The organism is Neisseriaceae bacterium (genome assembly GCA_016864895.1).
Lineage (GTDB): Bacteria > Pseudomonadota > Gammaproteobacteria > Burkholderiales > Neisseriaceae > QFNR01.
In genome coordinates this window covers 1,499,460-1,557,130 of record CP046107.1, presented here as the reverse complement: position 1 = coordinate 1,557,130, position 57,671 = coordinate 1,499,460, and the positions used below count along the sequence as shown (strand labels likewise).

The following is a 57,671-nucleotide window of genomic DNA, read 5'->3' as shown; positions in this document are numbered from 1 at the left end:
ATTATTAAATATCTTACCGATATCTCTAGGGTTACCTAATTCACTCCAACTTCCCATTTGCATCAATTCTGGTGAAGCCGCTGCAATAAAAGGACAGTGAGAAGCTGCAGCTACTTTAGAAATTTCAGTCAATAAAGAAACATTTTTAGGACTGTGATCAAAATAGTAATCACCAATCAAACACCCAAAGGGTTCACCACCAAATTGACCGTACTCTTGCTCATACACTAACTTGAATATAGGACTTTGATCCCAAGCAGTGCCCCTATAATCCCTCAAGACTCTTGTTAGTTCATTTTGCTTGATATTTAATACCTTAATTTTAAGTGTTTCATCAATAACAGTATTCTCAACTAGATAACTCAATCCTCTCCAAGCAGACTCAAGGCTTTGAAATTCTGGATGATGCAAAATGAGATTCATTTGTTTAGAAATAGTAGCATCAATCTCGGCTATAATGTTCTCTATAGAAAAAAGTGCATCTCGAGTAACCCTCACATTACCTTTTTCAACATATTTAGATAATGTTTTGATTGCTTTACTAACAGAAGCTTCAGCTTCTCTCGTCTTGAGACCAAATGACTTATTTAAAAAATCAGTCAAAATGTTCTCATCAGTTAATTCTTGGTTTTCTAAGATCTTTGTGGTTTGCTTTAAACGACTTTTGGCTTGATTTCTTGCCACAATATCCCCCCTTTCATATATAAAAAACTATTCAGAAGCCCTTAACTCTTCCTCTATATTCTTAATAACTGCTTGAGGATCATCCGCTAATTTCCCCAAAAAGTCTGGATCTTCGATCATCTTCCGGACTACTTTCTCAGCAGCAACTTTACCATCCATGTAACTAATTAACTCTTTCAAACTTTTTCGTGCTTCCAATAATTGTGCTAATGCTGGAATTCTCTCTGCGATAGATCCTGGTGAAAAATCCTTCATACTTTCAAAAACTAGATCAATATCGAGCATCTCTTGCCCATCATCTGCTAGAGTATTATCAACGTAAAATTTTACCCTAGGTTGAATAGCTCGCATACGTGCATCGAAATTATCCTGATCAAAATTTAAAAATTTTCTTTCATGAATTGGAGGTAAATCTTTCAAAGATTTACCTGACAGATCTGAAATGACGCCTGTAACAAAAGGTAAATTTACTTTCTTGGGAGAACCATAAATCTCAACATCATACTCAATCTGTACTCTAGGTGCATTATTCTTTCCTATGAACTTCTGGGAATTCTGACTACTACTCATTTTTTCATCTCCAATCAATTAACATTATCAATATTCTTAATGTTTTCATCATCATGATCAATACTACTTCTACCTACATACATCTGTAATAACGCCTGAGAATCTGGTAACAGTTCCTGAATTATTTCTTCAAAATTCATACCTATCATCTTTTTCACTCTTCTTATTAAGATAGGTGCCGGATGACTAGGCTCATGAACTCTAAAATAATTTAGCAAGTTATCCAAGATTAATATCACTTCTTTTCTACTACTAACTGCCTGAACACTCAAATAATCTCGTCCCTTATCAATTACCGGATTGCTTAAATTTATTTCTTGATCTACTTGAGTTTCACTATTATTTAACATCACCTCATAGATCGGATTAACTTTAAAAGATAATTTACTTAAATTTTCTTTTAGATTATGACAATCTAAAATATAACCAGAAGAATGCTGATTAACATACTCAGAAATGTTATCAATGTAATCAATATTTTCTTGTAGCTGGGTTTTTAAACTAGGTAACCCTACTGATTGAAAATAATCATCTGCCCTCTTAACTAAAGAAACAAAATCGTTAGATGTAAAGTTGCCATCATTATTTTTGATGCTAAATTCAAAAATAGTTCTCACCAAAATATTTCCGTCCGGGTAAATTTTCGACTTTTTTATATCTGTAAAAAAAGAACCTTTTGATAAATAACTCAGAGCACTCGAAAAAGTACTAAGTGAATACTTTTCTTCTTCTGTTAAAGATTCTTTAGCTTTAAATGACGAAATAAAACTTTGAATAGCACTTAAACATCTATATAAGGATGAAAACCCCTCTATGTGGAGACCAGCTCTGAGCTTCCATACCAAAATCTGTACATCCTGTACCTGAGACAACAACCGATCTATGTCTTGATCCAGACTAAACCAATCAATATTATATTCATGTTCAAGATTAAGTGGATCCTGATCATCTTCTAATCTAAAAAGTTCATACTCTATCTTAGAATAAAGGGAACTTAATTCGATATTACCTTCTATTAAATTTCCACCTATCATAAAGCCCAACCCAACAAAAAATTAAACAAATAAACCAACCAATAAACTTAAGTTTCATCCAAACAAACACTACGGCTCTGTACTAAGCTCTAATTCTCCTCTTCTTTATTCAGTTTTATATAGTTAGTATTAATCTACACTAAAATTAATCCTCTGAAATTATCTGTACAACGCTACCACGCTTATGAGAATTAGAATTACTCTGAGAAAGCTCAATTCCATCATTCTTAGGTTTAACCACTGTTTTATGTCTTTTATTATTTTTATCGTCCACTCTTACATATGCTGTAGAAGAAACTGAAGAGTAAGCCTTACCTTTACGGTTAGGATTTCTGTCATCATTTTGAACTACCAACAAAAACTGCTCTTTACTCTGCTGTATCGGTACTTTATTGGTAGTACCACCAATCCCACTGACCAATAAAGGGTTTATATGACCGCCTCTATACCTACTGTAGGTATTTAATACATTTTTTGTATAATCAACCGTCTCCTTGTATGGTGGAATTCCACCATATTTTTGTACAGCACCATGCCCAGCATTATAAGCTGCTACCATTTTTTTCAAATCACCATTAAAGCTTCTTTTCAAAAAACTTAAATAGAGAACACCTGCTTTAATATTTTGATCTACGACATAAAGTTTACCAGGATCAACGCCGACGAATTTAGCAGTAGCCGGCATCACTTGCATCAGACCCATAGCACCAACATGAGAAAGAGCCCTTATATTACCCCTGCTTTCATGGTATATAATAGACCTGACCAGTAATGGATCTATGTTTTCTTGCCTTGCGTAATGCTCGACTATGTCATTAACGTTTTTAGATAATGCGTTAGAAAATACAGCAATAAAAAAAATTAAACTAATCTTTTTCTGCATCTCTCATGACCCCTTTTTATGTCTGCCCCCTACATTGATGTACATATAGAAGAAAAACCAGCATATTCATTTTGCTACTAAATTTATTAAATAGTCAAACATAAAATATATATTTATCTGTTTTTTTAAAAAAAATAAATAAAATATCTACAATTCATTAAGTTAACCCAATTTAAACACAGAATTATTCAAGCCTTTTTTTAATTAAAAAATCAACATAAATCCTTGCTATTAATACCTTGACATCATTTATGATTTTTTCTAATCCTCAGTAATTTTTTTAAAAAATGTACTCACAAATGCAACATTTGGATACAATGTTCTGTCAAATTCAAGGTCAATGCTAAAGGATCGTATTTGCTAAATTAAGTAAGATTTAAAAAATAATAAATTGATAAATTTTAAACTACTATTCATCTTCCAAAGTATTGATTGGAATATCTCTTTAATAATGTTAATAACGTGAAGCCTCAATTCATGATAGATTTTTTTATATCATCTTAATTATATTTTCTTGACTATTAACTCATATGCAACTAAAATGTGAGTCTTTTAAAAGCTAATCTAACAGACGCGGGGTGGAGCAGCATGGTAGCTCGTCGGGCTCATAACCCGAAGGTCGTAGGTTCAAATCCTGCCCCCGCAACCATATTCAATATCCAATAAGGCCAGATAGCTCAGTCGGTAGAGCAACGGACTGAAAATCCGTGTGTCGGCAGTTCGATTCTGCCTCTGGCCACCATTTATCATACTCTGAATAAATTTTGTTTCGTTTGAAGCCTAATTAATTTTTTGATACTTAGTTATACATTAAACCTTAAAACCTAACGCCAATAACATTAAATAATTTAAGCGACAACAATATGATTTTTTTACAAAATTTATTAAATACTATAAAATAAAGATAATTTATTCTTGACAAATAAAAGCAGCTTATCTATAGTGAGCAGTCTCGTTGTGCGGAGAATTGGCCGAGAGGCTGAAGGCACACCCCTGCTAAGGGTGCATAGGGGCAAAACCTCTATCGAGGGTTCGAATCCCTCATTCTCCGCCATTTGCTTTACTTAATACAGCTTCAATTTTTGCTAACCTATCTAATTCTTTGAGGCTTTCCAGTTTTTCTTTTATTTTAATTTCTAAACCTCTTTCTACTGGCTGATACCAATCTATCTCCTGCATACCATCAGGCATATATGTTTCACCCACTGCATATGCATTTGGCTCATCATGTGCATAACGATAAACTTTCCCACAATTCATCTCCTGCATTAATTGAGTAGGTGTATTTCTTAAATGTAAAGGAACTGGTTCACTGTTAGTTTTTTTAACAAATATCATGGCCTCCTTATAAGCCTTATAAGCTGCATTACTTTTAGCTGCACTGGCCAAAAAAATCACTGCTTCTGCTAAGGCTAATTCACCTTCTGGGCTACCTAATCGATCATAAGTTATAGCTGCATTATTCGCAATTTCCAATGCTCTAGGATCGGCTAAACCAATATCCTCCCATGCCATACGGATAATTCTTCTTGCTAAGTATTTAGGATCTACACCTCCATCCAACATACGGCAAAACCAATAAAGTGCTGCATTAGGGTGAGACCCCCTGACTGATTTATGCAAGGCAGATATTTGGTCATAAAACAGATCTCCTTCTTTATCAAACCGGCGTATCTTATCACCTAAAATCTCAATACAAAAAGCCTTATCTAATATTCTTATTTTCCTATTGACCGCAATACCCAACAACTGCTCCATGGTATTAATTAATTTCCGTGCATCTCCATCTGAGAATCCGATAATAATTTCTGAAGATTCACTACTCAGTATCAAATTACTGTATTCTGGTAGCAACATAATCTTATTAATCAATTGCTTTTGCTCTTCTTCACTTAAAGATTTTAGTACGTAAACAGTTAAACGACTCATTAAAGCAGAATTTATTTCAAAAGAGGGGTTTTGTGTTGTGGCGCCAATTAAGGTCATTAGACCAGATTCGACATGAGGCAAAAAAGCATCTTGTTGTGCTTTGTTAAAACGATGAATCTCATCTACAAATACAATTGTTTTTTTAAATTCCAATAAATTATCTTTAGCCGTTTGTATTGCTTCCCGTATTTCTTTAACTCCCGATAATACAGCAGAAACTATCATTAATTTAGCATCATTCCTCTGTGCAAGAATTCTAGCAATAGTTGTTTTTCCTACTCCGGGAGGTCCCCATAAAATGATAGACTGTAATGAGTTATTCTCATACATTAAACGAATAGGGGAATTTTTCCCTATTAAATGTTGCTGACCTATTACCTCATCTAGAGTTTTTGGTCTCAATTTTTCAGCTAAAGGGGTAACTATGTCCCTATTAGGAAATAAACTATCCATAAAATATTCACTATTATAAAATAATAATAATAATAATAAACTGTGAACTGATATGCTACAAATTGACTTCTCGAATCTAAAAATGCATTATCAGATCTCCAATACCACGCATATAAAATTGTTTGTTGACATATAAAATTGTTTGTTGATACCAATTACATAACAAATTATTACTGAGAAGATTCAGAATTGAAATACAAAATAGTACTAAAATAGTACTACTGTAAAACAACAATAAAAAATGGCTACCCCATTCTAATCAAAACATAAATCATTGGTAATTTCAAGAAATTAAATAAATATCATACAAAATATCATACAAAATATCATACAAATATCATACAAATATCATACAAATATCATACAAATATCATACAAATATCATACAAATATCATACAAATATCATACAAATATCATACAAATATCATACAAAATATCATACAAATATCATACAAAATATCATACAAATATCATACAAAATATCATACAAATATCATACAAAATATCATACAAAATATCATACAAATATCATACAAATATCATACAAATATCATACAAATATCATACAAATATCATACAAATATCATACAAATATCATCTAAAAAAATCACTTCAACTTAAGAAAATTATCCAAGCAACAATTGATCACACACCACTCGTTTTCAAGTATAATGGCACGTAAAATATATATAATGAGAACTTTCATATAATGTCTGATTTTACTAGTTTAAAAGTTACTAAACGCGATGGTCGCCTAGAACAATTGAATTTGGACAAAATTCATCGCGTAATTACTTGGGCAGCTGAAGGTTTAGATAATGTTTCAGTCTCTCAAGTGGAGTTAAAATCACAAATTCAGTTCTATAATGGAATCCGTACCAAAGATATCCATGAGACTATTATCAAAGCTGCTGCTGATTTGATTTCTACCGATACTCCTGATTACCAATATCTGTCTGCTCGTTTGGCTATTTTTCATTTGAGAAAAATAGCATTTGGAAAATTTGAACCCCCTCGTTTATACGATCATGTATCTCGTTTAATAAAATTAAAAAAGTATGACACTCATTTGTTAGAAGATTATACTGAAAAAGAATTTGATAAATTAGATGCGTACATCGAGCATAATAGAGATTTAAATTTTTCCTATACTGGTGTGAAACAATTAGAGGGTAAATACTTAGTCCAAAACAGAGTCACTAAAGAAGTGTATGAAAGCCCACAATTCTTATATATGCTAATAGCAATGTGTCTATTTGCAAAATACCCAAAGGAAACTCGTCTAGAGTATATTAGAAGATTTTACGATGCAACTTCTACTTTCAAAATTTCCTTACCAACACCAATTATGGCGGGTGTACGTACCCCCTCCAGACAGTTTAGTTCGTGTGTTCTTATCGAGTGTGATGACAGTTTAGATTCAATTAATGCAACGACTTCAGCAATTGTTAAATATGTTTCTCAAAGAGCTGGTATTGGTATTAATGCAGGTAGAATTAGGGCGCTAGGTAGTGCAATTAGAGGTGGAGAAGCAATACACACAGGTTGTATTCCTTTCTTCAAAATGTTTCAAGCCGCCGTTAAATCATGTTCTCAAGGGGGTGTACGCGGAGGAGCTGCAACACTTTACTATCCTTTGTGGCATCTAGAAATTGAATCTTTACTTGTTCTAAAAAATAATCGTGGTGTTGAAGAAAATAGAATCCGTCATCTTGATTATGGTGTACAAATCAACCTTACGTTATATCAACGCTTAATCAAAAATAAAAATATCACACTCTTTTCTCCCAATGATGTTCCTGGACTGTACGAAGCTTTCTTTGCTAACCAGTCTAAATTCCAAGAACTGTATGAAAAATATGAAGCGGATGATTCTATTCGTAAAAAAACTATTAACGCAGTAGAATTGTTTTCCTTACTCATGCAAGAACGAGCTAGTACCGGTAGAATCTATATCCAGAATGTCGACCATTGCAATACACATAGTGCTTTCAACCCTGATGTAGCACCTATTAGACAATCCAACTTATGTCTTGAAATTACATTACCAACTAAGCCACTCAATAATATTAGTGATCCCGATGGAGAAATTAGCTTATGTACCTTATCGGCCATTAATCTAGGCACTATCAATTCACTAGATGCTTTAGAAGATATTTGTGAATTAGCCGTAAGAGCTTTAGATGCCTTACTAGATTACCAAAGCTACCCTATTGTTGCAGCCAAAAACTCAACCTTGAAAAGACGCTCATTAGGTATTGGCGTGATTAATTATGCTTATTATTTAGCTAAGAATAATCTAAAGTATTCAGATGGTTCAGCAAATGCACTAACACACCAAACTTTTGAAGCATTACAATACTATCTTTTAAAAGCATCAGTTAAACTTGCCCAAGAATTTGGCCAGTGTCCTGGCTTTAATGAAACAACTTATGCTCAAGGAATATTAGGTATTGATACGTACAAGAAATCCGTTGACAGTTATTGTAATGAGCCTCTAAAACTAGATTGGGAAGCGTTACGTCAAGATATCCTAAAGTACGGACTTAGAAATTCCACACTTTCTTCGCTAATGCCTTCAGAAACATCTAGTCAAGTATCGAATGCGACCAATGGTATTGAGCCTCCAAGAGGATTAGTAGCAGTCAAACAATCAAAAGATGGTATTTTAAAACAGGTTGTTCCTGAGTACCATAAACTAAAAGATCAATATGAATTATTATGGGATATGCCTGGTAATTCAGGCTATTTGAAACTTGTCGGTATTATGCAGAAATTTGTAGATCAAGCAATTTCAGCTAATACTAATTATGACCCCAGTAAATTTCCAGACAGCAAAGTGCCAATGAAGCAACTTCTAAGAGATCTCTTGGATGCTTATAAATTTGGTATAAAAACATTGTACTATCAAAATACTAGAGACGGTGCTAACAATAGTCAAGAGGACTTACAAGATGATGACTGTATTGGTGGCGCTTGTAAGATTTAATTTTTAATGGGAATAGTATGTATACAACTTTTAGTCGCGTTCATAATGATCAGTTTAAAGAACCTATGTTTTTTGGTCAATCAGTTAATGTCGCTAGATATGACCAACAAAAATACCCTATTTTTGAGCAACTAATAGAAAAACAATTATCGTTTTTCTGGAGACCGGAAGAAGTAGATATTTCTCAAGACCGCATTGATTTTAATAATCTATCTGATAGTGAAAAACACATATTCTTGAGCAATTTAAAATACCAAACATTATTAGATTCCATCCAAGGCAGAAGTCCCAACGTCGCTTTACTTCCTATTGTATCTCTACCTGAATTAGAGACCTGGATAGAGACTTGGTCCTTTTCAGAAACCATTCATTCACGCTCTTATACTCATATCATTAGGAATATCGTCACTAATCCGTCGGTAGTGTTTGATGATATTGTTGAAAATGAAGAGATTGTTAAAAGAGCTAAAGATATCTCTTTATACTATGATGACTTGATTCATTACAATAACTTGTATTCTCGTTATGGTGAGGGTACCCACGACTTAGCTGGTAAAAAAGTCACCTTAAAATTATATGACTTAAAAAAGAAATTATATATCTGCTTAATGTGTGTCAATATACTGGAAGCTATTCGATTCTATGTAAGTTTTGCTTGCTCATTTGCTTTTGCAGAACGAAAATTAATGGAAGGCAATGCAAAAATTATCCGTCTAATTGCACGAGATGAAGCACTTCATCTAACTGGTACTCAACATATGATCAATATCCTAAAATCTGGACAAGATGACCCTAAGATGGTTGAAATTGCACAAGATTGTCAACATGAATGCTTTGAATTGTTTAAAAATGCAGCAGAACAAGAAAAACAATGGGCTAATTATTTATTTAAACAAGGATCAATGATTGGACTGAATCAAGAGATACTTTGCCAATATATTGAATATATCACTAACAATCGAATGAAAAATGTTGGCTTGGAAGCTGCTTTTCCGAATACAACCCAAAATCCAATTCCTTGGATCAATACTTGGCTGGTTTCTGATAACGTACAAGTAGCTCCTCAAGAAGTTGAATTGAGCTCTTACCTAGTAGGGCAAATAGATTCCGAAGTAGATACTGAAGATTTTGAAGATTTTGAGTTATAATTCTCTATGTTGATTACAACAAAATCGGGCACAATAGAAATTAAAGAAGGTGAATCACTATTAGATGCTTTAGAAAAAAATGGCTACATCATTGAATATCAATGTCGAAGTGGTTATTGTGGTTCGTGTCGCCTAACCTTAAAAAAAGGTAAGGTCGATTATGATTCACCACCTTTAGCTTTTTTATACCCTGATGAAATTCTACCATGTTGTTGTACAGTAAAAGGAGATTTATATCTTGACCTTAGTCATCCAAGCAGTATAGGATCTAGTTATCAAAAAGACTTTTTTGATTTTGATGATTTATTTGACGAATCATTAAATCTAGAGGTTTTAAATACTAATAAATAGATAAATTACCTAGGTACAAGTGCTAAGGCTTCTTCTGCATGCTGCAAAGTCAGTTCTGTGATTTTTTCTCCCCCCAACATACGCGCTATTTCTTGTATCCTTTCATTTTGAGCCAATAACTTTATTGTACTGGTAGTCTCTTCATTTTGTGTTGTTTTACTCACTACATAATGTTGCTGTCCATAAACAGCTACTTGAGGAAGATGTGTAATGGTTAAAATCTGATGTTTTTTTGATAAATCTTTTAAATATCTACCTACAACATCTGCAACTTTACCTCCGATACCTACATCCACCTCATCAAATATTAAGGTTGGTACATCATTATACTGACTAATAATAACTTGTAAAGCCAAACTAATCCTAGATAACTCTCCCCCAGATGCTACTTTATTGATGGGCTTTAATTCCCCTCCTAAGTTAGCCATCACATTAAAAATAACTTGCTCATTACCATAGTTACTGGGCTCAATAGGTTTTATCTGTACCCTAAATTGAGAATTACCCATAGATAAAGTTTGCATCACATTTGTAACTTCTTGACTTAATTTCTCTGCTGCTCTTTCTCTAGAGTGGGTTAACTGAGCTGCTTTAAGTTCATATTCATTTTTCAGTTGTTCTACATGAATACTCAAAAGTTCGATATTCTGATTTTCTCGCATGTCTTGTAACTTATTCTGAATATCTTGCCAGACATTGGGTAAATCGTTAACCGATACTCCATATTTCTTAGCTATACTGTTTAATAGTGAAAGTCTAGATTCAATTTGTTGAAATTCTTCTTGATCTACCTCCGATTGAGAATAAATAGAACGTAAATTGGAAGAAATTTCTGTTAACTCAGTTTCTACAGATTGTAATATTTGTACACTTTCCTTAAATCTATTATCCACATGACTAAATTTATCTAAATCTATTAAAGAACGTGCTACCACATCCTGTAACCCCTCATCTTTATCGATAAAATTATCTATTTTTTCTGCAATTTGTATCATTTCATTACGATGACTCATTTCATCATATATAGTAGATAAAGAATCCCATTCTCCCACTTGAGGATTCAACTCAGATAACTCTTTATTTTTCCACTCTAAGATTTCTAACTCTGTTTGATATTGGTCTTTCTCTCCTTGAGCCTCAAATAGTTTCAATTGAGTTTTTTTCCAAGCATTGAATGCTAACCTAACAGAATCTAACAGTTTGTTATGATGTGCATATTCATCCAACAACGCCCTTTGATTTGTTTCTGAAATAAGAAAATGATGAGCATTTTGACCATGTATATCAACTAAATATAAGCCAAGCTCTTTTAATTGAGCTAAGGGAACTGGTTGAGCGTTAACATAATTCTTGCTTTTACCAGAGCGGCTAATAACCCTTTTTAGAATAACCTCTTCCTCATTATCATTCAATAAATCATTTTCCTCTAACCATTTTTTTAATATCAAAAGCTTCGGAATACGGAATACTGCTGATAATATCGCTTCATCATGGCCAAGCCTAATTTTAGAATAGTCAGCTTTGCTACCTAATAATAATTCCAAGGCATCAAGCAATATTGATTTACCAGCACCCGTCTCCCCTGTTAACACAGAAAAACCTCCTTGAAAATCAATATCCAAGAACTCCACAATAGCAAAATTTTTTAATGTTAACGACTGTAGCATAAATAATTAAACAAGTTGTTGCCCCCAACGAAGTTTCATTCTCAAAGTATCAAAATATCGATAATACCCTGGCTGTAGTAAAGTAATAAAATTCTCATGTTTTTCAACGTGTATAATATCCCTATTATGTAGCTCAAATAAAGTCTGCCCATCAAAATGAGCCCTTGAATCAACACTATCAATGATCAAAACTTCAATATGAGAATTTGCATCTATAACTACTGGCCGATTAGTCATTGATTGTGGACAAATAGGTACCAAATTTAAAGCAGGTAAAGTAGCATAAAGGATAGACCCCCCTGCTGCTAAAGAATACGCAGTTGATCCAGTAGGCGTGGCAATGATCAATCCATCAGAATACTGTGTGTACACAAATTCCCCATTAATAAAAACTTCAAATTTGATTAAATTACCTCGCCCCCCTCTACTGATGGTTACCTCATTCAGAACCAATGCTTCATGTAATATAGTGCTATTACGAATAATCTTTCCTTCCAACATAATTCTTCTTTCTTCAATATATTGACCAGATAAGATATCTTTAATAGTTTGAATTGACTCATTTTTCCAGGTGACTTGTGTTAAAAAACCTAATCTACCCCTGTTAACTCCAATCACAGGAACATTATAATCTACTATATTTCTAGCAACTGTTAACAAAGTCCCATCACCACCGATAACAATAACAACATCACAATATTGACCAAGTGTAGACAATGGAACAGTCAAAACTTTATCATCTATTTTATTTTCAAAAAGTTCTTTTTCTATTTCTGTAAAGCTAACCTCATCTAGAGTAACATTTTTTTCTTCTGCTATTAAAAATTCAATAATATGAATTGTATTTTCATGTATAGAAGGCGTATCTTTTCTAAGAACGATACCAATATCATTAAAATTCTCTTTTGACATAACAACTAACCTTGTTTGCCCCTGTTAATATGAATACCTATTTCTCTAACCTTCGGTAAAATTCCTGGTTTAATTAAATGAATATCTACCATCAATAGATCAAATTCGGTTAGTAAAAAAGAAGCAATATCTTCCGCTAATGCCTCCAATAACTTAAATGATTTATTCACATAACGCTCTCTAATACTTGTAATTAATGTAACGTAATCAATGGTATCATTAAGATCGTCAGTGATTTTAGCTTGATTTTCTATTCCAATTGTTAAATCTAATAATAATATTTGTGGCTTATACTGCTCCCAAAGATAAACTCCCAGCCTACTCTCAAACTCAATACCCAATAATTGTAACCTATCCATAACTATTTATATTCTTATTTATAAAAAAGATTATTATATATTGTTTTATTGGCGTAAGTATCAACAATGATATTAAAACATATTCAAACCATAGGTTTTTTCAGGTAAAATGGCCATTATTGTATGTATAAGGTTATCTTTACGATGAATACAACCTCAGTCATCATAATTATTATTGCTTATCTCTTAGGCTCTATATCCTTTGCTATTATAGTAGCTCACTTTTTTAAACTACAAGATCCAAGATCATATGGTTCAAAAAATCCTGGTGCTACCAATGTTCTAAGGAGTGGTAACAAGGTTGCTGCCTTGTTAACACTTTTAGGAGACGCTCTAAAAGGCTGGTTGATCATATTCTTGTGTATTAAATACATGGATAAGCTTGGCATTAATGAAATCACCATTGCCTATGCCAGTGTTGCTGTAATATTAGGACATATGTTCCCTATTTTCTTTAAATTCACTGGAGGAAAAGGTGTTGCTACAGCTGTTGGTGTTATTTTTGTGATATCTTGGAAAGTAGCATTAATTATGTGTGTGATTTGGCTCATTTTAGTCATCATAACAAAAATATCTTCTTTAGCTGCCTTATTGGTATTTACGCTATGCCCTTTGCTATCATTATATTTCATCCCAATACTAGAATATAAAATAACACTTATAATTATTTGTGTCATGGTTATCCTAAAACACAGAGAAAATATTAGAAAAATTATTAATCATAAAGAAAATAAAATAGGTCAAAAGTAATATGATAGTAAATACTACTCTGTTTCAATTAACAGACGATGCTGGTGGTCTTTTTGAAGCAAAAAAAAATCTACCTCTAGTTATCTATTTTTATCCTAAAGATGATACGCCGGGCTGTATAGTAGAAGCTTCCGAATTTTCAGACTACAAAGAAAAATTCCAACAACTCGGTTATCAAATTGTCGGCATTTCCAAAGACAGTATTGAATCTCACCGTAAATTTAAAGAAAAATATAATTTAACTATTAAACTACTCTCTGATCCAAATAACATTGTGTGCGATCAATACGACGTGATGAAGATAAAAAACCTTTATGGGAAACAAGTCAAAGGAATTCAAAGAAGCACTTTTATCCTAGATGAACAAGGAAATATTATCAAAGAATACCGCAAAGTAGGCGCGAAGGGACATGCTCAACAAGTATTGAATGATTTAAAAAAAACAAATTAATTTTTAATCATCATAAGAATCATTAATATCATCTAACAATATCTCATTATTTGTAGACATTGCAGTATTATGCCTCTCTAAAAACTCCTGCATGCTATCCAATCCTCTCAATTGGAGAATATAATTCCTAACTGCAGCTTCAGTTAGAACAGCAATATTCCTACCCGCACCAACTGGAATGGTAATTTTTCTTACCGATACATCTAGTATCTTTTGAGTTTCTATACGCATGCTCAACCTGTCCAAATTTTTCATATAGTCATCATCTGCATTGACTAGTTGAATAATAAGCCTCAAAGCCTTTTTGACTCTAACTGCTGTTTCACCAAACATGGTTCGAATATTGATAATGCCTAAACCTCTAACTTCTAAAAACTCTCTTAACAATTTAGGACATCTACCTTCTAGAGACTCTGGCCCAGTCTTATAAATTTTAACAACATCATCTGCTACTAATGAATGTCCTCTAGAAATGAGTTCCAAAGCTAGCTCACTCTTACCCAAACCGGAATGACCACAGATTAAGGTACCCATCTCAAAGACATTTAAAAAAACACCATGCATCGTAGTAGATGGTGCCAAAGCCCTTTGTAGATAAATTTGTAGGACATCTACAATCTTTGGACTTTCCACTTTCGAATGCATTAATGGTACAGAGTTCGCTGTACAAAAATCTTTAAGCTGAGGAATAATAGGTAAATTATTTCCAATAATAATTAAATTTATATTGAGCTCAGTAATAAATTCTAAAAAAAATCCAAATTTATCTTGTACAGATTTATTCTGAATAAACTCATACTCTGATAAACCAATTACCTGAATTTTATTGGGATGTACAAAATTAAAATGTCCAACAAATGACCGAGTGGTATTGTTTTCAGCTAAAGAAATTTTACTATCAGAATTAGAACTACCCGCTATCCAAGATAGCTGTATTTTTTTTTGGTTATCTTGATATAACCGTCGTACAGATAAACTAGGCATTATTAGTCTTTAATAATTATATCAACAATATCCTGTGCTGATTCCAATGTTTTCAACTGATCTCTTATATCCTTATCAGAAAATTTTTGAGCTAGATGAGATAATATTTTTAAATGTTTAGCATTATTTTCATCAGGAACTAATACCACAAATAACAAGTTGACTGGTTTCTCATCTTGAGCTTCAAATTCAATTGGATTTCTCAGTCTAATAAAAGCGGCAATAGCATTATTCAGACCAGCAACCCTACCATGAGGAATAGCAACACCACAACCTAAACCTGTACTACCTAACTTCTCACGCGACAATAAGCTTTGAAAAACCTTATCCGTATCTACATCTTCATTATATGAAAAAATCTCTGCCACTTCCTCAAACAATCTTTTTTTACTACTTACATCTAAATCTAACACTACATTTTCAAGCGGTAGTAATTCACGAGGCAAACTCATATAAAAACTCGAAAAATATTAATCCTACAGTCTAACATGGATTGAAAAAAAAATAAACCTAAAGATAATCTATTTCCCCAAATAGTACTGTAATTCGTAAAAATCTGGTCAAATTATATATTCCAATAATGCAACATAACCCCCAAGAGAATAATAAAACCAAACCATTTATTCTGCAAAAAGGCCAGATAACATAATTGCCTATCTCTACCTTTAATCTTAAAGTATTGCCTTGCCATTAAGGTTGCTGTAATAATCCATGATACCCAATAGGGATAAGTCATTTTATAAACCAAACCAACTACCATCATCAATCCTAAAAAACAAGTATAAAAAAACATTACCCCAAAAACATCATAACGACCAAGTGTAATTGCTAAAGTATGAATGTTTAATTTCACATCATCTGGTTTATCTGAAATGGCGTAAACTGTATCATATCCAAGTGTCCAGAAAACATTAGCTACATAAAGCACCCAAGCAGCCCATGGTACCTCATTAAGAACTGTTGCATATGCCATAATAATACCGAAAGAAAAGGCAATTCCCAAATACAACTGAGGCGCCTTAAAAAAACGTTTCATTAACGGATAAGTAAGAGTCAAAAGTATAGCAACCAAACTTAATTTTTTGGTTAGCATATTTAGAGGAATCAAGCACATAAGTGCCAATAAAGATAGAAGCACAAATAAGATCAAAGCTGTTTTTTTAGAAATACGCCCAGTAGTCACAGGCCTATCTTTCGTTCTTGCTACCAGTTTGTCAATATCACTATCACAAACATCATTAATCACACAACCAGCTGAACGCATTAAAAACGTCCCTAGAGTAAATAAGATAACAATTCTCGATTCAAGTTGTCCACTACTGGCCAAATATATTGCCCAATAAGTTGGCCATAACAATAGGAATATTCCTGTCGGTTTATCCAAACGCATTAGACTGACGTATTGTTGTAGTTTTCCCTTATTCATAAAAATTGTCTTATACTTGGTAAAAAACACTCTGTTAAAATCAAATTCTCGTACCCAACTGTCAAGGTTGATTGTCTGAATATTGCATTATCGATAACCTCATAGGTTTTTATCAAATTGTGTTCTTTCGAAATCAACCCAAAACGTAATGCACTTCTAGATACTGTTTGAATATCAAAAAGCTTCTCCCCTAGCGGTTGAACACCACAATCAAGAAACTGACACCAATACACACTACTCACCAAACAACTACTTCTTGCTCTAACAACCTCTATTGCATCCAACATCAAGCTCACTTCTCTTACAAAATAAACAGAAGCTTCCTCCATACTAATGGCATCTTGTGCTGATAAAGCTTTCTGTCCTAAGTAAGTTAATTGAACCGAGAAGTCATAAGGTAGACTTTTTAAAAATCGTGTAAGAGAAGGCATTTGAATAAATTTAAAAAATTCTCTTTGGGCAATATCACTCCAACCTTCGACTAAAAACCCAACATTACCCAATACTCCTATTTCCATTATCTCCAAAATAATTAAATTAATAAACTGGAATATAAATTAAAGGATCAACTGCCTGACCATCTTTTCTTAGTTCAAAATGCAATTGAACTCGACTCGCGCCAGTTTTCCCCATAGTTGCAATTTTTTGCCCTTGTCTAACCGTGTCACCTTCTTTAACCAAGTTAGACTGATTATTACCGTATGCCGTTAAATACTTAGTATTATGCTGGATAATAATCAAATTGCCATAACCGTCCAATGTACTACTATAAATAACTTTTCCACTCGCTGCAGCAACAATCGGAGAACCTGACAAACCTGTTATCTCAATACCCTTATTGACTGGCGAGAATTTAGTCACCAGTTGTCCATGAGCTGGTTTAACCCAACTGACCCCATCAACCATTCTCTGACCAGAGGTACTGACACTACCAGGTGATGAATTTGTAGGAGACTTTGCAACAGTTACTTGTGGTTGTGATATTTTAGTCATGGACACCGAGTAATTCTCACCAGGATCCTTAACATATAAAACCTGTCCTACAGAAATGATATTCTCCACAATATTATTCCATTGTCTCAAATCATCCTGAGAAATATTATAGCGTTTGGATATATTATAAACCGTATCTCCTCTAACCACAGTGTGTTGTCTTGCATTAATATCAACTGGGGCATAAGAAGGCACATAGACACCTCCACTTGGTGGTGTTGCGTAAGTACTACTTGCTGCAGGAGGAACATACCCTCGCGAATCAGGATTATAAGGTTCAGCTGAAGACTGAGGCTCAGTACCCGAATAGTTGCCACCATCTGAACTTCCATCCACGACAGGAACAGGTTTTTGCGTTACAACACAGCCTGACACAATTAAAGTAACAATAACTGCTAAAGAGATATGGGTATATTTCAAAGTTTTCATAGCCTACCTTCTGATAAAATTTTTACCTGCAATTATAAAAAAATAAACTTTATTATTTTTGACCGTTTAATAATAAAACAAAATTGACTTCTTGAACACAAGTTTCCTGATATCCATTGATATATTTGTCTATAACCCAAAGATGCTGAACACCATTTTTTTCCAATGGCAATACCATTCTTCCATTAATATCAAGTTGTTTTAATAACTCAACGGGTACCTCTTTAGGTGCAGCCGTCACAATGATCACATCAAAAGGTGCAGATTTTGGAAGTCCTAAATAACCATCCGCACAAATGAGCCGTGGCCTGTGTAAATTGGCTACGCGTAGATTACGTTTTGCCAATTCTCTTAGACTTGATAACCTTTCAATAGAATAGACATGCTCAATACCAACTTTTTGTAAAATGGCTGTTTGATAACCACAACCAGTTCCTATCTCTAAGGCTTTATTTAAAGGTTGTTTCCTCCCAGCTAATAACAATTCTGTCATACGCGCTACTATATATGGCTGAGAAATCGTTTGCCCCAAACCTATAGGCAAAGATAAATTATCATATGAACGACTTCTCAAAGCTTCTTCAATAAATAAATGTCTAGGCGTATTGAGCATAGCATCTAAAACGAGAGGATGACAAATACCCATCTGTTCTAATCGAGCCACCATCTTCTTACGTCTTGTTTCATAACCATCTACTTGGAAAGTATTAAATATCATTACAGTACTAAGTCATCAAAAAATATCGATACGTTTTTTAACTCGGAAGTATTGGTTAAATCTACAGCTAGGGGTGTTATAGTTACATAGCCATTTGCATTCATTACAAAGTCAGAATTATCTACTAAATAATTAGCATCACTAATATGTCCTATCCAGTAAATAGTTTCATTGTAAGGATTTTTTGACTTGATAACACTATCATTGCGATGACGTTGGCCTAGTACTACAGTCTTAACCCCCCTTAGTTGATGAGGCTGAACCTTAGGTATATTAACATTCCATAGTACGGGTTTTTGTATGGGTAATTGTATAGCACGTTCGATAACTTTCTCTACTGATTTTTCTGCTGTCTTCCAATAATCATTACTTTTATCATCTAAAGAAAAAGCAATAGCTGGAATCCCCATCAAATACCCTTGCATAGCAGAAGCAACAGTTCCCGAATATAAAACATCATCTCCCATATTAGCACCATGATTGATCCCAGAAAAAATCCAGTCTGGCTTAAAATCATCGAATATACAAAGTGCCAGATATACACAATCTGTAGGCGTTCCACTGACATAATAAAAACCATTCTCAGCCTGTCTAATTGTTAATGGTTTATGTAATGTTAAAGAATGACTTGCTGCTGTTCTATTTCTGTCAGGAGCGACCACTCTCACATTTCCAAATTTTGATGCCACTTCAGCCAAAACACCAATCCCTTTAGCTTGATATCCATCATCATTACAAATCAATATATTCATACCTTCATATTCCTTAACTTAAAAAATCTTCTACTAATTTTTGCAAAGGGATTAATTTTCCGTGAAAAAAGTGACAAGCATCTAACATAACACAAACAGGCAAATCCTGGATTCTAGCCCAGTTGAATATATCCCCCAGTGGTATAACTTCATCTTTCTCACCATGTATCAATAAAAAATTAATATTTTTGGGTAAATGGGGGATTTCCCCTCCATACTTACTAACTGCTGCTCCTACTAAAATAATTTGCTTAAAATTAAATTGATGAACAGCTTTTATCGCCACATAACCACCAAATGAAAATCCAGATAATGAAATAGGCTGATTCGGGTGTTCTTTTTGAATATAGCTAACAATAACATTCACATCCTCCACCTCACCGTTACCAAAATCATGGCTACCTGTGCTCTTACCTACACCTCTGAAATTGGGAGCATAAACAATATAACCTTTATGTATTGCTGCCTTTAACATTGTCTGAACCACTTTATTTTGATTAGTGCCCCCATGGAGCGGATTCGGATGTAAGACAATCATTACTCCTTTTATTTCATCTATGTCAGGTCGTTCAACTCGTGTTTCCAAAGTTCCAGCAGAACCAGGGATAAAAATTATGGTTTGAGGTCTTAACATATTTTGACAATTATCACTATTTAATTAACTATTTAATCAAAAACAATAATAAAATCAGTACCAACTCGACAATAATAACACTAAATCCTATTGTACTAATTTTATTAATATTTCCTACAATTTTTTCTAAAAACCTGCGTTCATTTTGTCTTTCTTCTTGCTGTTCCACAGTTCTCATATCCAAAATTTGTCTATTTTTAGTATTCGATAACTCAGATAGGATTCTAATTTGCTCTTTACTTTCATTGTACTGATCACGTAATTTTAAAACATCCTTAATCCTTTCATATACATAGAATATTTTATTAACGTCAACCATGATGGGATTATGATAATAGTAACGAATTAAAAATCGATTATACATATCTAAGGTGTGTTCAATAGCTTCAGCTTCTTTATAAGAATTTTGGTTATGATTCAAAGGTTCAACTGTCCCTAAAGAAATCTGCTCTAATGTGGCTAAATATGCTTTACCCAACATCAAAATAAAAATCAAACGATGAACTCTCTCCAAATCAACAGTAGATGAAAAAATAATACCTACCCCCTCATAATCAATGACAATCTGATAATTATCAATACTTGAGTAATGTTCACTTTTAATTTTATAAGAATGTGTCACAAACTGCGAAATAGACTCATAGTAACTTTTATTATCAGAAAAAACTTTATCGTCTTTTAAAACAATAATCAAAGAACTCACTAAAGTAAAATTACTTTCAATATAATTCACACCAAAAACATCTATCAATTTCTGATTTGAATCTTTCACAATTCTTTGTTGGAACTCAGTAGCTGTCTCATCTCTCATAATAAAAGCATTATGCACAGGGACAGCAATATATATCTGCTCCAAAACAGAATCTGTAAAAAACCTTCTAACAATAACATCATTGTTCATCATCGAACTATCGATCTTCTCAGAAGGTTCCCTGTTAATATTGATTTTAATACTCGTAGTTTGAATACTCTCCCCTAAAGGTTTTTTCAAAAATGAAATATCCTTACTAACATGAAGCTTTTCCTTAATTTGATCTGGTAAATTTCCCCTAAAGTGATATATATGATACCCTAAAGAATCCGCCATCTTATACTCCTAATTATAGTTATTGTTGAATCAAAAAGGATTGAAACTGTCCAGTGAGTATACAAAATAATTACGTGAGTTTTTTATAATTACTCACCTAATTTCCCAGCCACTTCAACTGTTGTTTGATTACTTACCACTTCTACTTCTCCTGTATAGAATCAGCTGATTCAACAGAAAATACACAAGAAAGAATCATGGCAATATAAACCATTACCAATTCAATCCCCTCTAAGATCCAATAACCTAATTTATTATCCAGATAAGAGTGGTAATATGACACAATAAAAAACATTTGAAAAATGTAAATAAAAACTAATACAAATATCAGTGTAATGTAATAGTATACCCCACCCTTCACCAATCGTGAATACATCAACCAAAAAGTAAATACTAGAGGCAGCAATCCAGAATTTAATAGAGACTCCAATAAGTTGACATAAATAAAATTTTGAGTTAAAAGATCAGTTGTTACTAGATTAAGTCCTGTATAATCTCTAAATGTTTCATAAAAATAAAACAAAAATAAACTTACTAAAAAAAAAGTTAATAAATATTTGAATCTTAGCTTGAATATTTCAATATTTGATTCCTCATCAATCTTTCCATCATTTTGTAAGCCTATTGACAAGGCAACAGCTAGCGATAGCATAACATAAAGTAAAATTAATTCATCTAACATTAACAGATATTTACTGTAATCTACAGAAGTCAATACATCATATAAACATAAGCAATGATAATACAATAAGAAAATAAATAAAATGAATGCCAGTATACCATACTTCCAATCCCCCTTAGATTTCTCAGAAAAGACTAACCAAAAAGAAAAAAATAAGGGAATAACCCCTGCACAATACAAAATATCCAAATAAATCAAATAACTAGAGTTGTAATCACTAATATTATTAGCCAAAACAAAAATAATCAACGCAATAACAAAAATTAAAAACACAATAAATAAAAATATAGTACTTATACTGTTTTTAATAAACTGAGACATTGTGACTCCCAAAGTAGATATTAATATGCTGTAACAACATAAAAATTAAAGGAATTATTACATTAAACATCCCCCTACAATATACCATAAATCTATAATTTATTAATACTCAAAAATCATCAGAAAGTACCAAAAATACTTAAGAACACCACCAATAAAACTATAACCAACAAATTGTTACATAATTTTCTGGCTTAATATCTCAACTAATATTAATATTGATCTTGTAGTTTAATATCAAAAGATTCATGAGAGGTGTCTATAATACTTGTGCTCCATTAGGACTATAGGTAAGTAAAAATTTTTTCAAAAGATTACTCATGGTTCAACATGTTAGACAAAATTACCCAAGCTAAAAAAATGGGATCCATTGATCAAATTCATATATCACTTCATGTACAATCTAAAAAACTAAGCCTTCCATAAGGCACCAGGGTCCGGATGTGTAAAGATTAAATCAGTTGCAAAATAATAGTGAGATAAATAATTTTGTTCTATCATAACGCCCTAACATTTGAATATTAAACACCTTTTCTCAAAAAAAAGCTTGATGATGTTTAAAATTCTAATAATCTAATTATTTTGACTCAATTTAATAAAACTAAAATTAATTTATAGTTCAACGATGAAACTTGATACTTTTCAAATATATTCTTTTTTATTAAATGATTCTGCATACACAAGTTTACCCAAAGTATCCCCCCATTAAGAATTAATAAAATTTACTACTCTGTTCTCTTTATCTGGTAAATACTTACCACTCAATAGTTGGCTCTGTATTGAGGTCAATAATAAACGATCAGATAAGATATAAATAACTAATGTGGTAAAAAATATACTTTTAAATCTGCTTTTATTGTCTATAAATCATTATTTTTCAAAATTGAATGGGTTGGTAGGGTATTTAGTATTTTGTATCAAAAATATTTCTTAAAAATGACCTCTTGATTTCTACATATTGGTTTATAAAATCCTCCTTTTCTTTGAATTGTGAATTGCCCCCCAAAAAGAAGAAATTATTTTCCGCTAAACTACAAAACTAATTGTAGATAAACATCAGAATATTAACACAATAAAGTTTTCATAATTTTATTAAATCTCTGGCTAGATTCAAGATAGTTTCCAGACCAACAACAAGCTCAAAGTAAACTACTTCCATTAACAAAATAATGATAAATTATCAGCGAAATCAATAATCCTTTCTCAATGAGATCATGAAAAAGTAAAGCTAAGCCTACCAATAATTCTCTGGCTTACATAATAAATAATCATCACTACCCATATTCACAAAATAATATTAGCTATAGCATTTAGCTGGATATCCGCAACACCTGCTAAAATCTACATAATCCAATGAATTGTATTTAGATGTCACCTTTTTTAAAGGTGGAAAATAAATAACAATGATGATTCCATTCTTTACCTTGGTAAATTTTTTAACCTCTTTGTCATTGGCAAATCGAGCGTTACCATGGATATTAACTTTACTTTATTCTTAAAGAAAAAATACCAATGAACTTACAATTAATAATGAACAAATAGTACTGTATAAACTATATTAAAAAAAAAGACCTCCCCCAAAAACTCTTTTTGACTGAGGATATTCAGTACCACTCTGACAGAGTAAATGATAATAATAAAAACATATCACTCTCTATATGCTACTTAGTTAGCTGATGAGAAAATGTCTCTCTTTTACCAAATTTTGATTCTGTCTTCTGGCGATTTATATAATTTATCACCTGGTTTCACATCAAAAGCATCATAAAAAGCATCAACGTTGGTCAACGGAACAAAAGCTCTAAACTGACCAGGTGAATGAGGGTCAACTTTAATTTGATTTTGTAAATGCTCTGTTGTTGATTTCGTTCTCCAGACACTAGCCCAAGAAATAAAAAACTTTTGATTTTCTGTAAAATATTGACTCTCATTACTTTTTGACTTATATTGCGGTATTTTCTTATCTTTTAAGTACGCTTGCAATGCATCAAAAGCTAAGTTAACACCACCTAAGTCTGCAATATTCTCTCCTAAGGTAAACTTACCATTAATAAAATGTCCAGGTACTACCTCATACTGATTGAACTGATCGACTAATTTTTGAGTCAAGGTATCAAATTTTGATTTATCCTCCTCTGTCCACCAATTATTTAAATTACCATCAGCATCAAACATTGCACCACTATCATCGAAGCCATGGGTCATTTCATGTGCAATCACACCACCGATTCCACCAAAATTAACCGCAGCATCTACCCTCCCATTAAAAAATGGGGATTGCAATATCGCAGCAGGGAAAACAATCTCATGTCTCACCGAGCTATAGTACGCATTCACGGTTTGTGGTGGCATGGCCCATTCAGTTTTATCAACTGCATGACCTATTTTTTTCAAATCTTCTTGATAGTTCCATTGCTTAATAGCACTTTTAATTTTAAATATATTGTTCTCATCTGGTTGAATATTCAACTGAGAAAAATCTCTCCATTTATCGGGATAACCTACTTTCACTGCTAATTTATCTAGTTTGTACAATGCTTTTTGTTTAGTTTGAGCACTCATCCAAGTTAAGTTTTTTATATGTTGGTAATAACTTTCTCTTAAATAGTCTACTAACTCTACCATCTGGCGTTTAGACTCTTCAGAAAAATATTTACTAACATACACTTTACCAAATGCCTCACCCAAATTTTTGTTGATAAAATCTAACCCTTTTTTATCATCTTGACGTTGTTCTTTCTGCCCTTGTAAAAATTGTTTAAAAAACTCAAAATAAGCAGTATCCATGGCCTTATCTAAAACATCATGGTTCTTCACTACTAACCAATATTTATAATAAGCTTTTAATAATTCTATATTTTCATCATTTAAATATTTATCTAAGTTATCAAAATATTTGATTTCATCAATAATTATCTTATCTGTATTGACAGAGACTCCTGACAAAAATTTAGCTAAATCAATATTTTTTGATATGTGGCCTAATTGTGAAACAGAACGTGGATTGTATTGAAGTATCGCATCTCTGATTTCTTCATTAGTTAACAAGTTATCAGCAATCCTTTTTTCAAACCGAATAATCTGTTCTGCTAGTTCATCTGCATTGGTATAATCTAATCTTTCCAATATCTTGGACACAAAACCTTTATATTTTTTAATCACTTCCTCATTACGAGGAGATTTTTTTTGATAGTAATCTCTTGGTAATAAAATCAACCCTCCTGTTTGATAAACAGCATTATTTTGAGAATCTTTCATATCAGCATATACATACCAATCATAAAAAGGATTATTCTTCCCTTCTTTGCCCAAATCAATAATAACTTCCTGAAATTTGGGAAGGCTGGTCACTTGATTAATCTTAAAAAATTCCTTATTCAATGGTGCTAGTCCATTCATATTTCTCTGATTAAAATTAGAAAATGCTTCATAGGTTGTCTTTATTTTCTGAGCTTCACTATCTGGTTCTGGCGTTTGTTTTAATAATTCTTTAATCAATATCAAAGAATTTTCATCTGTTAACTCTCTTAGTTCATTAAATGCACCCCAAGAAGATTTATCTGCTGGTATTTTGGTGTTTTGTACCCATTTACCATTAACATAATTGAAAAAATCATCTTGAGGTCTAACACTTAAATCAATATTAGACAATTCAATACCAGTCCTATATTCCTTCCGTGCAATCACCATCTCTTCACCATTTTTATTAGCATTTTCTTCACCATGACATGCAATTAATAGGGGGAACAATAAAAGTAATTTTATCTTATTTGTCTTATATCCGTTATCACTCATTTTTTGTTTTCTTCTAAAAAAAAATAAACGCACACTATTAAACACACACTATCTCAAATACTCATCCTTGAGCAAAAAATTAGCCCCTAAATAGGCTATCATTCCTGATTTGTTTCAAGAATAAACATGGTTAATATAGCTGATATTTTTTGTTTAAACAATCAATCATTCAGAGATTTCTCTGATACAATTTCTCTTTTACGTTATACTGTGGAGCTACACTACATGTATAGAATAAATCAGATCTAAGGAGTCTTTAGAAAATGGGTGATTATACTGATATTATCGTGGTAGGCAGTGGTCCAGTAGGACTTACTTTTGCTAGGCAATTCAAAGATAGTTCGTTAAAAGTATCTGTCATAGAAAAAAGTCCTTTAGAGACTATTGAAAATCCACCTTTCGACGGCAGAGAAGTTGCCTTAACTCATTTTACTAAAAACTATCTACAAGACTCTGGTATTTGGGCTTTGATTCCTGAAGATAAAATTTATCCACTCAAACAGGCAAAAATTATCAATGGCAACTCTGATTACCAACTGTATTTTCAACAACCCACTCAGGCACGTGGCCAACCTATTGATCGTTTAGGTTTTTTAGTAAGTAATTGTGATGTTCGTAAGGCTTGTTATAAATCGGTAAAAGATTTATCCAATATTGATTTGATTAATGGTGTTACTGTTGAGGATGTTCAAATTAATGAACAAGAAGTCACAACGCAACTCTCTAATGGTAAAAAACTTAACGCTCAACTTCTAGTCTGTGCTGATGGTCGTTTTTCATCCATAAGACAAAAAATTGGTATCCCAGTAGATACTCATCAATTCGGCCGCACGGTTATCTGCTTTAGAATGAAACATGAATTGAGCAATGAACACACCGCCTTTGAATGTTTTCACTACGGGCGCACCTTAGCCATCTTGCCCTTAGAGAAAAATCTTTCGAGCATAGTTATTACTATAGATACTAATTTGGCAGATAATATCATCAATATGACCCCAGAAGAACTAGCACAAGATATTTATCGGGAAACCAAAGGCAAGTTAGGTTACTTAACACAAGTTAGCGAAAAAAACTCCTACTCTCTGGTTGGGGTTCATGCAAGACGCTTTTATGATCAACGCTGTGCATTAATTGGTGATGCTGCTGTCGGTATGCACCCTGTTACTGCGCATGGATTTAATTTAGGCATAGAAAGTGTTGCTCATCTTTCAGGTTTAATTTTAGAGGCTAACTATAGAGGTAAAAATATTGCAAGAGAAACACTTCTAGAACGATATAATTTGAAGCATCAAACTAAAACTAGGGTATTATATCATGGTACAAACTTTGTGGTTAAATTATTTACAAATGAAGCAGTACCAGCAAAGTTTTTACGCAACGCTCTACTGCGTATTAGTAATCACGTGGATCCAATTAAACAGCTAATTTCCAAACAATTAACCAGTTAATTTTCTTTATTTCTAAAATACATTGAAAAATTAAGATTTAATGTATTTTCTTATATAGGCGCCCAGATTAGTGTAGAATGTTTTGCTTACAAATAGAATAAGGTATCTTTTTAGTATGAATAAATTTCGATCACTGGAAAGTTGGATTGCTTTTAGGTATTTGAAAACAAAAAAAAGAGATGGTTTATTATCTTTTATCACCTTGGTATCTATCATTGGCATTGCACTGGGAATCATCACTCTTATTGTTGTATTGTCTGTCATGAATGGTTTTCAAAAAAATATAAGGGCAAAACTCTATGATGTTTCTTCCCATATTGAAATTGGTTATGATAGTTACTATCAAGAAGAAAATCCTGATTTAAATTCGCATGATTTAGACAGAATTGCAAGAAAAAACAAGCATGTTGTGGCTACCTCTCCTTTCATAAGGGATCAAATATTATTAACCAGTGGGGGTAGTGTACAAGGCGCGCAGGTATTAGGTGTTTATCCAGATAAAGAACAATCTATTATCAATCAAGAAGTTTTAAATCTATCTGCTTTAGATAAACTCAAAGCTGGGGAGTTTGGTATCATCCTTGGACAAGGTCTCTCAAGAGAGCTTCAACTTAATATTGGTGATAAAGTAACCGTATTATCTCCTGAAGCTAACTCATCTCCAGTTGGAATTGTTCCAAGATTGAAACAATTCAAACTAGTGGGCACTGTTCATTCAGATATACCTGAAATAAATAAAAGTTATGCTTATATTCACGTTGAAGATGCAGATATATTATTCCGGAAAGAAGGCCAATTTACTGGTTTGAGGGTAAAACTAGATAACCCTAATAACATTGATCAAATTACTTCTTCATTTTTAGATAGCTCTGATAGCGAGGGAGTATGGATTACAAATTGGTCTTTTAATAATCGAGTCTATTTTGAAGCTGTGGCTCTGGAAAAAAAAATTATGTTTATTTTAATGATACTAATTTCCATGGTCGCGTGTTTTAACCTAATATCCTCACTTGTCATGACTGTCAATGAGAAGAAAAGTAATATTGCTATTTTAAGAACCTTAGGTATGCCTCCTAAAAATGTCATGAAAATATTTATACTACAAGGAACTATTATTGGACTCATTGGGACAATGGCAGGTTTAATTTTGGGTATTTTATTAACTTTAAACCTCAGTAATATTGTTTCTCTGTATGAAAGAATATCTGGTACTTCTGTTATTTCTCCTCAGGTTTATTTTTTAAGTAAAATACCTATTGATATTCAGTTTGGCGATTTGGCTATTATAACAATAATTTCCTTATTATTGTCATTCTTAGCTACTTTATATCCTAGCTATAGAGCAGCATGTACTAAACCCGCAGAGGCATTACGCTATGAATAATACAGTTATTATTGAATGTCAGAATATTAGTAAAACTTATCAAGATGGCCACCTGAATACTGAAGTCATAAAAAATTTGAATCTAACTATCCACGCTGAGGAAAGTATTGCTATTATTGGAGCTTCTGGTAGTGGTAAATCAACTTTATTACAGCTCATGGGTGGATTAGATTACCAAACATCAGGAACTATTAGAATCATGGGGAGTGATATTCTGTCACTCAACCAAACAGAATTAGGTTTATGGAGAAATCAAAATTTAGGATTTATCTATCAATTTCATCATTTGCTACCTGAATTCACAGCTTTAGAAAATGTAATGATGCCACTTTTAATAGCTAATATCCCTACCAAAATAGCTCAAAATAAAGCCCTACAAGTTCTAAAACAAGTAAATTTAGAAAACCGAATTGATCACAAACCAAGTCAACTATCCGGAGGTGAAAAACAAAGAGTATCAGTTGCTAGGGCAATTGCTAATAACCCCGCTTGCCTACTAGCAGACGAACCGACAGGTAATTTAGATAAAAAAAATGCGCAAAATATTATCTCTCTACTATTAGAACTAAAAAATCAGCTCAACCTATCTTTTGTGGTTGTCACCCATGATGAAGGATTGATTACACATTTTGACAGAACACTCGTCATGTCGGACGGACAGCTTTCCCCGATAGAATAAAGATAACAAATATATACTCATAGGCAATATGCCTGTAAATATAATTTATGAAAATTACGATAATGCGTAATATTTGTCCTCTCTCTTATCCACATTAGTATTTTTTTGTCCTCCTATTCTATTACACACAAAATAGGGCAGATACATCTCGATTGCTGACGTACAGGATCTGCATACTACCTGATTGAGGATCGAGCAGGAGATATATGACACTTAAAAAGTTTGGCCATAAGTCTGATTGTGACAGGATAAGTAAATTGACCATAAGTAGCATTAGAATACAGAGAGGAACTTTTTTGGCAACCTCTCTAAACAATACTCAAAGAGGGAATATTCCCTAAAGACACTCTCATAAAGAATTGAATTCTTTCATAAAACATAATAAAAAATGATTATGATATTATCGTACAATATTTTTTTAATTCGAGGGGCCATCATTACTTAACCAAGTTGCCCCCTGATATTCGTAATGATCATGACAAGTAAAGAAAGAGATTCAAAGTAGATTCCCCCTAAAAAGTTATTATCATTAACCATTAGAATAAACATGATTCTCTCTTCCAATCTAACACATTAGAGATCTTATTCTTAAAATTTTTATCAGCATCCTTCTCAATAGTACTTACAAATTTAATTTTGAAAATAATTATAATTATAATTTCAGGTTAACGATACGTTAATATAATATAACTATTTATTATATTTAATATTTTTTATTATTTTTATGCCTCAATACATGTAAAATTCACGATAAAAACATTTTACAAAATATAAAAAATTGCTATAATCCATGGTAGAAGTTCAATTTGAGTCTAAATTCTGTTTTTTTAAAAGGCTTGTTTAAAAATCCGATGAATGAGGTTGTAAAATAAGGTTGTATTAATGTCTAGGTCTAGAGATGTTACATTATTAATTTTAGATGATGGGGAAACAAAGGAAGTTAAAGTAAGACGTGGAATTGTTAAAAATTTCAATCTTATCGTGATGGGAACTGCTCTGTTTATAGTTGGATTGGTTATCACCTTATTTTTCTTCATATATAATTATAGCTATACTCAATTTGTTGCCATGGAAAATCAGAAATTGCTTATTAAAAATTATGAGCTCAGCCAACAAATTGTTTCCTTAAATGATTCTATCGAAAATGAGCTAGGTGATCGTATCGATGAGTTAGATAAAGCTAATGTACTTGTTGACTCAATCAAAAAATATCTCAAAAATAGAGGTGTTAGTATTGAGAATAAACTAACTGAATTAGCGGAGGAGGAGTCTTTAAAAGATAAATGGCTTGTATCTGCCAGTAATAGAACCGATACTAACAATAAAACCAGAGGCATTTATAATCATAAACAGCTTTCGTATCTGTACGATACACTTACGAAAATACCCTTAGGTTTTGCTCATATTGGTCGTATTACGTCGCCTTTTGGCTACCGAACCCACCCTATTACCAAACAAAGGGGTTCTTTGCATTCTGGCATAGATATCGCAGGAGTGACGGGAGCACCTGTTAAGGCAACAGCAGATGGCATTGTAACATTTGCAGGCACAAGTGGTGGCTATGGTCGTACAGTTAAAATTAAACATGGTTACGGCTACTCGACTGCTTATGCACATTTATCAAAAATACAGGTTAGAAATAATCAAACTGTTAAAGCCGGTGATATCATTGGAAACGTGGGTAATTCAGGACTTTCTACAGGTTCTCACTTACACTACGAAATCCGTTACAATGATGAACCGATCAATCCCAACCCATATCTATCACTAGGAAATTAATATGTTTAACACTAATAAAAGAAGCGATTCAGAATTAATAGAAAAAAGAGAAAATACAGAAACTAGCATTGGCTCACAATGTATCATTAGGGGGCAAATAGACAACCCATCTTCCTTGAAATTCCATGGACATTTAGAGGGTAGTATTAATTGTGGTGATTACTTAGTCATTTGCAAAGAAGCCATTATTGATGGTAACATCGAAGCTGATACTGCTGTTTTATATGGTAGTCTGACTGGAAGTATTCGTGCTGATAAAGTTGAATTAAAAAGTTGTGCTCAAATCTTTGGTGATATTGAGACATATGTATTTGACATGGAAAATGGTGCTTTCTTCAACGGTAACATTAAGATGTTAAAGCCAGAAGAAAAAATTAATAAAACAGGAGTAGTTACCACCAGGGCTGACTTAGAAAAAAACAAAAAAAATAACGCTACCAAAAGTGTTTCCAACAAATCTAGCACCGCGACTATACAAAATCAAAAAGATTCTGAATTTATTATTGAATCAGCATTATTTGAAAAGAAAAAGTAATTAATCAACGATACTAAAAAAGCCAGTAACTGATCCCTACTGGCTTTTTTGTTTTTCTGTCTATCAATTTATTTTAGTAAAAACTTAATCCAAAAGTAGTGACGTCCCCCTCCCCTACAAAATAAAGTCTTACCAAGAAGCTAACAAATTAACTTATTGATTATTTTTTTGTTGAAAGAGTATTTCATCGTAACCTACAGTAACTGAACCATCCGCCCATTGAATAACAGGTCTTTTGATTAAAGTAATATTATCTCTCAAAATAGAGATAACACTTTGGTTATTTTCAATTAACTGTTTCATATCATTGTCTAATTGACGCCAAGTAATACTTTTTTTATTAATCAACTGACTCAAACTCAACTTATTTATCCATTTGTCAAGTAAACCAGTACTTGGAATGTCTTGATAAAAATTAATGAAAACATATTTGATATGATTTTTATCAAAGTAAACCCTTGTCTTTTTGACTGAACTACAATTTGCAATTCCATATATAGTAATAATTGATATACTCATTTTTATCTAAAACGTTAAATTTGAAAACGCCTGCAGAACCATTCTAAATTCATTCTGAATTCGTTCAACAGCCACTTCATTATCAGCTTCAAACCTTAAAACTAAAACTGGCGTTGTATTAGATGCACGAATCAAACCAAATCCATCTGCATACTCTACTCTCAATCCATCTATATCTATAATCTTTTTTGTATTTTTGAATTTCGCCTGCAATTGTATTTGTCTAATTAATTCATGATTCTGCCCTTCTTTCTGCATCGGAATATTGATTTCAGGAGTGGAAATAGCATTAGGAAGTGAATTCAGAAACGCACTAGGATTTTCATAACAAGAAAGTACTTCTAACAACCTAGCGCCTGCATATAACCCATCATCAAATCCAAACCACCTCTCTTGAAAAAATATATGCCCACTCATTTCTCCTGCTAACAAAGCATTATGATGTTTCATTGATGCCTTAATATAGCTGTGACCTGTTTTACTGATAATAGGGTTGCCTCCTCTAGATATAATCCACGGTGCTAATAAACGTGTACATTTCACATCATAAATAATAGAGGCGTTTTTATTTCTAGACAAAATATCTTCAGAAAAAAGCATAAGCAACCGATCAGGATATATGATATTTCCATCCTTAGTCACTACACCCAATCTATCCCCATCACCATCAAAAGCCAAACCAATTTGTGCATCAGAATTTTGTAGTTTTAATTTAATATCTTGTAAGTTCTCAGGTTTAGCAGGATCTGGATGATGATTTGGAAAAGTCCCATCCACATCACAAAATAACTCTATTAAATCACAACCAATTGCTCGATATAACGCCCCTACATATTGACCAGCAATACCATTACCTGCATCAACGATAACTTTCATTGGACGTTTTAATTGGACGTCTTGACTAATGGCATCTTGATATAACTTACTGATATCCTGTTGTTTTAACTTTCCCTGATTTTTAGTGATAAAATACTGTCCAGAGCAAATAATTTCAAATAAAGATTTTATAGTATCTCCAAATAATGTCTCCCCTGCTAACATCATTTTAAAACCATTATATTCAGAAGGGTTATGACTCCCCGTAATCATTATTCCAGAACCATTTGTCCATTGATGTGCAGCAAAATAAAGCATTGGTGTTGCAACTTGTCCGATATCAATAACATTCAACCCACATCGAATTAAGGTCTCAATGAGTAAATCAACAATTTCCTTTCCAGACAATCGACCATCCCTACCAACCACCACATCCGTGACTTGTCTCTTAACTGCTTTGGTAGCATAGGCCTTAGCAATGCCAATAATAGCATCCTTTGTTAAAGTTTCATTAACAATACCTCTAATATCATAAGCTTTAAAAATATCTTTAGAAATATTACTTGTCATTATTGATACCATTTACACTATTTGATTAGTAAATTGAATAAATTCTTGTTTTTTTTGTTGCGCTTTTTTTGAATCAATTGCTTCTTGTGCTATTTCCACCCCTTCCTGAATGTTATCAGTCAAACCAACACAATATAAAGCAGCTGCTGCATTTAATAGTACAATATCTCGAGACGGGCCTTTTTCTCCTGCCAAAACCTCATCCATTTTTTGTAATGATTCCACAGATGAAAAAGCTTGAATGGGTGATAAATCTTGACTTACTGAGATTCCAAAATCCTCTGGATGAATCTCATAACGTGTAATTTTTCCATTATTTAACTCTGCTATCTGTGTTGTCCCTGTAATAGTAATTTCGTCCATTCCATCTGAGCCATATACCACTAACATACGCTTAAGCCCCATCTGCCTTCCTACATTAGAACAAATTCCCAATAAATCTTCGTGAAATACACCTAACAGTTGATTCTTAGTATTTGCTGGATTAGTTAATGGTCCTAAGATATTAAAAATAGTTCTCACACCTAGGATTCTCCGTACAGGTGCCACATGCCTCATTGCTTGATTGTGCTGTGGAGCATACATAAATCCAATATTAGTCTTTTCAATACTTTCCGCAATTTGCTCCGGAGATAAATAAATATTCACCCCCATAGCTTCAATTGCATCGGCAGCACCACTAGCAGAACTTACTGCTTTACCACCATGTTTGGCAATCTTAGCACCTGCTGCTGCCACAACAAACATCGCAGTAGTAGAAATATTAAATGTTTTGATTCCATCACCACCTGTTCCTACGATATCAATGGTGTGATCTGGATCAAGAATTGGTACTGCTAAATAAAATTCTTTTAACACATTAACAGCTGCAGTAATTTCTGAAACTGTTTCTACTTTCATTCGTAATCCAATAAGCAAAGCAGCAACCATTTCTGGTGCCATCCTACCGCTCATAATTTCACGCATCAAATAAGTCATCTCATCATATAAGATCTCATTATTATTTAATAATCTATTAAGTGCTTCAGGCGGAGCAATCATAAAATTACCTTAATTAATTATGCTGAATCAAAAAATTATTTAACATACGATATCCATGTTCTGTCAGCAATGCCTCTGGATGAAATTGGACACCCTCTACCGCCGATATTCTATGTCTAATGCCCATAATCTCCCCATCTTCTGTCCATGCTGTGACTTCCAAACATTCGGGTAAAAAATCTCTATCTGTAACCAAACTATGGTATCTTGTACAATTTACTGGATTAGGGATATCTTCAAAAATACCAATATTATTGTGATAAACCCATGAATTCTTTCCATGCATAATTTCTTTTGCTCGAATAGTTTTTCCACCAAATGCTTCACCAATACTCTGATGACCTAAGCAAATACCTAACATAGGAATTTTATTAGTAAATTTTTGAATGCATTCAACTGATATACCTGCCTCCTTAGGTGAACATGGTCCTGGGCCGATAACAATATAATTCGGCATAAGTTTTTCTATCTCATTACAGCTAACTTCGTCATTTCTCTTGACCAACACATCTTGTCCTAACTCTGATAAATACTGAACAATATTGTAAGTAAAACTGTCATAGTTATCGATAAGTAATAGCATATTTCACACGATAAATAATATTGATAAAGAGAGCTAGTATACTTGATTTTCAATATAATTAAAAGAATGGCTAAGATTAAGTATAGATTTTTGAACAGTTTTAATTGACCTTTTTTTATTTTTTATAAAAAATGAGGATTGCGAAATTTTGTAAACTACATTAAAATGAACGGCTTCTGAAAAAACAGAATAATTAAGCCGTAGGATTAGGGTTTTTTCCAAGAACTGAATAATAGTCTCCTAATTCTGAATATAATTTAAAATTCTAAGGAGTTTTTTCATGCCTAAAATGAAATCTAAGTCGGGTGCTAAAAAGCGCTTCAAGGTACTGGGAAATGGGAAAGTGAAACGGGCGAGTGCCTTTAAACGTCATATTTTAACCAAGAAAAGTACTAAAACTAAACGTCAATTACGCCGTGCCAAGCTAGTACACAGCAATGACAAATTTTCTATTTCTCAAATGTTACCATATTCTAAATAAAGGAGAAGATTATGCCTCGCGTAAAAAGTGGCGTAACTGCCCATGCTCGACATAAAAAGATTATTAAACAAGCAAAAGGTTATCGTGGCCGTAGGAAGAATGTTTATCGTATAGCAAAACAAGCTGTCATGAAGGCAGGTCAATATTCTTACCGTGACAGGCGTCAAAGAAAACGACAATTTCGTCAATTGTGGATTATTCGTATTAATGCAGCAGCTAAAATAAACGGAATGACATACAGTCGCTTAATTGATGGCTTAAAAAAAGCCTCTATAGAAATTGATCGTAAAGTACTTGCAGACTTGGCTGTGCATAACAAAGAAGCATTTGCTCAATTAGCTGAAACTGCTAAAAAAAGCCTAGCCTAACTAATTAATATAAAAAAGGAAGATGTCTTGCATCTTCCTTTTTCTTTATCAAAAAATAATATAATTTAATGTATAATAAATCACTTCTTAATTAGAACGTTATATTTTAAATAAATATTCACACAAAAAGGTTTTTCTCTATGGATAAAAAAGCCATTGAATTATTGGTTGCCGAGGGTCTCAAAGAAATTAGACAAACAAATGATTTCAATCAGCTTGAAATAATCAAGGCAAAATATTTAGGAAAAACAGGATCTCTAAATACTTTTTTGAAAATGTTAGGTAGTCTCTCTCCTGAATTAAGAAAAGAAGTTGGTAGTTTTATTAACACTCAAAAAAATATTTTTCAATCATCTTATTCTGAAAAGAAAAATGAATTAGAAACACAACAACTGGAAGATAAGTTAAAAAGTGAAACGATAGATGTTACTTTGGATGGTAGAGGACAAGCCATGGCTGGTTTGCATCCTATCACATTAACTAAGAATCGTATGGTCTCCCTATTTCAAACACTAGGATTTGAAGTTGCTGATGGCCCAGAAATAGAAGAAGATTATTACTGTTTTGAGGCTCTAAATATTCCTAAAAATCATCCAGCTAGAGCAATGCAAGATACTTTTTACATTGAAGATAATAAAGTTCTACGGCCTCATACATCTCCTATACAAATACATTACATGTTAGAGAAAAAAAATCCTCCTATTCGCATTATTGCACCAGGAAGAACCTATCGTGTTGATTCAGATGCTACTCATTCGCCGATGTTTCATCAATTAGAGGGTCTATGGGTTGATGAAGATGTCTCTTTTGTCGATTTAAAATCTATATTCACCACCTTCTTACAAACATTCTTTGAAAGAGAAGATTTAGTAGTTCGCTTTCGTCCATCTTTTTTCCCTTTTACTGAACCTTCTGCAGAAATAGATATTCAATGGGATAAAGGTTGGCTTGAGGTTGGTGGCTGTGGCATGGTGCACCCTAATGTACTAAAGAATGTCAATATTGATTCTGAAAAATATACGGGTTTTGCTTTTGGTTTAGGCATTGATCGTTATGCTATGTTACGTTATGGGATACATGATTTAAGACTGTTTTTTGAAAATGATCTTAATTTTTTAAAACAATTCAATTGAAAGGTATTGATTAATGAAATTTTCTTTTGAATGGTTAAAGACTTGGGTTAAGACTGAACTAGATGCCAATCAATTAGCTCATTTATTAACCATGTCCGGATTAGAAGTTGAAGAAATCACTAAAGTAGCACCAGAGTTTTCGAAGGTAATTATTGCACAAGTCATAACCATTAAAAAACATCCCAATGCTGATCGACTTAATATTACCCAAGTTGATATTGGAAAAGATAAACCGATTCAAATCGTTTGTGGTGCAACAAATGTCAAACCAGGTATTAAAGTTCCTTGTGCATTACCTGGGGCAATATTACCTGGTGATTTCAAAATTAAACCTACAATAATGAGAGGTGAAAATTCTGATGGCATGCTTTGCTCAGCTCAAGAATTAGGCTTGCCAGAAACCGAGGGTTTAATGATTCTGCCTGATAATGCGCCAATTGGGGTTAATATTAGAGATTATTTGCATCTGGATGATGATATTTTAGAAATTAAAAGCACCCCTAATCGTGCCGATTGTTTGTCCATTAAAGGGATTGCTCGAGAAGTAGTTGCATTAACCAATGCGCCTTTTACACCAATTGAAATATGTGGCTGTCAAGAAGATAAAACAATTACTTTCCCCACTTCAATCCAATCTCCCGATGCCTGTGGAAAATTAATAACGCGTGTCATCAAAAATGTCAATCCTAATATAGGTACTCCTCTTTGGATGCAAGAAAGATTAGAACGTTCTGGTATTAGAAGTATAAATTTCTTAGTAGACGTAGGTAATTACGTTATGTTGGAACTGGGGCAGCCATTACATATATTTGATTTAGATAAATTACAAAATAAACTTATCGCACGCTTTGCTACTAGTGATGAAGAACTGCTGTGCCTTAATGACAAACAGGTTTCACTCGATGAAAAAACTTTAGTTATTGCTGATGACAGTGCCCCCTTAAGTATCGCAGGATTAATGGGTGGAAAAAATTCCTCTGTATCAGGAAAAACCAATAATATCCTCATAGAATCTGCCTTTTTTTACCCTGATGTTATTGCTGGTAAATCAAGACAGTACGGATTTTCATCAGAATCTTCCTTCCGATTTGAAAGAGGTGTTGATTATCAACTACAAGAAGATTCAATTAATAGAGCAACTGAATTAATTCTATCATTGGCTGGAGGTCAAGCGGGTACATTAAATATTGCTAATGGAAATTTACCTGATAGTAGACAAATTTCAGTTCGCAAAACACGTGCAGAAAAATTATTAGGTATTACTCTAGATAATCAACAAATACAAGTAGGATTAAGGCAATTAGGACTTAATCCTATTCCTCAAAAAGATGGATTTATAGTGACTTCTCCTAGTTTTAGATTTGATATTAATATCGAGGTCGACATTATTGAAGAAATTGCTAGGCTATATGGTTATGAGAATATCAAACCTAAAGTGACCAGTGGAAAGCTTTTAATGTTAAAACAGGCAGATTGCTGCTTAAATAAAGAACAAATTTTTGATAAAATTTCCCATCTTGGTTATCAAGAAGTGGTCAATTATTCTTTTGTAGATGAAACATGGGAAATTGATTTTGCAAATAATACAACCCCTATTCGGATTATTAATCCCATTGCTAGCCAAATGAATGTCATGAGATCTACACTCATTGGAAGTTTAATTAATAACTTAATTGCTAACCTTAATAGAAAACAATCCCGGATACGTTTATTTGAACTGGCTAAAATATTTAAAAAGAATGGTTCAGATTTAATACAACAAGATTATATTGCCGCTCTGGCATATGGGTATTCGTTACCCGAACAATGGGGTATATCTTACCAAAAGGTAGACTTTTTTGATGTTAAAAATGATTTAATGCAAATTTTAAATAATATTTCAGTTACTTTTGTTGCTAGCAATATTCCCGGGTTACATCCAGGAAAATCAGCAAATATTCTACGTGACGATCAATCTGTGATAGGATCTATTGGGGAGTTGCATCCCAGATTAGTACAAAAATATGATTTACCGAGTGCACCTATAGTATTTGAATTAGCATATGATGCTATTTCTCAACCACATAAAATAAGATGTAGCCCAATTTCCAAGTACCAACCAGTGCACCGAGATTTGGCTTTTATTGTTCCTGAAAATGTTACTGCTCAAGAACTACTATCCACATTAAATTCAACAAAAATTCCAGCTTTAAAAAGTGTAAAAATTTTTGATTTGTACAGAGGTGGCAATATACCACACAATCATAAAGGTTTAGCAATAAAAATCATTTTTCAAGACAATGAAAAAACCTTAAAAGACCATGAAATTGATAAACTTATGCAGATACTGATCAATCAAGTCAAACCCTTGGGTGTGAATTTACGCTAATAATACTAAAAATTATTGATCAAGTATTGTTTAAATTCTCAATTTAAGTGATAATAACCATCTAACTAATTGATAGATATGAAGTAAAAAGGATAAAATATGACAACATTAACTAAAGCGGAATTATCAGATATTTTAGTAGAAAAAATTCCGAAATTAAATCGTAATGATGCCAAAGTTTTAGTCGAATTATTTTTTGAAGAAATAAAAAAGGCTTTAGTTTCCGGCGAAGAAGTAAAGATCTCTGGCTTTGGAAATTTCCAACTACGGGATAAAAATCAACGCCCAGGGAGAAATCCTAAAACTGGACAAGAGGTTGAAATTAGTGCTCGCAGAGTTGTTACCTTCCATTCTAGTCAAAAATTAAAAGCAATGATTGAACATTAACTTTTCAATAAATGACTCATTTATCAAAATATTCTATCTACACACAATGAATTTTTAATATAAATCTAATTTTTTATCTTAAATACTAAGAAAAGGTAAAAAATGTGGGTATGCTTGTTTGTGTAAAATACTTAAGATTGAGTGTCTTTTTTGAAACTAAATGTCTCTGAATTTATTATTTATTTTTACATACAATAAAAAAACAGCTCCTTACGGAGCTGTTGATATTCGAGTCTATCAAATTGGTTTAGAATTTACTCCTAATACCTAAAGTACCATTTAGTTGTGTAAACTTACTATTACCATAGTTATAATTCACATTACCATATACCGATACTTCATCATTGATCTTGTACTCAACGCTTGGTGTAATCGATAACCAACCTTTCCTTTCTTTCGCAATACCTTTACCTGAACGATGGAAGTTTTTAGCAAAGTTCTTTAAACGCCCCTCTGCTTCAAACTCTTCATAGTCAAAGTTCTTCGTATATGCTATGTCTAGGTTAGTATTTAACTTCGGCGAACGACTACTAAATTGAACACCTAACGTACCTAATTTATTTGTGCGTTTTTGTTCATTAAATTCCATCGCCGTAGAACTATTACCCTCTTCTTCATATCCCTTAACCTTGAATTTAGTCACACTACCTTCAATGTAAGGGGTGGCATACCAAGTCGTAGAACATTCATCGCAACCTAATTCCGATATTTGCACGTCATATCCCACGGAAGCACCAAACCCTGATACCTTACCCTTCGTTGCGCCTTTCTCCGTTCTAATGTGTTTTAGAAACTGCATCGAACGTTTGATATCAGACATTTGCTCCCAACCCGTATAAACTTGCCCATTTGCCCACAAACCACTCGCATCTTTATATTGCATAAATGCCGTCAATGCTTGTGCACTGTCTTTATACTTCAATTGATTACTTGGATGTTTATCTCCATACATCAACGATAATGAGGCTCCTACATCTAAACCTTCAGAGGCTCTGTACGCAAACCCTGCTCCTATACCTTGGGTCGATAAATTCCTTGAACTTAATGATCGACTGTTCTTATCTATCCCCGTTAATATACTTGCAAACGTTCTAAACTCACCTACTTCTCTTGTATCAAACCTCATATACTTCATCTCATTCTTCATGAAGTTATTACGTACACTCTCGTTTACCTCCGAAACTCTAGATAAACCAGATACATAACCCGGTGCATTGAAGATACTCAACAAGTATTCCGCTATGATTTGATTCATTTGTGGGCTTGGGTGATGCCAGTCAGTATACATATACACTTGTCCATCATCTCCATGATAATAATCATCCCCCCGCATCACATATCGTAGACTCTTTACCTAAGCTACATTGTGCTACTAGAATGTTAGTAAAACCATAGGTATATGGATCGTTTTGTACTTCTTCATATAAGCGGTAAATATCAGCATAAACTATATTACCATTCACATCCATTAAACGTTCTTGTAAATCTCTATTCCAACGAAGCACCAAGTTACGTTGTAATTGTGATGGAATCACTATCACCCAACGCCATAACTCTTTCGGAATCAATGGCATAAAGTGGTTATACATCCTTGCATAGTTATCTATAACATATTCATCTGCATTACCAACCGGTGTACCCACCAAATTGTTATTGTTTCGTAAATAACTATCCATTGCACCCAATACCCAATTACCCGGATTTAAGAACTCCAATGGTGTACCATCCATGAACATACCCAACGAACCTACGGTAGCACCAACTATTGCTGCTCCGGAGAATGGTGATAAACCCGGATCCGGTAACCCTAACATAAAGATATTTTTTGCACCTTTATCTGCCAGTAACTGAGCATAACCTCCTAAAACTTTTGGCTTGTTATCTAAATAACCACCTGCCGAAGTTAAGATTTTATCCCAGTTCCATGGCATTGCCGCTTGCATAATATCTCCGGTCATATCATTACCACCTCCCCACAATACAAACACGTCTTTAGAGTTGGCAATTTGTTTATTATCTTGTAGGTAGTATTCTATTTGCTGTGACATCTTAGAACGCATAACCGCTATCGGATCTCCTAATAACTGTAATACACTCGAAGCCCATTTAACCAATGCCCCTGAAACCGCATAATTAGTACCATTTTGACTTCTTGGTGCATTAAACTTTCCAGTCAAGTAAATCCCTAAATAACTATTATAGAAACTAAATGGATTACCATCTGCCATATAAATACCACCACGTCCTGCCGAACCGGTATCTGACAATGAATCACCAAACGTCACTACATTCCTAAATTCAAAGTCTTTCTTAGTCTCAGTAAAGTCATAACCCGGTATGTAGTAACTCGCTCTGTTCGCTTTCTTATTACCAACCCCAGAGAACTTAGATGACATTGCAGGGCCTGCTACTATCGCCGATGGCAAACTTGGTAAGTTAGATGACATCGCCGCCCATGAGCTTGGGTTACTCAAGCTTGATGGTAATGCAGAGCTTGACGGATTAGATGACAATGACACCGGATTACTAATCGAACTTGATAATGGATTGCTTGAAATACTCAATGGTCCACTTGATGGCCATAATAATGGATTGCTCGATGAGCTAATCGGACTACTTACTGGCGCTATCGATGGATTACTAAATGGCGCTAGTAATGGATTACTCAACGGTACACTACTTGGGTTACTCATCGACGATAACAATGGATTACTTAATGGCGCACTTACTGGATTCGAGCTCGGGTTACTACTTGAAGCCAAAGGATTACTACTTGGCATTTGGCTCGATGGATTACTCAAAGAACTTACCAATGGATTACTAAACGGCGCCAAACTTGGATTACTAATCGGTGCACTACTTGGATTGCTAAATGGCGCCAAACTTGGATTACTAATCGGTGCACTACTTGGATTGCTAGACGGTGCACTGATCGGATTAATGCTTGGATTACTAATCGATGCACTACTTGGGTTACTGCTTGGCAATGACCATGTAGATGGTGCACCACTACTCGGATTACTAATCGGTGCAAGTGAAGGATTACTCAATGGTGCACTCAATGGGTTACTCAATGGCATACTACTTGGATTACTCAATGGTGCCATTGATGGATTAGACAATGGTGCACTACTTGGGTTCAAGCTCGGGTTACTAATTGACGCCGTGCTTGGATTGGTACTCGGTGTCATTAAAGATGGATTCACTGACCCCGATGTCAACGGATTAAATGACTGCCCACTCAAAGGATTACTCAATGGAGCGCTACTTGGGTTACTAAATGGTGCACTGCTTGGATTACTCAATGGTGCTAAACTAGGATTGCTAAATGGTGCACTACTTGGATTCAAGCTCGGATTACTAATCGAAGCCGTACTTGGGTTGCTAATCGGATTCATACTTGACGGATTAGTCGAAGATGAAGTCGATGGATTAGACAACGGTGCACTTAATGGATTACTAATCGGTGCACTACTTGGATTACTAATCGGTGCCAAACTAGGATTACTTAATGGTGCACTGCTTGGGTTACTAGATGGACCACTGCCTGGATTCAAGCTTGGATTGCTAATCGATGCTGTACTTGGATTACTAATCGGATTAGTGCTTGATGGATTAGTAGACAACGAAGTCATCGGATTAGATGAAGGTGCGCTAATTGGATTGCTAAATGGTGCACTGCTTGGACTGCTAAGTGGTGCGACGCTAGGGTTACTAAACGGCGCACTACTTGGATTACTAAACGGTGCACTGCTTGGATTCAAGCTTGGATTACTAATCGAACCAGTACTTGGGTTGCTAATCGGATTCATGCTTGACGGATTAGTCGAAGACGAAGTAGATGGATTAGACAACGGACCACTACTTGGGTTACTTGACCAAGACATTAATGGATTACTCAATGGCGCCAAGCTAGGATTACTCAATGGCGCCAAACTTGGGTTACTGCTTGGCGCACTGCTTGGATTCAAGCTCGGGTTACTGCTCGGAGCAAGGCTAGGATTACTTGACAACGGTGTTAACGAGGATAAACCAAGCGATGTAGAACCAATACCAGCTGCATAACTCGGAACACCAATCGATATTGCCCCAATAGAACTTGCAGGAATCGAACTAATACTTGTCAAGAACGGTCCCGAAGAAGATGCCGGAATCGAAGACAATAGTCCTGGAACTCCAGATAAAGAGACAGGCAAACCAGACGACAATCCAATAGATGGTACCCAAGATGTTGAGAACAATGATAACGAAATAACCCCGGCTCCAGAATTACTAATTGAAGAAGTTAACGGAACTAAAGATATACCACCTGGCAAGAAGCTAGATAAAGTCAACATTGGCATAGAAACAGAAGACGATATGGGCAAACCAATCATTGATGATATCTCACTAGAAATAATAGGAGCCATAATCAGCGATGGTATCGCACTTGAAATCGGTAAACTGGAACCAATTGATGGAATTGATGAAAGCGCTAAAGGTCCAAAAGACACACTCGAAATAGAGAATGCTGGAATAGATGTCGTGATGGATGTCGATGATAATACTGGAGTCAAAGACACACCAGATAAAGATGACGATCCAAAAGCAGCCGTATAAATTGGAGCTAATGCCGAAAAGAAGGATGGAATAGTTGAGAACGAAACCGAACTCGCTGGCGACATAACCGATAACCCAAAAGAACTTGTACCAAACACAATGCTTTGTAACAAAGTAGCAAGAATTGGAATAAAGATATACCAACCGCTCAGCACCATAAAAAATGGTCCTACTCCAATAGTAACAAGCATGGTAATTACAGGGAACCATACCCAACCACTCGATGTTCCTATGGTTGCAATAGCAGCTAAAGGCAATGTCACACCTGAAGAAGATATATTAAATGGAGTTCCAACAGATGATGAAGCCGCTAATACTACAGTAGCCCCAGCCCCACCAATGGTGTATGCCGATGCCAAGGAAGTGCCCAATAATGGCACAGAACTAGTTGATGGTGTCACGCTAAGTGGTAAACTTGGCGCACTTGACAATGCCGATAAACCAAAAACCGGTACTAAACTAGCTGTTCCAGACGCCGCCGAACCAGATGAAGACACTGGATAAGCTGTTGATGGTCCTAGAAATGAAACCGCACCAAAACCCCATAAAATTGTACTCGATAATATAGGTGCAAAATACAGAGGTAAGGATCCAAATAGCCATACATATGCATTACCATAAGAGAATGCTGAACCAATTGCAAATGATGGTACCCCAACGGATAAACCTGCCCAAGTAGACCATAAAGCAGGCGCTGCTGAACTTAATCCCGATACCCCACTTAGAGAAGCCGATACTGCAGCTGAGGCAATTAACGGGGAAGACGATAAATAGAATGGGAAAGAAACTGCTGAAGATGCAAATACAGGTACCGCCAATGACGAACCTACAACCAATAAAGCAGGAAGTCCAAATGATACATTCAATGAACTAGAATAACCCAAGCCTAAAAAAGAGCCTCCAGAAGTTAATAAACCGATTAAACCACTAACTGCACTCGGCGCTAAAGATGAGAACGTTTGTGATGATACCGGCGCTCCAGATAATGGGAGTAAAGCTATCGATGAAGCATTTAAGCCCATTGATATAGAACCTAATACTGTGAGTACTGAGGTCAATGATGATGCTATTAGAGTAGAGGATCCTGTCAATACAGAAGAAACAAAGTTTCCTGCTGCTAAAATAGGCAAGCCTATTGACGATGGAACCCATGAAGACGATGGGTATAAAGACGAACTTAAAGCCACCGATGCTGTCTGTAGTCCAAAATACGGCATAGTTATTGTCGAAGAGATTGCTGAGCCCAACACCCCACTTGCAGACAATGGCAATACAAATGAAGGTACACTCAATGAACCCAGCGCAGAACTACTCGAACCTGTAGATAAAGGAGTGGTAGAACTTAGGTTCATAGAAGAAACCAACAAACTACTACTTAATAAAGAAGGGAATGCACTTGATAATGAAGTTATCAAAACTGACACTGTACCCACACCAAAAGAAGGACCACTAAATAAAGCCAATGCCGCAACTATAAATGGTGCAGATGAAGAGGCAAAAACTGAAGTCGATAGAAAAGCTGGGAATGAAATCGGAGCGACTACACTCGATGACATCGAACTAACCGAACCTATAGTCGGCACTACAGCTGATAACAAGAACTGAGGAATACTTGAAGATACGGCAAAAGAAGATAACCAAGGCCCCAATAAAGAACTGATAATTTCTGTATGGAAAGAACCCATCCCTACAACATATACAAAACCACTAGGGACAAATATACTAATAATAATTGGCGTCCAAGTAGAGAAACCTATTGAGATCATATGGGAACCTAATAATGGTATCAGAGGTACCCCAGATAATGAAGAAACGCTATAACCCACAACAGAAGACAATGTAGTCAAGCCTCCGGAAACTGACAAGACAGAAGCACCACCCCATAAAGAAGACGCTCCAGAAACACTAGAACTAATTCCTGCAGAACCTACGAAAGACATAAGAGGAGCCACAGGCGTCAACGAAAAACCTAGCGATGCAAGTGGCAACGAAACCACTGTAGACCAAAATCCTGGGAAAACTGACATTAAAGAACCAGCAAATGCTGAAGGTGCAACCCCAGTAATTAATGGAACAAACCATCCAGTGAGTGTAAACCAAACAATCCCTAAACCAAAATATAGTCCCACAGATACAATCGATGATGTCCATACCGGAAATGTTGCTGAACCCAATTGAGCACCAATTATGCTTGCCATTGGCAATACAGAACTATAGAAGTTCGCAGAAGAACCTGATAATCCTGATAGGAATGCGCCACCAGATCCTGAAAAAAGCATCTGACCGGCTATTACTGAAGCTAGAGGTGTCATACTAATCCATGATACTGCGGTCGAAAGAGAAAGTGGAATACCCGGAAGCAAGCTACTGCCAAAGAATGGCAATGTGCTAGAAAGCGACAACATCATACTCGGTGCTGCTACCGTAGACGAAGATGAAATTGGTGTCAATGATGAAGTAACAAATAGCACTTGAGACAATGCACTTGCTAACGGCATTAATAATGACGCAGAAGATACAGAAGCCGATTGTGATGCAAAACTAGCTGGTACTGACATTGATACCAATGAATTCGGTCCCACAGAAGAAAGCGAACTTGGTAATCCCAAACTTGCTGACAATCCAGAACCAGAAAGTGGCATAAATGTACTGTATGCCGAGATACTCAAACTGCCTACACTAGACAATGTAACGCCTGTAGACGATGAAGAAATAGAAGGAGCAAACCCACTACTGGATGCCAAAGATGGGAACAAAGTAGATGGTAATAACAAAGCAGATGATTTTAAGCTCAAGCCACTTGAAATTAAAGATAATCCAGGAGGTGTACTGCTACTAATAAAAGGTGATGACGATACAGAAGAAGAAATTCCTGATGGCAAAGCTGAAGAAATATATAAAGGCAACGATATCGGAGCCAATGATAAACTCACTAAAGATGACAACAAAGAACCTATCGGTTGTGAAATCGATGATGTCAAAGGCGATGTCAATGAACTTATAGAAGGTAATGACAACGATAATGATGTTCCTGACCCCAATGACGAAGGCCCTGAAGAGATAGATTTAGAAGGATCCCCTGACGGTGTCAATGAAAGACTTGGCATCAAGCTAAAACCTATCGGACCTGAACTAGATTGCAATGAACTCGTTTGAGAACTCGCCAATGGCATTCCCAAAGATGATAATGATAATGCACTTGGCGCAACTAAAAATGATTGCAATGGCAACAATACCGAATAGAAAGGAGAAGCCAATAAAGACGATGGACCTGAAGATATAGATTTCCATGGATCTCCTGATGGCGTCAATGAAAGACTTGGCATCAAGCTAGAACCTATTGGACCTGAACTAGATTGCAATGAACTCGTTTGAGAACTTTGTGAAGGTGCACCACTAGAATATAAAGGCAATAAACTTGGTGCTACCAATGATGAACTCAATGGGTATAACGATGAGTAAATTGGCACTAACCCAGAAGACGAAGGACCCGAAGAAACCGATTCTGATGGATCTCCAGATGGTGTCAATGAAGTACTTGGCATTAAACTAGAACCTATCGGACCTAAACTAGATTGCAATGAACTAGTACCAGAACTTGCTGACGGTATGCCAGAACTTGATACTAAAGGCAATTCACTTGGTGCCGCCAATGATGAGTTCAATGGTACTGATGATGACAACAGTGGAATCGAAGATACATAAGACGGGCCTGAAGAAATTGATTTAGATGGGTCTCCAGATGGTGTCAATGAAGTGCTTGGCATTAAACTAGAGGCAAGTGGAGTAGACAACAAGTTCAAACCAGATGTAGTCGAAGACTGTAAGCTAGAACCTAGTGAAAATCCAGGAGCTGCTGATGGCGCCGATGATAATGACAACAATGGCAAAGCCGAACTCAATAATGGCGTACCACTAGATGATGAACTTGGTGACAACGAAGATGGTCCTGCAATCGATAATGATGACGATGGCACTATCGATGGTGCTGATGATGAATAATACAATGGAATCATTGAAATATTCAATGGCGTAATCGATAAGCTAAATGGCAAAATTGAAGGCGCCGTCAATAATGGTGACAATGGCGTCAAAGCACTTGTCGACATATAAATCGGCAATATCGCAGACGGCCATGACAACGGACCTGAAATTGACATAGAACTTGACGATGGCATTAAAGGCGCCGATGACGAAGTCAACAAAGGAGAAACTGATGACATCAATGAAGTACCAGATGAAGACAACGGTGCTGCTGATGGTACTGCCGAAGAACTAAATGATGGCAATAAGGATGATGTCAAAGGTGCCATTAATGAGTTAGATGGACCACTTGAAGGTTGTGATGGATTTGAAAAACCTGATGTTGACGAAGTCACAAAAGGTGTAATCGATGACAACAATGGCTCCATTGATAATGATGAACTCAATTGGAATGGTGCTAATGACGATAACGATGGTGCTGACAAAGGTGCCAAAAATGCATTAGATGACATCACAGATGGAACCGTTAAAGGCAACATCGATGGTGCTGCTGATGGTGCCAATGAAGCAAATGAAGGACCAAAACTAGATGGACCTAATAATGCCAAGGGAAGCATTGTAGCAACAGGAGATGCTACCTCATTCGCTGGATTATAAACTATATCTGTCTCTACTTTTTGAAAATTATTGATCTCACTTGGATATTCAATCTTAGGATCATATCTAGTGTCACTACCTATGCCCAAAGCCAAATCTGCTGCGGCTAATAATAAATTTAAGTACAGAGGATAATAAGTTTGTTGACAAGTCTCTTCATCCTCCACGCATGCTAATTCTTCACTCACCTCCAGTTCAGGTTCAACAACCTGTGGCACAAATACCGGGTTCTCTTCTATTACCGGTTCACTAGCACGGGCAATTTGATATTGCACTCCATCTGCATTCGTTAAGGAAACAGCACCAAATAATGAGACTAACGATAAAACTAGTTGCTTCTGTCTAATTTTCATATGTTTTCACCCTTTTTAAAATTAGAATCATAAAATTAACCACTTCTTAACTATTGTGATCAATTCTACTATGCGAAATAACGTCCTCAAAGGATACACCCCCAAATATCACCTTAATTATTTTAGTAAATAATCTATAAGAAAGTACCTTTTGTTTCAAGAATCTAGCAATAATCGTTTCCCAATCATTAACCCATATAATAAAAATAACAAGATAATATGTATTAATTAAACAACATTAATAAATTTATTGTAAGAAAAATACTTGGCCTCGACACAATAAAAAAACAGCCCCTTACGGAGCTGTTGATATTCGAGTCTATCAAATTGGTTTAGAATTTACTCCTAATACCTAAAGTACCATTTAGTTGTGTAAACTTACTATTACCATAGTTATAATTCACATTACCATATACCGATACTTCATCATTGATCTTGTACTCAACGCTTGGTGTAATCGATAACCAACCTTTCCTTTCTTTTGCAATACCTTTACCTGAACGATGGAAGTTTTTAGCAAAGTTCTTTAAACGCCCCTCTGCTTCAAACTCTTCATAGTCAAAGTTCTTCGTATATGCTATGTCTAGGTTAGTATTTAACTTCGGCGAACGACTACTAAATTGAACACCTAACGTACCTAATTTATTTGTGCGTTTTTGTTCATTAAATTCCATCGCCGTAGAACTATTACCCTCTTCTTCATATCCCTTAACCTTGAATTTAGTCACACTACCTTCAATGTAAGGGGTGGCATACCAAGTCGTAGAACATTCATCGCAACCTAATTCCGATATTTGCACGTCATATCCCACGGAAGCACCAAACCCTGATACCTTACCCTTCGTTGCGCCTTTCTCCGTTCTAATGTGTTTTAGAAACTGCATCGAACGTTTGATATCAGACATTTGCTCCCAACCCGTATAAACTTGCCCATTTGCCCACAAACCACTCGCATCTTTATATTGCATAAATGCCGTCAATGCTTGTGCACTGTCTTTATACTTCAATTGATTACTTGGATGTTTATCTCCATACATCAACGATAATGAGGCTCCTACATCTAAACCTTCAGAGGCTCTGTACGCAAACCCTGCTCCTATACCTTGGGTCGATAAATTCCTTGAACTTAATGATCGACTGTTCTTATCTATCCCCGTTAATATACTTGCAAACGTTCTAAACTCACCTACTTCTCTTGTATCAAACCTCATATACTTCATCTCATTCTTCATGAAGTTATTACGTACACTCTCGTTTACCTCCGAAACTCTAGATAAACCAGATACATAACCCGGTGCATTGAAGATACTCAACAAGTATTCCGCTATGATTTGATTCATTTGTGGGCTTGGGTGATGCCAGTCAGTATACATATACACTTGTCCATCATCTCCATGATAATAATCATCCCCCGCATCACATATCGTAGACTCTTTACCTAAGCTACATTGTGCTACTAGAATGTTAGTAAAACCATAGGTATATGGATCGTTTTGTACTTCTTCATATAAGCGGTAAATATCAGCATAAACTATATTACCATTCACATCCATTAAACGTTCTTGTAAATCTCTATTCCAACGAAGCACCAAGTTACGTTGTAATTGTGATGGAATCACTATCACCCAACGCCATAACTCTTTCGGAATCAATGGCATAAAGTGGTTATACATCCTTGCATAGTTATCTATAACATATTCATCTGCATTACCAACCGGTGTACCCACCAAATTGTTATTGTTTCGTAAATAACTATCCATTGCACCCAATACCCAATTACCCGGATTTAAGAACTCCAATGGTGTACCATCCATGAACATACCCAACGAACCTACGGTAGCACCAACTATTGCTGCTCCGGAGAATGGTGATAAACCCGGATCCGGTAACCCTAACATAAAGATATTTTTTGCACCTTTATCTGCCAGTAACTGAGCATAACCTCCTAAAACTTTTGGCTTGTTATCTAAATAACCACCTGCCGAAGTTAAGATTTTATCCCAGTTCCATGGCATTGCCGCTTGCATAATATCTCCGGTCATATCATTACCACCTCCCCACAATACAAACACGTCTTTAGAGTTGGCAATTTGTTTATTATCTTGTAGGTAGTATTCTATTTGCTGTGACATCTTAGAACGCATAACCGCTATCGGATCTCCTAATAACTGTAATACACTCGAAGCCCATTTAACCAATGCCCCTGAAACCGCATAATTAGTACCATTTTGACTTCTTGGTGCATTAAACTTTCCAGTCAAGTAAATCCCTAAATAACTATTATAGAAACTAAATGGATTACCATCTGCCATATAAATACCACCACGTCCTGCCGAACCGGTATCTGACAATGAATCACCAAACGTCACTACATTCCTAAATTCAAAGTCTTTCTTAGTCTCAGTAAAGTCATAACCCGGTATGTAGTAACTCGCTCTATTCGCTTTCTTATTACCAACCCCAGAGAACTTAGATGACATTGCAGGGCCTGCTACTATCGCCGATGGTGCACTTGGTAACGCCGAAGACAAATTAGACCAAGAAGATGGATTACTAATACTTGATGGAATCGAAGTACTAAGTGGATTAGATGACAATGACACCGGATTACTAATCGAACTTGATAATGGATTGCTTGAAATACTCAATGGTCCACTTGATGGCCACAACAATGGATTACTTGAGGAACTGATCGGATTGCTGAACGGTGCCAAACTTGGATTACTAAACAATGATAGCAATGGATTAAATAATGGTGCACTACTTGGATTGCTTGACGATGATAGTAATGGGTTAGATAACGGTGCACTACTCGGATTCAAACTTGGATTACTACTTGAAGCCAAAGGATTACTACTTGGTAATTGGCTCGAAGGATTAGTTAATGATGAAATCAATGGATTACTAAACGGCGCTAAACTTGGATTACTAATCGGTGCACTACTTGGATTGCTAAATGGCGCCAAACTTGGATTACTAATCGGTGCACTACTTGGATTACTAGACGGTGCACTGATCGGATTAATACTTGGATTACTAATCGATGCACTACTTGGATTACTACTAGGTAATGACCATGTAGATGGTGCCCCACTGCTCGGATTACTAATCGGTGCAAGTGAAGGATTACTCAATGGTGCACTCAATGGGTTACTCAATGGCATACTACTTGGATTACTCAATGGTGCCATTGATGGATTAGACAATGGTGCACTACTTGGGTTCAAGCTCGGGTTACTAATTGACGCCGTGCTTGGATTGGTACTCGGTGTCATTAAAGATGGATTCACTGACCCTGATGTCAACGGATTAAATGACGGCGCTAAACTTGGATTACTAGATGGCGCACTACTTGGATTACTCAATGGTGCACTGCTTGGATTACTCAACCATGAAAGTGCAGGATTACTAAACGGTGCACTACTTGGATTCAAGCTTGGATTACTAATTGACGCCGTACTTGGATTACTACTTGGATTCATACTAGATGGATTAGTAGATAATGAGCTTGGCGGTGATACACTAGGTGCGACACTTGGGTTACTAAACCATGATAATAACGGATTAGATATTGGTGCCAAACTTGGATTACTAAATGGTGCCAAACTTGGATTACTAAATGGCGCACTACTTGGATTAGAACTAGGATTACTACTCGGTGCTGATGACGGATTACTTGCCAAAGGCGCTGATAACGAAGATCCCAAACTGAATAATGATAGGCCAGATAAATAACTAGGTAATCCAGAACTAATCGGTCCAATTATACTTGATAGTGGAAATGTTGATAAAGCTGTTAGTGGGTTTGATATTGACAATAAAGGTAAAGATAGACCAGACGAAATCGATGACGGAACTACAGACGATGGAACAACCAAAGAGGAAGGTACCGACCAGCTAATATTTAGGATGGATAGACTAGAAGAAATATTACCCAAAGATCCAGTTACCGATGAGCTTGCCCAGCTAGGGATCAATGATACCAAACCACTGAAAGATGATGGGAATGCAGACAGAGATGGTAATAACAACAAAGAACTAAAATTACTCAAAGATGATAATGAGTAAGACACAGAAGTACTTCCCAAAAGAGATAATGTTATTGAATTTCCCACTGATGAAGAAATACTAGTGACTGATGAAGAGATTCCAAGCAAAGAAGTTGGGATCGAACCTGAAACAACAGGAACCAAACTAATACTAGAACCCATAGTAGCGAATGGTACGCTTAATAATGCAGTTGGGATACTCAATATACCAGAAGACAATGAAAACAAACCAGTGGATGATGAAAGGGCTGGGAAAGCTACCATCACCGAAGATAAAACACCTCCCAATGCAGTTAACGAAAATGGTATAAACGATGCTGATCCTATACTAAATAAAACTGTCAACGATGAAGCCAATACCCCTCCGGTCACACTAGAAATAGCAATCGGACCAAATGTCACACCCGATGATGTCCCGATAGGTACCGCACTCAACGACGCACCTATATTTGAAACATATCCCAATGACAATCCTGATACAGTAACATAAAGTCCTACCAATCCAGAAGTTGGTAAGGTACTAGATGAACTTAACAAGCCTAAAGGAACCCCTGAAAAAGATGTCATTAGAGTCGTTAGGCTGGTCATCAAAGATGCTGAAGGTGCCGTCATGGAAGAACCATTAGAAAATGGATTCCAAGATGATGGAATTGATGAAAGAGAAAAAATACCTTCTAAAACAGACTCTGCAGAATACACGCTCACAGACCATGATGATGGAAATGCCACCGGAAAAGATGCACTACCAAGCATATATACAGGCCAGATTAAACCTGAAGAAGATACAATAGGAGCAGTTAATATAAAGAAAATAGATCCATAAGTAGACAAATAATAAACACCTACGGCTCCAGCAACAGCTGCACCCATAGATAGGCTTCCTGGAATGGATCCTGCAGATGTCAGCCATGATGATGGTAAGAAAGAGCTCAACAATGAAATTGAGCCACTAGTCGCAATTGATAAGCCCGGAAGAACTGCAAGACTAGATGGAATTTCTGATGCAGAAGCAGAAGATGAAGAAGGCAAAAATGTACCTGAGGAAACCAGTCCAGAAACAACAGATGAGGCACCAGATATACCTCCTGTTAAACTAACTGTTCCACTTGATAAAGAATTTAAAAAACTAATGCTAGATAACAAAGTCGTTAATACATTTAAAGAAGTCAATGACACCAAAGAAGTACTCAATAAACTTCCCAGAGAAGATTCTACTAATGTACTCAAAGGAAAGCTCAAAGAGCTAGGAACAATAGAAGATACTCCCAAACTAGATGATGTAACACCTACTATATTCAATACACTATTTAACACAGAGCTAGTGCTTGATAAAATATAATTAACAGCAGAGCTTGAACCTAACGGTACTGAAGACACACTAGGAAATAAACTCACACTCACAGATGCAGGTATTGAACTTAAGCCAAATATTGAAGTTGCACTTCCTAAAGCTGATGAAAACACTGGTAACAATGGGCTTATCGAACTCAAGAAAGCGGAACTGAAAGATAAACTACCAAGACTTGGCAATGAAAATGTGGATGACACTAGGAAAGTTGATATCAATGAAGAAGGGATAGCAGATAGCCCCCCTAATAATGCGGAACTCGAAGATATGGTACTAGCCGTAGAACTTGCTATAAATCCCGTAAGTGACGGTAACACACTGGACAACATACCTAAACTACTAGGCGCAAGTATAGAAAAACTACCACTAGTGACTGGATTAGAGGACACTAATGGAAGTAACGAAGACTCCAATGGCGCCAATAAAGATGAACTAGATGATAATGGCACACTAATGCTAGATATAGCCGTACTTATCGAAGATGACAAAGGTGCCAAAAATGAACCAGAACTCGAACTAAAAAGAGAAGATCCATCTCCTGTAAGAATAGCCGAAATCCATACTACCCCGCCAATAGTCATATAAACAAAATACCAAATCCAAGGCATTGATGAAAAACCTAATGATAAACCACCTGCAATTGGAAACCACGCTGAAGCAATAATAAGTGAGGTAGAACCTACTATTCCTATTGATGTTGCTGCCCAACCAGATAAAGATAACGGGAGACCTGAGGATAAAAAGGGCACACTTGAAAGTGACAAAGAAGAACCTACCGGCGCAAATATAGGTGCTGAACTCAAAGAAGGAACAGAGCCTGATAAAAATGGAACTGATAAAACTGATGACAAACCACCAAGAAAAGTAGAAATACCACCACCCCAAATGGAAGGCGCTGTCGAAATAACTGGAGCCATTGACAGTGCTATTGCAGGAACTACGATAAACCCACCTGATATAGCGCCAAATACAAACACAAAAGATCCTATCAAAGGATACGAAGATGATGTAATATTAGTAGCTATACTTGCTCCCGCAGAAGTGGCAAACGAAGAAGATAAAAATGACCCCGTATAAGATAAAACTAAACTAGACACCTGCCCTAATGCTGATGACAAGAGCATTGGAACGCCACCAAAACTTAATCCAGATAATAATGTTGGTAGTGAGATCAACCCTAACAATGAAACCGGCACACTAGAAGACATAAATAATGGTATAGAACTACCACCAACAGATAAAGAACTACTAAAAATTAAAGGCGCTATCAATGAAGAACCTGAACTTAATCCAACAGCAGGGAAACCTAAACTTCCTGATAGTAATCCTAAAGTTAATAAAGATGAAGCACTAAACAATAGTGAAGGTGTCAATGACAATACAGCAACAGAGGGAATTGAACTTAATGCCGCAGACATCCAAGAACCACTTACAGTACTTAAATAAACTGATGGCATGAAAACCCCACTTAAGGCAGTACTAACAGATGGGAACAATAATGAAATGGTAGGTAATGCACTTAAACTTGAAGGTATACCAAGAGACACCGATAACAAAGGACCACCAGAAGAAGACAACATCGGAACCAAAGAAGGAACACCCAAACCTAAAGATTTGGACGATAGCCCAGATAATGCTACTGGAAGTCCTGATGATCCACTCGGTAATGAAAAAGGCAATGAACTTAAACCTGGCAAGGAAGAACTAGCCCAGAATGGTCCCCAGATTGGTAGTGTTGCCAATAAAAATAAACTTGATAATAATGACCCCACAGGACCTGATGATGACATTACCACAGGAGCTGCTAATGACGTTAAAAATGGTAATAATGCAGTTGATGAGGAACTTAACGACGAATAAAGAGGACCTGAAGTCACTGACTGTGATGGATCCATTGATAAGCTAAATGGTGGTACAGAAGATAATAATGATATTGGTAAAAACGAAGGTCCCGATAAAGAGCTGCTCAATGGTATACTCAAACTTGCTAATAATGTTCCAGATGAAATTAAGGGAAACAAACTCGGCGCTACTAGTGAGGAGCCCAGAGGACTCAATAATGAATACAATGGTGCCGATACAGAATACCACCCCAACGATGACAAAGATTTAGAAGGATCCATCGATAAGCTAGATGGCGGTATTGATGATAAAGGCGCCACCGATAAAGCTAATGGTGCTGAAGATATACTTAACCCAGAATTTGTCAAAGATTGCAAACCAGATCCTAACGAAAGGCTTGGTAAAGCACTCGGTGCTGAAGAGCTAGAAAGCACTGGTAAAGAAGAACTCAACAATGGCAACCCAACTGCAGATGAGCTTGGTGACAATGATGAGGGTCCCAATATAGATAAAGATGACGATGGCACACTTAAAGGCGCTGACGACAATGAATATAAAGGAATCATCGAGATATTTAAGGGAGCTATCGATAAACTATATGGTAATAAAGAAGGCGCAACTATCGATGAATTCAATGGAGCTAAAGAAATGGTCAACATGTACGAAGGTAAAATTGTTGATGGGAATAGCAATGGCCCACTAACTGACAAAGAGCTTGAAAATGGCATTGATGGTAATGATGAAGA

At 35.1% G+C, this 57,671-nt stretch carries 41 protein-coding genes and 3 tRNA genes (2 of these 44 cut by a window edge); 18 read left to right on the top strand and 26 right to left on the bottom strand.

The window, feature by feature from the left end; genetic code table 11:
* The 4 genes from tssC to GKC53_06635 all read right to left on the bottom strand — a co-directional run.
* Positions 1-684, bottom strand: partial view of a type VI secretion system contractile sheath large subunit gene (gene tssC / locus GKC53_06650; protein QRN41761.1) — the 5' portion only. 837 nt of this gene lie to the left of the window's left edge; 684 of the gene's 1,521 nt are visible here — the first part of the coding sequence; its start codon is at positions 682-684; its stop codon lies off the left edge, out of view.
* Between the two features lie 27 nt (positions 685-711).
* The gene (tssB, locus tag GKC53_06645; protein ID QRN41760.1) at positions 712-1,254 is read right to left on the bottom strand and encodes a type VI secretion system contractile sheath small subunit; all 543 of its coding nucleotides are present in this window, start codon (positions 1,252-1,254) and stop codon (positions 712-714) included.
* 14 nt (positions 1,255-1,268) lie between these two features.
* The gene (locus GKC53_06640) at positions 1,269-2,288 is read right to left on the bottom strand and encodes a hypothetical protein (GenBank protein QRN41759.1); all 1,020 of its coding nucleotides are present in this window, start codon (positions 2,286-2,288) and stop codon (positions 1,269-1,271) included.
* A 145-nt stretch (positions 2,289-2,433) separates the two neighbouring features.
* On the bottom strand, positions 2,434-3,171 hold the full coding sequence (locus GKC53_06635; GenBank protein ID QRN41758.1) for a transglycosylase SLT domain-containing protein: 738 nt from the start codon (positions 3,169-3,171) through the stop codon (positions 2,434-2,436).
* A gap of 572 nt (positions 3,172-3,743) precedes the next feature.
* Here GKC53_06635 and GKC53_06630 point away from each other — a divergent pair.
* From GKC53_06630 to GKC53_06620, 3 genes are all read left to right on the top strand, one after another.
* Positions 3,744-3,820 (top strand) — tRNA-Met (locus GKC53_06630).
* A gap of 17 nt (positions 3,821-3,837) precedes the next feature.
* Positions 3,838-3,913: transfer RNA gene (locus GKC53_06625), tRNA-Phe, on the top strand.
* A gap of 219 nt (positions 3,914-4,132) precedes the next feature.
* Positions 4,133-4,225: transfer RNA gene (locus GKC53_06620), tRNA-Ser, on the top strand.
* Here the strand turns inward: GKC53_06620 and GKC53_06615 are convergent.
* On the bottom strand, positions 4,213-5,553 hold the full coding sequence (locus tag GKC53_06615) for an AAA family ATPase (protein ID QRN41757.1): 1,341 nt from the start codon (positions 5,551-5,553) through the stop codon (positions 4,213-4,215). The genes GKC53_06620 and GKC53_06615 overlap by 13 nt on opposite strands.
* A gap of 710 nt (positions 5,554-6,263) precedes the next feature.
* Here GKC53_06615 and nrdA point away from each other — a divergent pair.
* Genes nrdA through GKC53_06600 form a run of 3 tightly spaced genes read left to right on the top strand, consistent with a single transcriptional unit; the run spans position 6,264 to position 10,042 of the window.
* A complete protein-coding gene (gene nrdA, locus GKC53_06610; GenBank protein QRN41756.1) occupies positions 6,264-8,543 on the top strand; it encodes a ribonucleoside-diphosphate reductase subunit alpha in 2,280 nt (759 codons plus the stop codon).
* 17 nt (positions 8,544-8,560) lie between these two features.
* A complete protein-coding gene (gene nrdB, locus GKC53_06605) occupies positions 8,561-9,691 on the top strand; it encodes a ribonucleotide-diphosphate reductase subunit beta (protein ID QRN41755.1) in 1,131 nt (376 codons plus the stop codon).
* Between the two features lie 6 nt (positions 9,692-9,697).
* On the top strand, positions 9,698-10,042 hold the full coding sequence (locus GKC53_06600) for a 2Fe-2S ferredoxin-like protein (protein QRN41754.1): 345 nt from the start codon (positions 9,698-9,700) through the stop codon (positions 10,040-10,042).
* A 5-nt stretch (positions 10,043-10,047) separates the two neighbouring features.
* Here GKC53_06600 and recN read toward each other — a convergent pair whose 3' ends face one another.
* From recN to GKC53_06585, 3 genes are read right to left on the bottom strand one after another with little or no spacing between them, the layout of a single operon-like run.
* A complete protein-coding gene (recN, locus tag GKC53_06595) occupies positions 10,048-11,709 on the bottom strand; it encodes a DNA repair protein RecN (GenBank protein QRN41753.1) in 1,662 nt (553 codons plus the stop codon).
* A gap of 6 nt (positions 11,710-11,715) precedes the next feature.
* Positions 11,716-12,621: an NAD kinase gene (locus tag GKC53_06590; protein QRN41752.1), complete on the bottom strand. Its 906-nt coding sequence runs from the start codon at positions 12,619-12,621 to the stop codon at positions 11,716-11,718.
* Positions 12,622-12,626: 5 nt separating this feature from the next.
* Complete coding sequence (locus tag GKC53_06585; GenBank protein ID QRN41751.1) at positions 12,627-12,980, bottom strand: FolB domain-containing protein; 354 nt, start codon at positions 12,978-12,980, stop codon at positions 12,627-12,629.
* Between the two features lie 144 nt (positions 12,981-13,124).
* On the opposite strand from GKC53_06585, the gene plsY reads away from it, so the two are divergent.
* A complete protein-coding gene (plsY, locus tag GKC53_06580) occupies positions 13,125-13,730 on the top strand; it encodes a glycerol-3-phosphate 1-O-acyltransferase PlsY (protein QRN41750.1) in 606 nt (201 codons plus the stop codon).
* A gap of 1 nt (position 13,731) precedes the next feature.
* Positions 13,732-14,181, top strand: coding sequence for a redoxin domain-containing protein (locus tag GKC53_06575; protein QRN41749.1), 450 nt, complete (start codon positions 13,732-13,734; stop codon positions 14,179-14,181).
* Between the two features lie 3 nt (positions 14,182-14,184).
* Here the strand turns inward: GKC53_06575 and GKC53_06570 are convergent, their stop codons facing one another.
* The 11 genes from GKC53_06570 to GKC53_06520 all read right to left on the bottom strand — a co-directional run bounded on the left by GKC53_06570 (position 14,185) and on the right by GKC53_06520 (position 25,897).
* The gene (locus GKC53_06570) at positions 14,185-15,165 is read right to left on the bottom strand and encodes an HPr kinase/phosphorylase (protein QRN41748.1); all 981 of its coding nucleotides are present in this window, start codon (positions 15,163-15,165) and stop codon (positions 14,185-14,187) included.
* A 2-nt stretch (positions 15,166-15,167) separates the two neighbouring features.
* Positions 15,168-15,617, bottom strand: a complete 450-nt coding sequence (gene ptsN, locus GKC53_06565) for a PTS IIA-like nitrogen regulatory protein PtsN (protein ID QRN41747.1) — start codon at positions 15,615-15,617, stop codon at positions 15,168-15,170.
* Positions 15,618-15,730: 113 nt separating this feature from the next.
* Positions 15,731-16,591 (bottom strand): 4-hydroxybenzoate octaprenyltransferase, encoded by an 861-nt coding sequence (locus GKC53_06560; protein ID QRN41746.1) that lies wholly within the window; start codon positions 16,589-16,591, stop codon positions 15,731-15,733.
* A complete protein-coding gene (locus tag GKC53_06555; GenBank protein QRN41745.1) occupies positions 16,588-17,109 on the bottom strand; it encodes a chorismate lyase in 522 nt (173 codons plus the stop codon). Before GKC53_06555 ends, GKC53_06560 begins: the two co-directional genes overlap by 4 nt.
* A gap of 19 nt (positions 17,110-17,128) precedes the next feature.
* Positions 17,129-18,013, bottom strand: coding sequence for a peptidoglycan DD-metalloendopeptidase family protein (locus GKC53_06550; GenBank protein QRN41744.1), 885 nt, complete (start codon positions 18,011-18,013; stop codon positions 17,129-17,131).
* A gap of 52 nt (positions 18,014-18,065) precedes the next feature.
* Positions 18,066-18,731, bottom strand: coding sequence for a protein-L-isoaspartate(D-aspartate) O-methyltransferase (locus tag GKC53_06545; protein QRN41743.1), 666 nt, complete (start codon positions 18,729-18,731; stop codon positions 18,066-18,068).
* The gene (surE, locus tag GKC53_06540; GenBank protein QRN41742.1) at positions 18,731-19,483 is read right to left on the bottom strand and encodes a 5'/3'-nucleotidase SurE; all 753 of its coding nucleotides are present in this window, start codon (positions 19,481-19,483) and stop codon (positions 18,731-18,733) included. The genes GKC53_06545 and surE overlap by 1 nt, the downstream gene beginning before the upstream one ends.
* Positions 19,484-19,496: 13 nt before the next feature.
* On the bottom strand, positions 19,497-20,117 hold the full coding sequence (locus GKC53_06535) for an alpha/beta fold hydrolase (GenBank protein ID QRN41741.1): 621 nt from the start codon (positions 20,115-20,117) through the stop codon (positions 19,497-19,499).
* 28 nt (positions 20,118-20,145) lie between these two features.
* Positions 20,146-21,204, bottom strand: coding sequence for a hypothetical protein (locus GKC53_06530; GenBank protein QRN41740.1), 1,059 nt, complete (start codon positions 21,202-21,204; stop codon positions 20,146-20,148).
* A gap of 142 nt (positions 21,205-21,346) precedes the next feature.
* The gene (locus tag GKC53_06525) at positions 21,347-22,207 is read right to left on the bottom strand and encodes a hypothetical protein (protein QRN41739.1); all 861 of its coding nucleotides are present in this window, start codon (positions 22,205-22,207) and stop codon (positions 21,347-21,349) included.
* Between the two features lie 1,695 nt (positions 22,208-23,902).
* Positions 23,903-25,897 (bottom strand): M13 family peptidase, encoded by a 1,995-nt coding sequence (locus tag GKC53_06520; protein ID QRN41865.1) that lies wholly within the window; start codon positions 25,895-25,897, stop codon positions 23,903-23,905.
* A gap of 368 nt (positions 25,898-26,265) precedes the next feature.
* Between GKC53_06520 and ubiM the strand changes: the two genes are divergently transcribed.
* The 5 genes from ubiM (at position 26,266) to GKC53_06495 (ending at position 31,827) form a co-directional block, all read left to right on the top strand.
* Positions 26,266-27,450, top strand: coding sequence for a 5-demethoxyubiquinol-8 5-hydroxylase UbiM (gene ubiM / locus GKC53_06515; GenBank protein ID QRN41738.1), 1,185 nt, complete (start codon positions 26,266-26,268; stop codon positions 27,448-27,450).
* A 115-nt stretch (positions 27,451-27,565) separates the two neighbouring features.
* On the top strand, positions 27,566-28,834 hold the full coding sequence (locus tag GKC53_06510; GenBank protein ID QRN41737.1) for a lipoprotein-releasing ABC transporter permease subunit: 1,269 nt from the start codon (positions 27,566-27,568) through the stop codon (positions 28,832-28,834).
* Positions 28,827-29,513 carry a lipoprotein-releasing ABC transporter ATP-binding protein LolD gene (gene lolD, locus GKC53_06505; GenBank protein ID QRN41736.1) on the top strand — a complete coding sequence of 229 codons (687 nt, stop codon included), beginning with the start codon at positions 28,827-28,829 and terminating at the stop codon, positions 29,511-29,513. The genes GKC53_06510 and lolD overlap by 8 nt, the downstream gene beginning before the upstream one ends.
* Positions 29,514-30,395: 882 nt before the next feature.
* Positions 30,396-31,292: a peptidoglycan DD-metalloendopeptidase family protein gene (locus GKC53_06500; protein QRN41735.1), complete on the top strand. Its 897-nt coding sequence runs from the start codon at positions 30,396-30,398 to the stop codon at positions 31,290-31,292.
* Between the two features lies 1 nt (position 31,293).
* Entirely contained in the window at positions 31,294-31,827 is a 534-nt protein-coding gene (locus GKC53_06495; GenBank protein QRN41734.1) for a hypothetical protein, read from the top strand.
* Positions 31,828-31,980: 153 nt separating this feature from the next.
* Here the strand turns inward: GKC53_06495 and GKC53_06490 are convergent, their stop codons facing one another.
* From GKC53_06490 to GKC53_06475, 4 genes are read right to left on the bottom strand one after another with little or no spacing between them, the layout of a single operon-like run.
* Complete coding sequence (locus GKC53_06490) at positions 31,981-32,346, bottom strand: Spx/MgsR family RNA polymerase-binding regulatory protein (protein QRN41733.1); 366 nt, start codon at positions 32,344-32,346, stop codon at positions 31,981-31,983.
* 6 nt (positions 32,347-32,352) lie between these two features.
* A complete protein-coding gene (locus GKC53_06485) occupies positions 32,353-33,732 on the bottom strand; it encodes a phosphomannomutase/phosphoglucomutase (protein QRN41732.1) in 1,380 nt (459 codons plus the stop codon).
* A 12-nt stretch (positions 33,733-33,744) separates the two neighbouring features.
* Positions 33,745-34,773: an anthranilate phosphoribosyltransferase gene (trpD, locus tag GKC53_06480; GenBank protein QRN41731.1), complete on the bottom strand. Its 1,029-nt coding sequence runs from the start codon at positions 34,771-34,773 to the stop codon at positions 33,745-33,747.
* 13 nt (positions 34,774-34,786) lie between these two features.
* Positions 34,787-35,356: an anthranilate/aminodeoxychorismate synthase component II gene (locus GKC53_06475; protein QRN41730.1), complete on the bottom strand. Its 570-nt coding sequence runs from the start codon at positions 35,354-35,356 to the stop codon at positions 34,787-34,789.
* A gap of 280 nt (positions 35,357-35,636) precedes the next feature.
* Between GKC53_06475 and rpmI the strand changes: the two genes are divergently transcribed.
* The 5 genes from rpmI to GKC53_06450 all read left to right on the top strand — a co-directional run bounded on the left by rpmI (position 35,637) and on the right by GKC53_06450 (position 40,093).
* Positions 35,637-35,837 carry a 50S ribosomal protein L35 gene (gene rpmI, locus GKC53_06470; GenBank protein QRN41729.1) on the top strand — a complete coding sequence of 67 codons (201 nt, stop codon included), beginning with the start codon at positions 35,637-35,639 and terminating at the stop codon, positions 35,835-35,837.
* An 11-nt stretch (positions 35,838-35,848) separates the two neighbouring features.
* Positions 35,849-36,205 (top strand): 50S ribosomal protein L20, encoded by a 357-nt coding sequence (gene rplT / locus GKC53_06465; GenBank protein QRN41728.1) that lies wholly within the window; start codon positions 35,849-35,851, stop codon positions 36,203-36,205.
* Between the two features lie 140 nt (positions 36,206-36,345).
* Positions 36,346-37,338 carry a phenylalanine--tRNA ligase subunit alpha gene (gene pheS, locus GKC53_06460; GenBank protein QRN41727.1) on the top strand — a complete coding sequence of 331 codons (993 nt, stop codon included), beginning with the start codon at positions 36,346-36,348 and terminating at the stop codon, positions 37,336-37,338.
* A 13-nt stretch (positions 37,339-37,351) separates the two neighbouring features.
* Complete coding sequence (locus GKC53_06455) at positions 37,352-39,706, top strand: phenylalanine--tRNA ligase subunit beta (protein QRN41726.1); 2,355 nt, start codon at positions 37,352-37,354, stop codon at positions 39,704-39,706.
* Positions 39,707-39,805: 99 nt separating this feature from the next.
* Positions 39,806-40,093: an integration host factor subunit alpha gene (locus GKC53_06450; GenBank protein ID QRN41725.1), complete on the top strand. Its 288-nt coding sequence runs from the start codon at positions 39,806-39,808 to the stop codon at positions 40,091-40,093.
* 247 nt (positions 40,094-40,340) lie between these two features.
* Here GKC53_06450 and GKC53_06445 read toward each other — a convergent pair whose 3' ends face one another.
* From GKC53_06445 to GKC53_06435, 3 genes are all read right to left on the bottom strand, one after another.
* Positions 40,341-41,429 (bottom strand): autotransporter domain-containing protein, encoded by a 1,089-nt coding sequence (locus GKC53_06445; protein ID QRN41724.1) that lies wholly within the window; start codon positions 41,427-41,429, stop codon positions 40,341-40,343.
* The gene (locus GKC53_06440; GenBank protein QRN41723.1) at positions 41,413-49,686 is read right to left on the bottom strand and encodes a hypothetical protein; all 8,274 of its coding nucleotides are present in this window, start codon (positions 49,684-49,686) and stop codon (positions 41,413-41,415) included. The genes GKC53_06445 and GKC53_06440 overlap by 17 nt, the downstream gene beginning before the upstream one ends.
* 332 nt (positions 49,687-50,018) lie before the next feature.
* Positions 50,019-57,671 carry the 3' portion of an autotransporter domain-containing protein gene (locus GKC53_06435; protein QRN41722.1) on the bottom strand. Its footprint extends 789 nt past the window's final position, so the window shows 7,653 of its 8,442 coding nt (coding positions 790-8,442); its start codon lies beyond the right edge, outside the window; its stop codon occupies positions 50,019-50,021.

Excerpts from the sequence above, each read along its gene's own strand:
- tssB (QRN41760.1), bottom strand. The coding sequence starts at position 1,254 with ATGAGTAGTAGTCAGAATTCCCAGAAGTTCATAGGAAAGAATAATGCA.
- GKC53_06640 (QRN41759.1), bottom strand. The coding sequence starts at position 2,288 with ATGATAGGTGGAAATTTAATAGAAGGTAATATCGAATTAAGTTCCCTT.
- GKC53_06635 (QRN41758.1), bottom strand. The coding sequence starts at position 3,171 with ATGCAGAAAAAGATTAGTTTAATTTTTTTTATTGCTGTATTTTCTAAC.
- GKC53_06615 (QRN41757.1), bottom strand. The coding sequence starts at position 5,553 with ATGGATAGTTTATTTCCTAATAGGGACATAGTTACCCCTTTAGCTGAA.
- nrdA (QRN41756.1), top strand. The coding sequence starts at position 6,264 with ATGTCTGATTTTACTAGTTTAAAAGTTACTAAACGCGATGGTCGCCTA.
- nrdB (QRN41755.1), top strand. The coding sequence starts at position 8,561 with ATGTATACAACTTTTAGTCGCGTTCATAATGATCAGTTTAAAGAACCT.
- GKC53_06600 (QRN41754.1), top strand. The coding sequence starts at position 9,698 with ATGTTGATTACAACAAAATCGGGCACAATAGAAATTAAAGAAGGTGAA.
- recN (QRN41753.1), bottom strand. The coding sequence starts at position 11,709 with ATGCTACAGTCGTTAACATTAAAAAATTTTGCTATTGTGGAGTTCTTG.
- GKC53_06590 (QRN41752.1), bottom strand. The coding sequence starts at position 12,621 with ATGTCAAAAGAGAATTTTAATGATATTGGTATCGTTCTTAGAAAAGAT.
- GKC53_06585 (QRN41751.1), bottom strand. The coding sequence starts at position 12,980 with ATGGATAGGTTACAATTATTGGGTATTGAGTTTGAGAGTAGGCTGGGA.
- plsY (QRN41750.1), top strand. The coding sequence starts at position 13,125 with ATGAATACAACCTCAGTCATCATAATTATTATTGCTTATCTCTTAGGC.
- GKC53_06575 (QRN41749.1), top strand. The coding sequence starts at position 13,732 with ATGATAGTAAATACTACTCTGTTTCAATTAACAGACGATGCTGGTGGT.
- GKC53_06570 (QRN41748.1), bottom strand. The coding sequence starts at position 15,165 with ATGCCTAGTTTATCTGTACGACGGTTATATCAAGATAACCAAAAAAAA.
- ptsN (QRN41747.1), bottom strand. The coding sequence starts at position 15,617 with ATGAGTTTGCCTCGTGAATTACTACCGCTTGAAAATGTAGTGTTAGAT.
- GKC53_06560 (QRN41746.1), bottom strand. The coding sequence starts at position 16,591 with ATGAATAAGGGAAAACTACAACAATACGTCAGTCTAATGCGTTTGGAT.
- GKC53_06555 (QRN41745.1), bottom strand. The coding sequence starts at position 17,109 with ATGGAAATAGGAGTATTGGGTAATGTTGGGTTTTTAGTCGAAGGTTGG.
- GKC53_06550 (QRN41744.1), bottom strand. The coding sequence starts at position 18,013 with ATGAAAACTTTGAAATATACCCATATCTCTTTAGCAGTTATTGTTACT.
- GKC53_06545 (QRN41743.1), bottom strand. The coding sequence starts at position 18,731 with ATGATATTTAATACTTTCCAAGTAGATGGTTATGAAACAAGACGTAAG.
- surE (QRN41742.1), bottom strand. The coding sequence starts at position 19,483 with ATGAATATATTGATTTGTAATGATGATGGATATCAAGCTAAAGGGATT.
- GKC53_06535 (QRN41741.1), bottom strand. The coding sequence starts at position 20,117 with ATGTTAAGACCTCAAACCATAATTTTTATCCCTGGTTCTGCTGGAACT.
- GKC53_06530 (QRN41740.1), bottom strand. The coding sequence starts at position 21,204 with ATGGCGGATTCTTTAGGGTATCATATATATCACTTTAGGGGAAATTTA.
- GKC53_06525 (QRN41739.1), bottom strand. The coding sequence starts at position 22,207 with ATGTCTCAGTTTATTAAAAACAGTATAAGTACTATATTTTTATTTATT.
- GKC53_06520 (QRN41865.1), bottom strand. The coding sequence starts at position 25,897 with ATGGTGATTGCACGGAAGGAATATAGGACTGGTATTGAATTGTCTAAT.
- ubiM (QRN41738.1), top strand. The coding sequence starts at position 26,266 with ATGGGTGATTATACTGATATTATCGTGGTAGGCAGTGGTCCAGTAGGA.
- GKC53_06510 (QRN41737.1), top strand. The coding sequence starts at position 27,566 with ATGAATAAATTTCGATCACTGGAAAGTTGGATTGCTTTTAGGTATTTG.
- lolD (QRN41736.1), top strand. The coding sequence starts at position 28,827 with ATGAATAATACAGTTATTATTGAATGTCAGAATATTAGTAAAACTTAT.
- GKC53_06500 (QRN41735.1), top strand. The coding sequence starts at position 30,396 with ATGTCTAGGTCTAGAGATGTTACATTATTAATTTTAGATGATGGGGAA.
- GKC53_06495 (QRN41734.1), top strand. The coding sequence starts at position 31,294 with ATGTTTAACACTAATAAAAGAAGCGATTCAGAATTAATAGAAAAAAGA.
- GKC53_06490 (QRN41733.1), bottom strand. The coding sequence starts at position 32,346 with ATGAGTATATCAATTATTACTATATATGGAATTGCAAATTGTAGTTCA.
- GKC53_06485 (QRN41732.1), bottom strand. The coding sequence starts at position 33,732 with ATGACAAGTAATATTTCTAAAGATATTTTTAAAGCTTATGATATTAGA.
- trpD (QRN41731.1), bottom strand. The coding sequence starts at position 34,773 with ATGATTGCTCCGCCTGAAGCACTTAATAGATTATTAAATAATAATGAG.
- GKC53_06475 (QRN41730.1), bottom strand. The coding sequence starts at position 35,356 with ATGCTATTACTTATCGATAACTATGACAGTTTTACTTACAATATTGTT.
- rpmI (QRN41729.1), top strand. The coding sequence starts at position 35,637 with ATGCCTAAAATGAAATCTAAGTCGGGTGCTAAAAAGCGCTTCAAGGTA.
- rplT (QRN41728.1), top strand. The coding sequence starts at position 35,849 with ATGCCTCGCGTAAAAAGTGGCGTAACTGCCCATGCTCGACATAAAAAG.
- pheS (QRN41727.1), top strand. The coding sequence starts at position 36,346 with ATGGATAAAAAAGCCATTGAATTATTGGTTGCCGAGGGTCTCAAAGAA.
- GKC53_06455 (QRN41726.1), top strand. The coding sequence starts at position 37,352 with ATGAAATTTTCTTTTGAATGGTTAAAGACTTGGGTTAAGACTGAACTA.
- GKC53_06450 (QRN41725.1), top strand. The coding sequence starts at position 39,806 with ATGACAACATTAACTAAAGCGGAATTATCAGATATTTTAGTAGAAAAA.
- GKC53_06440 (QRN41723.1), bottom strand. The coding sequence starts at position 49,686 with ATGAAAATTAGACAGAAGCAACTAGTTTTATCGTTAGTCTCATTATTT.